Below are 57671 nucleotides of genomic sequence, written 5' to 3'. Positions count from 1 at the left end.
CGCGGGCGAGCTGACCATCTACGACAACCTCGACGCGAAGACCGGCGAGCTGTGCTGGAAGGACCTCTGCCGCGGTCCCCACCTGCCCACCACCCGCACCATCCCGGCCTTCAAGCTCATGCGCAACGCGGCCGCCTACTGGCGCGGCAGCGAGAAGAACCCGATGCTCCAGCGCATCTACGGCACCGCCTGGCCCTCGAAGGACGAGCTGAAGGCGCACCTGGACTTCCTCGCCGAGGCCGAGAAGCGCGACCACCGCAAGCTCGGCACCGAGCTCGACCTCTTCTCCGTCCCCGACGAGATCGGCTCCGGCCTCGCCGTCTTCCACCCGCGAGGCGGCATCATCCGCCGGACCATGGAGGACTACTCGCGCCGCCGGCACGAGGAGGAGGGCTACGAGTTCGTCTACTCCCCGCACGCCACCAAGGGCGCCCTCTTCGAGAAGAGCGGCCACCTGGACTGGTACGCGGAGGGCATGTACCCCCCCATGCAGCTCGACGGTGGTACCGACTACTACCTCAAGCCCATGAACTGCCCGATGCACAACCTGATCTTCGACGCGCGCGGCCGCTCCTACCGCGAACTGCCGCTGCGCCTCTTCGAGTTCGGCACCGTGTACCGGTACGAGAAGTCCGGCGTCGTGCACGGCCTGACCCGGGCCCGCGGCTTCACCCAGGACGACGCGCACATCTACTGCACCCGTGAGCAGATGGCGGAGGAGCTCGACCGCACGCTCACCTTCGTGCTGAACCTGCTGCGCGACTACGGCCTGACCGACTTCTACCTGGAACTGTCCACCAAGGACCCGGAGAAGTTCGTCGGCTCGGACGAGGTCTGGGAGGAGGCCACCGCCGTCCTCCAGCAGGTCGCCGAGAAGCAGGGCCTCCCGCTGACTCCCGACCCGGGCGGGGCGGCCTTCTACGGCCCGAAGATCTCCGTGCAGGCGCGGGACGCCATCGGCCGCACCTGGCAGATGTCCACCGTCCAGCTCGACTTCAACCTGCCGGAGCGGTTCAACCTGGAGTACACCGCCCCCGACGGCTCGCGCCAGCGTCCCGTCATGATCCACCGGGCGCTGTTCGGCTCCATCGAGCGGTTCTTCGCCGTGCTGCTGGAGCACTACGCGGGCGCCATGCCGCCGTGGCTGGCCCCGGTCCAGGCCGTCGGCATCCCGATCGGTGACGGGCACGTCGAATACCTCCAGGAGTTCGCCGCGCAGGCGAAGAAGCAGGGGCTGCGGGTCGAGGTCGACGCCTCGTCCGACCGCATGCAGAAGAAGATCCGCAACCACCAGAAGCTGAAGGTCCCGTTCATGATCATCGTTGGTGACGAGGACATGGCCGCGGGCACGGTCTCCTTCCGCTACCGCGACGGTTCGCAGGAGAACGGCATCGCCAAGGACGAGGCACTGGCCAAGCTGGCGAAGGTCGTCGCGGACCGCGTCCAGGTCTGATCCACGGCCGTCCGTACGGCGGGGCCCCCGGGAAGTGATCACTTTCCGGGGGCCTTCTTCGTCCGCCCGGGCGAGGTCATATGCTGCATCCCATGACGACTGAGCCGGAGCAGCAGATCGGTGTGGGCACGCAGGACGCGTTCCAGCGTCTGTGGACGCCCCACCGGATGGCCTACATCCAGGGGGAGAACAAGCCGACCGGCCCGGAGGCCGGGGACGGCTGTCCCTTCTGCCAGATCCGGGAGATGTCCGACGAGGACGGCCTCGTCGTCGCGCGGGGCCGGCACGTCTACGCGGTGCTGAACCTCTACCCGTACAACGGCGGTCACCTGATGGTCGTCCCTTACCGGCACGTCGCCGACTACACCGAGCTGGACGGCCCCGAGACGGCCGAGCTCGCCGAGCTCACCAAGCGGGCCATGGTCGCGCTGCGCAAGGCGTCGGGCGCGCACGGCTTCAACATCGGCATGAACCAGGGCGCGGCCGCCGGGGCCGGCATCGCCGCGCACCTGCACCAGCACATCGTGCCGCGCTGGGGCGGGGACACGAACTTCATGCCGGTCGTCGGCCATACCAAGGTGCTGCCCCAGCTCCTCGCGGACACCCGCCGGATGCTGGCCGACGCCTGGCCCGTCGACTGACCGTCCCTCCGGGGGAGCGGGCTAGGCGGTGTCCCGCCGAGAGGCCGCCCGGCGTTCGCGCCACGTCCGCAGTTCGGCCTCGACGTCGAACTCGGCCAGACCCAGCGGCGGGCCCTGCGGGGGCATCCGCAGCGCCGCGGCGATCTTCTCGTTGATCTCCGTGAGGACGGCCCGAAGCCGGCGTTCGGAGCTCGCCGCCCGGGCCTCCTCCAGCGCGTCCTCGGCCTCCTTGCGCAGGGCGAGTGCCGGGGGCAGCGCCGCGAACCCCTCACGGTGCATCTTGCCCTTGATCCACCACAGCTCGTCGTAGGGCGCGTCGAGGGACTCCAGCGGCTTGCCCCAGCCGGGCAGGTTCTCGAAGTCGCCCCGGTCGGAGGCCTCCCGGATCTGCCGGTCGACCCAGGACTCGACGTCCACGCCAGGCGGTTTGCGCTCGGTCATCGTTCCTCCTCCGTGCCCCGGGCGGCTGCGGGCGCCGGTGCGGGCGTCCGGGGGCCTGGGCGCCTTGGGCGCGTGTGCTCCGGGGGCGTCCCAGCCTACCTACGCGTCGTACACGTCCGCCTTGCGCGGTGCCGGTTCCTGGATCAGGCCGCTCATGATCGAGGAGCGGTTGGTGAAGCGGTCGGTGTCGACGCCGTTCTCCTCCAGGACCTTGAAGGTGGCGGCGTGGACCGACCTCAGGACCGGGGCCACGGTGCGCAGGGCGTCATCGGCCATGAACCGGTGGCGCCACATCGAGCCGGCCCACACGTGCCGGACGCCGAAGGGCTCGGGCAGGACCAGCTTGCCGCCGAAATAGTCCAGGAGCGGCGGGTACCAGGTCAGCGGGGCCCGCACGGCGAGGCGGACCACCTCGGTGGCGTTCACCAGCGGCAGCGGCCGCTCCACGGTCTCCCAGAAGCGGACGCTCTTGGGCACCTCCACCACCGGGGCCTTCGGCTTCGTCGTGAACAGGCCGTGCACGGGGCCCAGGGCGTGGGCGGTGACGTCGACGCGGAGCGTCTTGTAGAGCACGGTCACGGTGACCAGCATGGTGATGACGAGCTGGCCGTCCCAGAGCGGGTACTGGATGCCGAGGTAGTGCCGGTTGCCGGCGCTGAACTGCTGCTCGTTGCAGATCCGGGTGATCTCGTGCGGCTTGATCAGGAAGGTGTCGGTGTTCTCGCCGGTGGGACGGGCCACCTCGGCCGCACCCTCGCCGACGGGGGTCACGATCCAGTGCTGGATCGCGGCCGGCGGGAAACCCCCGGTGTGCAGGGGGCCGCGCTCCAGCTTGCGGAGCTGGGCGTCGATCGCGCGTATGACGTCCCAGCTGCGGAAGGGGTGGATCTCCGAGCCCTCGTTCTTCGGGGTGAGCTCCTCGGCCATCTGCCAGCTGCCCCACCGGGTGCCCATGCCGAGGATGCCCTTGGAGCCCGCGTAGAAGACCGAATTGCTGCGGTCCTCGGCGGTCAGCTTGGCGAGCTGGTGGCGCAGGTCCTCGCGGGCCTTCTCGTCCGGATTGCCGGGCACCGCCTCCGGGATCTTGGCGCCGACCCCGCCACCGGACAGCAGCCCGTCCCAGCGGGCGCGCAGGTCGGCGGCGGTGGACTCGCATATCCGGCGGGCGAGCAGCCAGCCCAGGGACGGGGCGATGATCATGGCGCGCAGGTAGAGGCCGAGGAAGCCGGTGAAGGGCAGCTTGAACATCAGGACGGCCACCACCACCGCGACACCGACCAGCAGCGCGGTGCCGATCCAGGAGGAGCCCTTGGCGCCGCCCCGGGACAGGCTCTTGCGGAGCTGGAACAGGCCGAGCCACAGCAGCAGTCCGGGCAGGAACAGCACCCCGCAGACCAGCACGATCAGACGCAGTTTGCGGTCGCGCTCCTTGCGGATGTGCGAAGCGGCCAGGCAGTGCTCCACGACGGTCTGCGGATCGGCGCCGAAGGACTGGATGAGCGGCTTGCGCCCCGCGCCGAGGGTGCGGCCCTCCACGGCCCGGCAGAAGGCCTCGCCGAGGTTCGGCTCGAACAGGGAGATCTTGGGGGGCTTGACCGTGGCGGCGTGGTGCTCGCTGTTGGCTTCGAGTATCGCGGCCAGCTTCGTGTCCGCCGCGCCGTCGCGGTAGGCCGCCGAGGCGAGGGCGTTGGTCGCCGCCGTCTGTCCGCCACCGCCCTGGAGCGGAACCTGCGCTCCGGGCCTGAAGTCGAATCCGTCGTCCGCCACCGCTGCCCCCATCGCTGTGCGTTCGTGCTCTTTGCCGCGCCGAAGAGCCTATCGGCGGTTTCCGCCCCATGGTCATGGGACAGGGAAATGCCGCCCACCGCAAGCGCCTTGGGCGGGCGGCTCCCCGGCGCGCCGGTGCCGTCACTCCGGCGTGCTGCCGATGTGCCTCCTGTGCCTGCTGTGCCTCCTGTGCGCTCCTGCCGTGCCTCCCGCGTACTCCTGCTGCTCCTGCCGTGCCTCCCGCGCGCCGCTCACGTGACTCCCGCGACTGCCGTGACGACGATGCGCCCCCCTACGCCTGTTTGCGCACCTTGTCGGCGATCTGCGGCGGCATCGGCTCGTGCCGGGCGTACGCCCGGGCGAAGCGGCCCGTGCCGTGCGAGACGGAGCGCAGCTCGACGGCGTAGCGGCCGATCTCGATCTCGGGGATCTCCGCGCGGACCCGGGTGCGCCCGGCTCCGGCCTGTTCGCTGCCGACGACGCGGCCGCGGCGGCCGGCGAGGTCGCTCATGACGGGGCCGACGTACTCGTCGGGTACGAGGACGGAGAGCTCGGCGACCGGTTCCAGGAGGTCGATGCGGGCCTCGGTGGCGGCCTCGCGCAGGGCGAGCGCGCCCGCGGTCTGGAAGGCGGCGTCGGAGGAGTCCACCGAGTGCGCCTTGCCGTCGAGGAGGGTGACGCGCACGTCGACCAGGGGGTAGCCGGCCGCGACCCCGCGCGCCGCCTGGCCGCGTACGCCCTTCTCGACGGACGGGATGAACTGCCGGGGCACCGAGCCGCCCACGACCTTGTCCACGAACTCGATGCCGCTGCCGGCCGGGAGCGGCTCGACCTCGATCTCGCAGATGGCGAACTGGCCGTGGCCGCCGGACTGTTTGACGTGGCGGCCGCGGCCGGCGGCCTTGGCGCCGAAGGTCTCGCGCAGGCTCACCTTGTGCGGCACGGCGTCGACCTGGACGCCGTAGCGGGTGCGCAGCCGCTCCAGCGCGACGTCCTGGTGGGCCTCGCCCAGGCACCACAGGACGACCTGGTGGGTGTGCGGGTTCTGCTCCAGCCGCATCGTCGGGTCCTCGGCGACGAGCCGGGCCAGGCCCTGGGAGAGCTTGTCCTCGTCGGCTTTGCCGTGGGCCTCGATGGCGAGGGGGAGCAGCGGGTCGGGCATGGCCCACGGCTCCATCAGCAGGGGCCGGTCCTTGGCGGAGAGGGTGTCGCCGGTCTCGGCGCGGGTCAGCCTTGCCACGCAGGCGAGGTCCCCGGCGATGCAGCGGTCCAGGGGCCGCTGCTGTTTGCCGAAGGGGGAGGTGAGGGTGCCGATCCGCTCGTCGACGTCGTGGTCCTCGTGCCCGCGCTCGGCGAGGCCGTGCCCGCTGACGTGGACCGTCTGCTCGGGCCGCAGGGTGCCGGAGAAGACGCGGACGAGGCAGACGCGGCCGACGTAGGGGTCGGAGGAGGTCTTGACGACCTCGGCGAGAAGGGGTCCGTCGGGATCGCAGGTGACGGCGGGGTGTTCGGAGCCGTCCGGGCCGGTGACGGCGACGGGGGGCCGCTCCAGGGGGGTGGGGAAGCCGCCGGTGATGAGTTCGAGCAGCTCGACGGTGCCCAGGCCCTGGCGGGCGCCCTCGGCGGCGGGGGCCGCCATCAGGACGGGGTGGAAGGTGCCGCGCGCGACCGCCCGTTCCAGGTCGTCGACGAGGGTCTTGACGTCGATGTCCTCGCCGCCGAGGTAGCGGTCCATGAGGCTCTCGTCCTCGCTCTCGGCGATGACCCCCTCGATGAGGCGGGAGCGGGCGCCGGAGATGAGCGCGAGCTCGCCGGGCTCCGGATCGCGCTCCACCCGCTCGCCGGAGCTGTAGTCGTAGACGCGCCGGGAGAGCAGGCCGAGGAGGCCGGTGACCGGCGCGTGCCCGTCGGGGCCGGCCGGCCCGTGGAGGGGGAGGTACAGCGGGACGACGGCGTCGGGGTCGTCGGCGCCGAAGATCTCGCCGCAGACGGCCGTCATCTCGCCGTAGTCGGCGCGGGCGGCCTCCAGATGCGTGACGACGAGGGCGCGCGGCATGCCCACGGCCGCGCACTCGTCCCAGACCATCCGGGTGGCGCCGTCGATGCCGTCGGAGGCCGAGACGACGAACAGGGCCGCGTCCGCGGCGCGCAGACCGGCCCTGAGCTCTCCGACGAAGTCGGCGTATCCGGGGGTGTCCAGAATGTTGATCTTGATCCCGGCCCATTCGACGGGGACGAGGGACAGCTGGACGGAGCGCTGGCGCCGGTGCTCGATCTCGTCGTGGTCGGAGACGGTGGCGCCGTCCTCGACGCGGCCGGCCCGGTTGACCGCTCCGGCGGTCAGGGCGAGGGCCTCGACCAGCGTGGTCTTGCCGGATCCGCTGTGGCCGACCAGCACGACGTTCCGTACGGACGAGGGGCGGTCGGCCGTCAGTGCCCTGCCGGCGGCTCCGGCTTGGTGTGATGTGGCTCCCATGGTGATCGTGCCTCCCGGTGGTGACGTTGAGGAGGGTGGTGGGTTCCTACGAGGATCCTTCGCGGAGGGAAAGGGGGGTCCTTCGAGCTTTGCACTGGTGTCACACCGCGTCCATACGTCGTACCGGAGGGCGCGCCAGGGGCGTACCGGTGGTGTTCGGGGGGCCCGACAGGGGCCTGGCAGGGGCCTGGCATGGGCCTGCCGGGGGCCTGGCATGGGCCTGCCGGGGGCGCGCCGGGCGTGCGCGCCGAGGGTCGTGCGCCCGGCGTGCTCACGGCCCCGTGGAGGGCCGCCCGGAGCCGGTCCGGGACGCGAAGTACCTCTTACGTGGCGCGAACCGGTGGGTGCGCGGCGTACGGGAGGTGGCGCGCTGGCTACGATGGGCCAGCCGGTGGCCGTGGTGGCCGTGCGGCCCAGCGACCCTCCGGGAAGGCCATGCTGAACAAGTACGCGCGTGCATTCTTCACGCGTGTTCTCACGCCATTCGCCGCTTTTCTGCTCCGGCGGGGGGTGAGCCCGGACGCGGTCACCCTGATCGGCACGGCCGGAGTGGTCGCGGGAGCGCTGGTCTTCTTCCCCCGGGGGGAGTTCTTCTGGGGCACGATCACCATCACCCTCTTCGTCTTCTCCGACCTGGTGGACGGGAACATGGCCCGCCAGGCCGGCGTCTCCAGCCGGTGGGGGGCGTTCCTCGACTCCACCCTCGACCGGGTGGCGGACGCGGCGATCTTCGGCGGACTCGCGCTCTGGTACGCGGGCTCCGGCCACGACAACGCGCTGTGCGCGGTCGCGATCTTCTGCCTGGCCAGCGGCCAGGTGGTCTCCTACACCAAGGCGCGCGGCGAGTCGATCGGGCTGCCGGTGGCCGTCAACGGACTGATCGAGCGGGCCGAGCGCCTGGTGATCTCGCTGGTCGCGGCCGGCCTGTCCGGGCTCCAGACCTTCGGGGTGCCCTCCTGGATCGGGGTGCTGCTGCCGGCCGCCCTGTGGATCGTGGCGGTGGGCTCCCTGGTCACGCTGATCCAGCGGGTGGTCACCGTACGCCGCGAGTCGGCCGAGGCCGATGCGGCCGAGGCCGCCGCCGAGGGCGGTGCCGCCTGATGGGCACCACACGGGACAAGCTGGTCGACGGGCTCTACGGTCTCGGCTGGGCCGGAGTCAAGAAGCTGCCCGAGCCCGCCGCGGTGGCCCTCGGCCGGCGGATCGCGGACTTCGCCTGGAAGCGGCGCGGCAAGAGCGTGCTGCGACTGGAGTCCAACCTCGCGCGGGTGGTGCCGGACGCGACGCCGCAGCAGCTGCGGGAGCTGTCGCAGGCCGGCATGCGCTCGTACATGCGGTACTGGATGGAGTCCTTCCGGCTGCCCACCCTGGACCCGAAGCGGTTCGGCACGGATGTCGAGATGAAGGACGAGCACATCCTGCGCGAGGCCCTCGCCTCCGGACGCGGTGTCATCGTCGCCCTGCCGCACCTGGCCAACTGGGACCTCGCCGGCGCCTGGGCCGTGGGCCACCTCGGTGTCCCCTTCACGACGGTCGCCGAGCGCCTCAAGCCCGAAACCCTCTACGACCGCTTCGTGGCCTACCGCGAGAGCCTCGGCATGGAGGTGCTGCCCCACAACGGCGGCGCCGCCTTCGGGACCCTCGCCCGCCGGCTGCGTTCCGGCGGCCTGGTGTGCCTGGTCGCGGACCGGGACTTGTCGTCCTCCGGGATCGAGGTGGAGTTCTTCGGGGCCACGGCGCGCATGCCGGCCGGACCGGCGCTGCTGGCGCAGCAGACGGGGGCGCTGCTGCTCCCGGCGACCCTGTACTACGGCGACTCGCCGAAGATGTACGGCCGGATCCACCCCGCGGTGGAGGTGCCGACGACCGGGACCCGGATCGAGAAGACCGGCGTGATGACCCAGGCGCTGGCGGACGCCTTCGCCTGGGGGATCGCCGGGCACCCGCAGGACTGGCACATGCTGCAGCGGCTGTGGCTGGACGACCTGACCGACCAGGGGGAGCGCCCGTAGTGAAGATCGGCATCGTGTGTCCGTACTCGTGGGACGTGCCGGGCGGCGTCCAGTTCCACATCCGGGACCTGGCCGAACACCTGATCCGCCTCGGCCACGAGGTGTCGGTGCTCGCCCCGGCGGACGACGAGACCCCGCTGCCGCCGTACGTGGTCTCGGCGGGGCGCGCGGTGCCGGTGCCGTACAACGGGTCGGTCGCCCGGCTGAACTTCGGCTTCCTGTCGGCCGCCCGGGTGCGGCGCTGGCTGCACGACGGCACCTTCGACGTGATCCACATCCACGAGCCTGCGTCGCCCTCCCTGGGACTGCTGTCCTGCTGGGCGGCCCAGGGGCCCATCGTGGCGACCTTCCACACCTCGAACCCGCGCTCGCGAGCGATGATCGCGGCCTATCCGATCCTCCAGCCGGCCCTGGAGAAGATCAGCGCGCGGATCGCGGTGAGCGAGTACGCGCGGCGCACCCTCGTGGAGCACCTGGGCGGGGACGCGGTGGTGATCCCGAACGGGGTCGACGTCGACTTCTTCGCCAAGGCCGAGCCGAAGCCCGAGTGGAGCGGCCAGACCCTGGGCTTCATCGGCCGCATCGACGAGCCGCGCAAGGGCCTGCCGGTGCTCATGGCGGCCTTCCCCAAGATCGTGGAGGCCTGCCCCGAGGTGCGGCTCCTGGTGGCGGGCCGCGGTGACGAGGAGGAGGCGGTCGCCTCCCTGCCCCCCGAACTGCGCTCCCGGGTCGAGTTCCTCGGCATGGTCTCGGACGAGGACAAGGCGCGGCTGCTGCGCAGCGTCGACGTGTACGTCGCCCCGAACACGGGCGGCGAGAGCTTCGGCATCATCCTCGTCGAGGCCCTGTCCGCGGGCGCGGCGGTCCTGGCGTCCGACCTGGACGCCTTCGCGCAGGTCCTGGACCAGGGCGGCGCCGGCGACCTCTTCACGAACGAGAACCCGGACGCCCTGGCGGCCGGGGCCGTCGCCCTGCTGCGGGACCCGGCCCGCCGCGGGGAACTGAGCACCCGCGGCGCGGCGCACGTGCGCCGCTTCGACTGGTCCACGGTCGGCGCGGACATCCTGGCCGTCTACGAGACGGTGACGGACGGCGCCGCGGCGGTGGCGGAGGACGAACGCATCCCCCTCCGCACCCGCCTGGGCTTCTCCCGCGACCCGTCCACCTGAGCCCCGGACCCGGGCGGGGGCCGGCCGTGGTGTCGGGGGTTCCCGGCCCGGTGGCGAACTGCTGTACGGGGCAAGGGTGTTCGGCTCTGCTGTCGGCTGCGCAGCCGACCGGGTGGTGTGGGTAACCTCGCCTCCGTACCGTGCTGGTGTTTCGGGGGGAGTCGCCATGTCCATCAGGCCGCGCTATCGACGGGTGTCCGCGTTACAGCGGCAGTTCTTCAACCGTGAGGGGCTGCTGAGCGCCTACGACGAGGAACTGCGCGGGATCTGCGAACGCCCCCGCTTGCTCAATGTCGTCGGCGTCGGCGGGATCGGAAAGTCGCGCCTGCTCCAGGAACTGCGCAACCGCACTCCGGAGGGGTACCGCACGGCACGCCTCGATCTCCAATTGCCCACGCTGCGCCAGCAGGAGGACGCCCTCGCCGTGCTGCGCACCGAGTTCGGCGCGCAGGGGGTGAAATTCGACCGTTTCGACATCGCGTACGCGGTCCTGTGGCAGCGGGTCCACCCCCAGCTCCAGATGAACCGCAAGAACACGCCCTTCGCCGAGGAGAGCGAGGTCCTGTCGAAGATCCTGGACGACGCCATGGGCCTGCCCGTCTTCGGTACGGCCGCCGGACTCGTACGGCTCACCGGGCGGGCGGTGGCCAACCGTCAGCGCCGCCAGCGCATCGAAGCGGATGCGACTCTCCAGGAGCTCGACTCCCTCTCGAACGCCGACCTCGGGCACGCTGTCGTCTACCTCTTCGCCGAGGACATGCGGCAGTCGTTCGAGGAGAAGCCCTACGTCCTGTACGTGGACGCCTATGAGGCCCTGGTGCCCACCCCGCTGCCGGGCGGACGCAGCTACGCTTCTGACGCCTGGGTACGGGACCTGATCGGCCAGCTGCACGGCGGCCTCACCGTCCTCGCGAGCAGGGAGGCGCTGCGCTGGTCGGTGTACGACAAGGACTGGGACGCGGTGATCCGCAAAGCCTGGGTCGGCGGTCTCCCGATGTCGGCGCGGCTCGATCTGCTCGCACAGGCGGGGATCACCGAGATCCCGCGGCAGCGGACGATCGCCGAGGCCAGCGCCGGGGTTCCCTTCTACCTCCACCTCGCCGTGGACACCCATCTGCAGAACCCGGCCCACGGCGAGGACCCCGCCACGTCGGAGGAGATCGTCCAGCGGTTCCTCCAGCACGTGGCCCCCGACGAGATCCGGATCCTGGAACTGCTCAGCGCCGCCCGGACCTTCGACCTGGAGGTGCTCCGCGTCCTCGGCCGGCACTTCGACCTGCCCGCGAACCTCCTGACCTGGGAGTCCCTGACCGCCTACTCTTTCGCGTACCCGCTGGCCCAGGACGGGTGGTACCGGCTGCACCAGCTGATGGTCGCCGCCCTCCAGCGCCACCTCTCACCCGCGGTGAAGCGCCACGTCCACGCCGTACTGCGCGAACACTGGGAGGGTCTCGCGGAGCGCATGGAGACGGGAGCGCACGGCGCAGGGGTCGCCCGGTCCTCGCCATGGCGGGAGGCCGTCTACCACGGGCTTCAGGCGCAGGACATCGCGCCCGAGCAGATCCTCGGACACGCCGACCGGGCGATCGGCATGAGCAGCAGGCAGGCAGTCGACGGCATGGTCAAGGACCTCAGGGACCATTTGGCCGCAGGAGCCGAGGACGCAGCAGCCGACGCCTCCGCCCTGCACGCCGTCCGGGACGCGGCGGACTGCCTGGAGGCCGAGTCCAGACTGGAGCTCGGCGACGCCGCCGCGGCGATCGCCCTGACGCCGGTACTCGACGTGCCGGTCCGGTCGGTGGTGTCGGCCCGGCTGGCGCTGGCCGGGGCGAACGCACGGCGGATCGCGGGGGAGAGCAGCCTGGCGGCGCGGATCTTCGAACAGGTCTGGGAGGGCCATGAGGGCGGCGCACGCACCTCGGCGGGGCTCTGCGTGGCGGACATCAGGATGTGGCAGGGCGACTTCGAGGGGGCTTTCGCCCTGGCGGAGGAGGTGCACGCGATCTGTTCGCCGCAGGAGCGGGCCCTCCAGGGCGACCTCAAACGACTTATGCACCTCGGCCACCGGTTCCTGATGGACTTCGGCCGCGCCGCCGACCTGCTGGCGCAGGCCGAGGAGGACTACCGGGCCGTGGACGCCGTCATCGGCCTGGCCAACATCCGCACCAACCGCGCCGAACTGTGGGCGTTCACCGACCCCGGGGCGGCGGTCGTCGAGGCGGGTGCCGCCCTGGAGGTCCAGCGTGACCTGGGGGCCCAGCACGAGATCGGCAAGGCCTACACCGCGATGGGCATCGCACAGATCCGGCTGGGGCAGCTCGAAAGGGCGGAGCTGTCCTTCCGCAACGCCAACGCCGCTCTCGACAGGGCCGGCTACCGCTCCGGACGGGCGAGGGCCGATATGTTCCGGGCCTTCCTCCTCCTCAAGCGCGGAGAACGGGAGGCGACAAGGCAGCTGCTGCTCCACGCGGCACGGGAGTTCGAGACCTGCCAGGTCTATCCCTCGCTGATCCTGGCCATCCACCGCGCGGCCGAGCTCGTGGGACTCGACGACCCTGCGTTGACCGCCCTGGCAGACCGTGCCCGTCCGGCCGTCCGGCCGCTGGGCGCCGCGGAAGCCCTGGAGCGGCGTACGGAAGACGTCCTGTCGATGTTCATCGAGGTGGCCCCGTGACCTGGTCCGAGCTGTACGGCCGAGCCCTCGAAGCGGGCGACGCGGCCGCCGGGTACTACAACCGCAACGTGGGCCTGATGACCGCGGACGGCAAGGTGAACGTACGCATCCCCCTGGAAGCGGCCGACGTCATGGACCTGCGCCTGTGGCGCGAGGAGGAGGTGCTGTCCTGCATCCACCCGTATGTCTCCCGCGTGCCCGAGCTGCGCCACGTGTGCGAGGAACCCCGCTTCCAGGTCCACCACTTCATCGAAGGCCGGGTATTGGACACCTTCTCGCCCCGCGGGAGCGCGGCTCCCGGCACTGTCCTGTCCGATGTCGTCACCCTCATGGACCAGCTGGTGCGGATCCCGCCGGAGAAGGTTCCCCGGCTCCCCGCGCGCTGGCCGGCCTCCGGCGACAGCGCCGGTTTCGGGCGCCTGCTGGCCACCCTGACCCGCGAAGTCCACACGACGTACGCGGACGAGTACGGCGAGACCTTCGCGCGGCTCGGCATTCCGGCAGACCCCCTCGCGGTGGTCGAGCCGCTGTGGGACACGCTGACGTCGCGGCCGTTCGCCGTGCTCCATGCCGACCTCCACCGCAAGAACATGATCGTGGCCGGGGGCACCACCTGGTTCCTGGACTGGGAGCTCGCGCTGTGGGGCGATCCCGCGTACGACATCGCGATCCACTTCCACAAGATGGACTACCCAGAGGTGCAGCGGGACGAGGTGCTGCGCCGCTGGCGTGAGCAGCTGCCCGCGCGGTACACCGCCGGTACGCCCGAGGACCTCGACCTGTACGCGGCGCACGAGCGGATCAAGTCGGCGGTCGTGGACACGGTGCGCTACTCGAAGCAGCTCGCGACGGCCGCGCGCCCGCAGCGCGAGTTCCTCATCGCGCGACTGGCCGGGAAGGTGAACGCCGCCCGCACGGTGTGGGGCTCACCTCCCGACCTCACCCCCGAAAGGGTCGCTGCGACCCTCGCCCCCTGGTGGAAGGGATAACCGTGGACGCTCTCGCCCTCTACGAACAGGCCCGCGCGCAGGGAACCACCCTCGCCGGCCACTACAACCGCAACGTCCGGGTGCAGGGCGACGGAAGCCCCGTCCTCGTGCGGATCCGCGCGGCCGCCTCCGAAAACATGGATCTCACCCTGTGGCCTGAAGCCGAGCTGCTGGAAGCGGTCAACCCCTACGTGGCCTCGGCTCCACGGCTGCTCCACGCGGGGACCGGACCCGACTTCCAGATCCACGAGTTCGTCTCGGGCCCAACGGTCGAGGAACTCGTACCGGAGGGCGGGCCGCTGCCCCCGGCGGTGCTGCCGGCCGTCGAGGGGCTCTTCGGTGACCTCCTGCGGGTGCCGGCCGCGGCCCTGCCCTCCCTCCCCGCACACTGGCCGCGGGACGGGGACACCGCCGGCTTTGCCGAGCTCCTGCTCGGCCTCGTGCGGGAGATCCGGCAGCGCGGCGGCGGACGGAGCGCGCGGCTGTACGAGGCGCTCGGCATTCCCGGCGATCCGTGTGCCGTACTCCACCACCGGGCGGGCAACCTGTCCCGCCGACCCTTCAGGCTGCTGCACGCCGACATCCACCGCAAGAACATGATCCTGGGCGACGCAGGCCGCATCGCGTTCCTCGACTGGGAGCTCGCGCTGTGGGGCGACCCCGTGTACGACCTCGCCGACCACCTCCACAAGATGTCGTACACCCCGGCCGAGCGCAGTGGCGTCATGGAGGGGTGGCAACGGGCGGCGCCGGAGGCGTGCAGGTCGGGCTGGCAGGCCGATCTCGATTACTACCTCGCCTACGAGGCCGTGAAGTCGGCCGTCGTCGACGCGGTCCGGTGGGGGCGGCGCATCGCCGCCTCGCCGGAACCGGAGGTGCGCCGGAGCCTGGCGGGGGAACTCGCCGACAAGATCACCGCGGCCCGGCCGCACTGGGAACCGGGGACGGCCCGCCCGCCCGGGCTCCGGGAGATCGAGGCGGCGGCGGAGCGCTGGGCGGGCTGACCCCTGTGCGGAGGCATTCCGGGAGCTTCGCGCTGCGTGCCGTGCACCCCGTCTCCGGCTGGTCGTGCCCCCTCGTCGGGCCGGCACGCTCAAGGCCGAGCGGGGCGCTGAGCGCGGACGGAGGTAGAGTCGCCGCCCGTGATCGAAACCCTTGTCTGGATCGCCCTGGCTCTCGGTGTCGTCGGGGTCTACCTCAGCTGGACCGCCGGACGGCTTGACCGGCTGCATTCGCGGATGGACGCCGCGCGGGCCGCGCTCGACGCGCAGCTCGTGCGGCGGGCCTCCGTGGTGCTGGAGGTGGCCACCTCCGGGGTGCTCGACCCCGCCTCCTCCCTCGTGCTGTACGAGGCCGCGCACGCCGCCCGGCAGGCCGAGGAGGAGCACCGCGAGGTCGCCGAGAGCGAGCTCAGCCAGGCCCTGCGGGCGGTCTTCGCCGATGCCGACCAGGTCGAGGTGCTGAAGGCCGCTCCGGGTGGGTCCGAGGCCACCGAGGAGCTGGCCGCGGCCGTGCGCCGGGTGCCGATGGCGCGCCGCTTCCACAACGACTCCGTACGCGCCGCGCGGGCCCTGCGCAGGCACCGCAAGGTCCGGTGGTTCCGGCTGGCCGGGCACGCGCCCTTCCCGCTGGCCTTCGAGATGGACGACGAGCCGCCGGCCGATCTCGCTGACCGGCCCGCCTGATCAGGAAGGCGTGGCCAGGGCCGCCGAGGACAAATGAAGAGGCCACCGGCTCCACATTGGCCCTTGTCGTGGACTGGTCGGTGGGGTTTCCTCGGGGATGCAGTACCCGTCTTCCTTTCGAGTGAGGTCAATCCGTGAGCACGCTTCCCCCCTCCCCCCAGTCCTCCGAGTCGGCCCTCGGCACCTCGCGCGTCAAGCGCGGCATGGCCGAGCAGCTCAAGGGCGGCGTGATCATGGACGTGGTCAACGCCGAGCAGGCGAAGATCGCCGAGGACGCCGGCGCCGTGGCCGTCATGGCCCTGGAGCGGGTCCCCGCCGACATCCGCAAGGACGGCGGCGTCGCGCGCATGTCCGACCCCAACATGATCGAAGAGATCATCGAGGCCGTCTCCATCCCGGTCATGGCCAAGTCCCGCATCGGCCACTTCGTCGAGGCCCAGGTCCTGCAGTCCCTCGGCGTCGACTACATCGACGAGTCCGAGGTCCTGACCCCGGCCGACGAGGTCAACCACTCCGACAAGTGGGCGTTCACCACCCCCTTCGTCTGTGGCGCCACCAACCTCGGCGAGGCCCTGCGCCGCATCGCCGAGGGCGCGGCCATGATCCGCTCCAAGGGCGAGGCCGGCACGGGCAACGTGGTCGAGGCCGTCCGTCACCTGCGCCAGATCAAGAACGAGATCGCCCGCCTGCGCGGCTACGACAACAACGAGCTGTTCGCCGCCGCCAAGGAGCTGCGCGCGCCGTACGAGCTCGTCAAGGAGGTCGCCGAACTCGGCAAGCTCCCCGTCGTCCTGTTCTCCGCCGGTGGCGTCGCCACCCCGGCCGACGCCGCCCTGATGCGCCAGCTCGGCGCCGAGGGCGTCTTCGTCGGCTCCGGCATCTTCAAGTCCGGCGACCCGGCCAAGCGCGCCGCCGCCATCGTGAAGGCCACCACCTTCTACGACGACCCGAAGATCATCGCGGACGCCTCCCGCAACCTGGGCGAGGCCATGGTCGGCATCAACTGCGACACCCTGCCCGAGGCCGAGCGCTACGCCAACCGCGGCTGGTAGTCACTGTCATGACCACCCCCGTGATTGGTGTCCTGGCCCTCCAGGGCGACGTACGGGAGCACCTGATCGCCCTGGCCGCGGCGGACGCCGTGGCCAGGCCGGTCCGGCGTCCCGAGGAGCTCGCCGAGGTCGACGCCCTCGTGATTCCCGGCGGCGAGTCGACCACGATGTCGAAGCTGGCCGTGCTGTTCGGCATGCTGGAGCCGCTGCGCGAGCGGGTCGCCTCGGGCATGCCCGTCTACGGCACCTGCGCCGGCATGATCATGCTCGCGGACAAGCTCCTCGACGGCCGCGAGGACCAGGAGACGCTGGGCGGCATCGACATGATCGTCCGTCGCAACGCCTTCGGCCGCCAGAACGAGTCCTTCGAGGCGAAGGTCGACTTCGCGGGCATAGCGGGCGGCCCGGTGGAGGGTGTCTTCATCCGCGCCCCCTGGGTCGAGTCCGTCGGCGCCGCGGCCGAGGTGCTCGCTTCGTACGACGGCCACACCGTCGCCGTGCGGCAGGGCAACGTCCTCGCCACCTCCTTCCACCCGGAGCTGACCGGCGACGACCGGGTCCACGCGTACTTCGTCGACATGGTGCGCGCCGGGCTGTGAGCTGGTCCCGGTAGGATCGGGGACGAACACTGTTGGTGACGCGAAGGAGACAGGCGGATGTCCGGCCACTCTAAATGGGCTACGACGAAGCACAAGAAGGCCGTGATCGATGCCAAGCGCGGCAAGCTCTTCGCGAAGCTGATCAAGAACATCGAGGTCGCGGCCCGTATGGGCGGCGCCGACATCGACGGCAACCCCACGCTCTTCGACGCCGTGCAGAAGGCCAAGAAGAGTTCGGTCCCGAACAAGAACATCGACTCCGCGGTCAAGCGCGGCGGTGGCCTCGAGGCCGGCGGCGCCGACTACGAGACGATCATGTACGAGGGCTACGGTCCCAACGGTGTCGCGGTGCTCATCGAGTGCCTCACCGACAACCGCAACCGTGCCGCCTCGGACGTCCGCGTCGCCATGACCCGCAACGGCGGCTCGATGGCCGACCCGGGCTCCGTCTCGTACCTGTTCAACCGCAAGGGTGTCGTGCTCCTGCCCAAGGGCGAACTCTCCGAGGACGACGTCCTGGAGACGGTGCTGGAGGCCGGTGCCGAAGAGGTCAACGACCTCGGTGACAGCTTCGAGATCATCAGCGAGGCCACCGACATGGTCGCGGTCCGCACCGCGCTCCAGGAGGCGGGCATCGACTACGACTCGGCGGACTCCAACTTCCTGCCGACCATGCAGGTCGAGCTGGACGAGGAGGGCGCGCGCAAGATCTTCAAGCTGATCGACGCGCTGGAGGACAGCGACGACGTCCAGAACGTCTTCGCCAACTTCGACGTCAGCGACGAGGTCATGGAGAAGGTCGACGCGTAACCCGCGCCGACAGCTCACCCTTCGAACGGCGGGCCGACGGGGACACACCCCGGCGGCCCGCCGTCGCCTTGTGCGCGATGTCAGTGGCGCCGGATAGCCTGCACCCTGAACAGGCGATCGAAGAGCGGACCGGGGAACAGGGGGGGGCGGGCGGTGCGAGTTCTCGGCGTGGACCCGGGACTGACCCGGTGCGGTGTGGGGGTCGTCGAGGGTGTCGCAGGACGCCCCCTGGCCATGCTCGGCGTGGGCGTCGTACGGACACCCGCAGATGCCGAGCTCGGTCACCGGCTCGTCGCGATCGAGCAGGGCATCGAGGAATGGCTCGACCTGCACCGGCCCGAAGTCGTCGCCGTCGAGCGGGTGTTCAGCCAGCACAACGTCAGCACCGTGATGGGCACCGCACAGGCGAGCGCCGTCGCCATGCTGTGCGCCGCCCGGCGCGGCATACCGGTCGCCCTGCACACGCCCAGCGAGGTCAAGGCCGCCGTCACCGGCAGCGGCCGGGCCGACAAGGCGCAGGTCGGGGCCATGGTGACCCGCCTGCTCCGGCTGGACGCGCCGCCGAAGCCCGCCGATGCCGCCGACGCCCTCGCCCTGGCCATCTGCCACATCTGGCGGGCCCCCGCCCACAACCGCCTCCAGCAGGCGGTCGCCCTGCACGCCTCGAAAGGCCGTACCCGATGATCGCCTTCGTCAGCGGCCCAGTCGCCGCGCTCGCCCCCACCCAGGCCGTGATCGAGGTCGCAGGCGTGGGCATGGCCGTGCAGTGCACGCCGGCCACCATCGCCGGCCTGCGCACGGGCGAGCAGGCCCGGCTGGCCACCTCCCTCGTCGTACGGGAGGACTCGCTCACGCTGTACGGCTTCGCCGACGACGACGAGCGCCAGGTCTTCGAACTGCTGCAGACCGCGAGCGGGGTCGGGCCGCGGCTGGCGCAGGCGATGCTCGGTGTGCACAGCCCGGACGCCCTGCGGCTGGCCGTGTCCACGGGGGACGAGAAATCCCTGACGGCGGTCCCGGGCATCGGCAAGAAGGGCGCCCAGAAACTGCTGCTGGAGCTCAAGGACAAGCTGGGCGCCCCCCTCGGGACGAGCGGGCTGGTCGGCGCGCAGCGCGCGGCGGCCGCGGGGCCGGCCCCCTGGACCGAGCAGCTCGCGGCGGCCCTGATCGGGCTCGGCTACGCGTCCCGGGAGGCGGAGGAGGCCGTCTCCGCGGTGACCCCGCAGGCCGAAGCCGCCATCGCCGCCGGCGGCTCCGCGCCCGTACCGCAACTCCTGCGGGCGGCCCTGCAGTCCCTGAACCGGGCCCGCTGACCGCGCCTGCGACGCCGGCGTCGCAGGGTTCAGGCCCCGCCCCCGGACCCCGCCCCCCGCCCCCGCACCCCGGCCCCGGCGGCCGGAGGCCGGGCCCCGCGGGCCCGCCGCGCAACGCCGGCCCCGCCACCCGGCGGTGGCCGGGCAGGGCCGGGCGGGGCCGGGCGGGCGGCTCCGGGCGCCGGCCCCGGCCCCCCGGCGCCGCACCCGACAGACCACCGTGCACACCGAGAAGGCAGACTGACACCGTGAACTGGGACGACGAGACCACCGCCGAGGACGAGGCACGTATCGTCGCGGCCTCGGCAGACGGCGAGGACACCGCCGTCGAGGCGGCGCTGCGCCCCAAGGACCTCGGCGAGTTCGTCGGCCAGGAGAAGGTCCGCCAGCAGCTCGACCTCGTCCTCAAGGCGGCCCGCCAGCGCGGCGCCACCGCCGACCACGTCCTGCTCTCCGGCGCGCCCGGCCTCGGCAAGACCACCCTCTCCATGATCATCGCGGCCGAGATGGGGGCACCGATCCGGATCACTTCCGGCCCCGCCATCCAGCACGCCGGCGACCTCGCCGCCATCCTGTCCTCCCTCCAGGAGGGCGAAGTCCTCTTCCTCGACGAGATCCACCGCATGTCCCGGCCCGCCGAGGAGATGCTGTACATGGCCATGGAGGACTTCCGCGTCGACGTGATCGTCGGCAAGGGCCCCGGCGCCACCGCGATCCCGCTGGAACTGCCGCCCTTCACCCTGGTCGGCGCCACCACCCGGGCCGGGCTGCTGCCCCCGCCGCTGCGCGACCGGTTCGGCTTCACCGGCCACATGGAGTTCTACGCCCCCGAGGAGCTGGAGCGCGTCATCCACCGCTCCGCCCGGCTCCTCGACGTCGAGATCGACACCGACGGGGCCGCCGAGATCGCCGGCCGCTCCCGCGGCACCCCGCGCATCGCCAACCGCCTGCTGCGCCGCGTACGGGACTACGCGCAGGTCCGCGCCGACGGCGTGATCAACCGCGAGGTGGCCGAGACGGCCCTGCAGGTCTACGAGGTGGACGCGCGCGGGCTGGACCGGCTCGACCGGGCCGTCCTGGAGGCCCTCCTCAAGCTCTTCGGGGGCGGCCCCGTCGGGCTGTCCACCCTCGCCGTCGCCGTCGGCGAGGAGCGGGAGACCGTGGAGGAGGTCGCCGAGCCCTTCCTGGTCCGCGAAGGGCTGCTCGCACGCACCCCCAGGGGGCGGGTGGCGACGCCCGCCGCATGGGTCCACCTGGGACTCGTACCGCCCCAGCAGCACGGGAGCGGATCAAGCGGACAACAGGGCTTGTTCGGGGCCTGACGGCGCGGACGTTCGCCCCCCCAGGAACTGCGGTGCCATGCTGGGCGTTGTTCCATCGGTGCGGACTCGCCTAGACTCCGCCGATGCCGACCCTTCGGGTCGGCATGCCCACCCCCGTAGAAAAGGCCGCCGTCCGCGTGCGGTCGTGCGAAGGATCTCCGTCCCGTGAATCTCGTGACACTCCTCCCGTTCATCGTGCTCATCGGGGCGATGTTCCTGATGACCCGCTCCGCGAAGAAGAAGCAGCAGGCGGCCGCGCAGATGCGCGACCACATGGCGCCCGGCACCGGGGTCCGCACCATCGGCGGCATGTACGCCACGGTGAAGGAGATCGGCGACGACACCGTCACCCTCGAGGTGGCTCCCGGCGTCCACGCGGTCTACGCGAAGAACTCCATCGGCGCCGTCCTCGACGACGCGGAGTACAACCGCATCGTCCACGGCATCCACGAAGAGCCGGCCGGCGACACGCCGGTCGTCCCGGATGACGCCTCCTCGCTCACCGAGGGCCCGAAGACGGACCTCACCAAGGACGGGGACGAGACCCCCAAGCTCGACCTGGGCAAGCAGGACGGCCCCGGCGACGCAGCCGGCGGCAAGCCCGAGGACGGCAAGCCCGGGGACGGCAAGACGGACGGCGAGCCCGGCGCGAAGTAACGCGCGGCGGGGACCGCGGGGGCGCCTGACCGGCAGCCGTCGCGGTCCCGGTCAGTGACCCACTTCTGCGGGGGGCAGGGGTCCCCACCACACATTCAGTGGCCGTCCGCGCGCTGACCCGGCGCGGGGCGGTTGGACAGGGAGAAACGACAAGGTGGCAGCACCGAAGAAGGGCCGGCGGCCCACGGGGGCTCAGGGGAGGCCGGGGCGTGCCCTGGCGGTCATCCTGATCGCGATGGTGGCGCTCACCGCGGGGATGTTCCTCTCCAAGCAGACGACTCCCCGGCTCGGCATCGACCTCGCGGGCGGCACGAGCATCACGCTCAAGGCCAAGAGCGAGCCCGGCAAGCCGGACGCGGTCAACCCGACCAACATGAACACGGCGGTCGGCATCATCGAGCGCCGCGTCAACGGGCTCGGCGTCTCGGAGGCCGAGGTTCAGACGCAGGGCAAAGACCACATCATCGTGAACATCCCCAAGGGGACGAACGAGCAGCAGGCACGCTCGCAGGTCGGTACCACCGCCCAGCTGTACTTCCGCCCGGTCATCGCCTTCGCGGACGGCTCCCCGGCCGCACCCGAGGGTGCCAAGAGCCCGAGCCCCTCCACGAGCGGCTCCGGCGCTCCCAAGGCCGAGGACGGCAAGTCCCCGTCGGCCGCCCCGTCGTCCAGCGCCACTTCCCAGGGCCGTGCGCTCAGTGAGGCCCTCAAGGCCCCGAGCGCCCCCACTCCCACGCCTTCGGCGACCGGGTCGAAGAAGGCAGACGACACCAAGGCCCCGTCTCCGTCGGCCTCCCCCTCGGCGTCCACGCCCCCGTCGGCCGACGAGGCCGCCGCGGCGGACCTCCAGGCGAAGTTCGCGGCGCTGGACTGCACCAACGAGGCGCAGCGCGCCGCCGCCGGCAAGGGCGCCAAGCCCGAGGACCCGATGCTCGCCTGTGGCAAGCGCGGGACCGCCTGGGGCAAGTGGGTCCTGGGTCCCGCGCAGGTCAACGGCCAGGACGTGAAGGACGCCAAGGGCGTCATCGACACCCAGCGCGGTGGCTGGATCGTCACGATGCAGTTCACCGACAAGGGCGCCGACAAGTTCGCCAAGATCACCGGTGAGCTGGCCACCAAGCAGGCGCCGCAGAACCAGTTCGCGATCGTGCTGGACGGCGAGGTCATCTCCGACCCGTCCGTGAGCCAGGCGCTGACCGGCGGCAACGCCGAGATCTCCGGCGGCTTCACCCAGCAGTCGGCCCAGGACCTGGGCAACATGCTCTCGTACGGCGCCCTGCCGCTCTCCTTCAGCGAGGACAGCGTCACCACCGTCACGGCCGCGCTCGGCGGCGAGCAGCTGAAGGCCGGCCTGATCGCCGGTGCCATCGGCCTGCTCCTCGTGGTGATCTACCTGCTGGTGTACTACCGGGGCCTGGCGTTCGTCGCCATCATCAGCCTCCTGGTCTCCGCGATCCTCACCTACACGATCATGGCGCTCCTCGGAAAGGGCATCGGCTTCGCGCTGAACCTGCCCGCCGTCTGCGGCGCGATCGTGGCGATCGGCATCACGGCGGACTCGTTCATCGTCTACTTCGAGCGCATCCGGGACGAGATCCGCGAGGGCCGCACGCTGCGTCCGGCCGTCGAGCGGGCCTGGCCGCGTGCCCGGCGCACCATCCTGGTCTCCGACTTCGTGTCGTTCCTGGCGGCCGCCGTGCTGTTCATCGTCACCGTCGGCAAGGTGCAGGGCTTCGCCTTCACGCTGGGTCTGACCACCCTGCTCGACGTGGTCGTGGTGTTCCTCTTCACCAAGCCGATCATGACGCTCCTGGCCCGTACGAAGTTCTTCGCCAGCGGTCACCCGTGGTCCGGGCTGGACCCGAAGCGGCTCGGCGCCAAGCCCCCGCTGCGCCGGTCCCGCCGTACGGGTTCCGCACCCGCCCCCGTCGACGCAAAGGAGGCGTGAGAGATGTCGAAGCTGGGAGATCTCGGCGCCAGGCTGTACCGCGGTGAGGTCGGCTACGACTTCGTCGGCAAGCGCTTCATCTGGTACGGCGTTTCCATCCTGATCACCATCACGGCGATCGTCGCCCTGGCCGTCCAGGGCCTCAACATGGGCATCGAGTTCAACGGCGGCGCCGTCTTTACCACGCCGAAGACGGCCGTGTCGGTCGCCAAGGCGACGGAGGACGCGCAGAAGGCCTCGGGCCACGACGCGATCGTCCAGGAGCTCGGCACCGGCGGCCTGCGGATCCAGATCTCCGGGGTGGACCCGGACCAGGCCACCGTCGTGAAGAAGCAGCTCGCCACCGACCTGAAGGTCGCCGAGGGCGAGATCAACGCGGACCTGGTCGGCCCCAGCTGGGGCGAGCAGATCGCGAACAAGGCCTGGACCGGCCTCGGCATCTTCATGGTGCTCGTGGTGATCTACCTGGCCATCGCCTTCGAGTGGCGGATGGCCGTCGCGGCGCTGGTCGCCCTGATCCACGACCTCACGATCACCGTCGGCATCTACGCGCTGGTCGGCTTCGAGGTCACCCCCGGCACGGTCATCGGTCTGCTGACCATCCTCGGTTACTCCCTCTACGACACCGTCGTCGTCTTCGACGGTCTCAAGGAGGGCTCGAAGGACATCACCAAGCAGACGCGCTTCACGTACAGCGAGATCGCCAACCGCAGCATCAACGGCACGCTGGTCCGCTCGATCAACACGACCGTCGTGGCGCTGCTCCCGGTCGGGGCCCTGCTGTTCATCGGCGGCGGCTTCCTGGGCGCCGGCATGCTGAACGACATCTCCCTGTCGCTCTTCGTCGGCCTCGCGGCCGGTGCGTACTCCTCGATCTTCATCGCGACCCCGCTGGTCGTGGACCTCAAGGAGCGCGAGCCGGCCATGAAGGCGCTGAAGAAGCGGGTCCTCGCCAAGCGGGCGGCCGCGGCGGCCAAGGGCGAGTCCGTGGAGGAGGGCTACTCCTCCGAGGACGAGCCGCAGGTCGTGGCGCAGGGCCGGCCGGGGCGGCGCCGGTGAGCGAGCGGCTGAGCGAGGACGTGCGCGAGCTGCTGCTCGCGCGGATCAAGGACGTACCGGACTACCCGAAGCCGGGCGTGATGTTCAAGGACATCACTCCGCTGCTGGCGGACCCCAAGGCGTTCGCCGCGCTGACGGACACGCTGGTGGCGCTGGCCGTGGGGTACGGCGCGACGAAGATCGTCGGTCTGGAGGCGCGCGGGTTCATCCTGGCCGCTCCGGTGGCCGTGCAGGCCGGGATCGGCTTCGTGCCGGTGCGCAAGGCCGGGAAGCTGCCCGGTGCGACGCTCGCGCAGGCGTACGAGCTGGAGTACGGGACCGCGGAGATCGAGGTCCACGCGGAGGACCTGTCCGCGGGTGACCGGGTCATGGTCATCGACGACGTGCTGGCCACCGGTGGCACCGCGGGGGCCTCGCTGGAGCTGATCCGGCGGGCCGGCGCGGAGGTCGCCGGGGTGGCGGTCCTGATGGAGCTGTCGTTCCTGCCCGGCCGGGCCAGGCTGGACGGCGCGCTGGGCGGGGCGCCGCTGGACGCGCTGATCGTGGTCTGACGACCGCCGAGCACCGCCGGCCGCCGAACGGCGGGCACCCGGGACGTCCCGGGTGCCCGCCGTTCGCGCGTGCGGCGCTCCTGGAGGAGGCTCGGGGAACGGGTCGGCGCAACCCTCGCTACGATGGGTTGTCCGGACCGGACACGGGTACCGGATCCACCCCCGGACTCCGTCCGGGGGCACCCCCGTAGGAGCGCTCTTGCCAGACGAGGTCCCGCCCATCTCCGCCGCGCAGCCCGACCCGCAGGCCGAGCAGGCCGCGCCGCCCGCCGCCGCGCCCACTCCGGCGCCGGCGCCGCCCGCTGCGCCGGTCAAGCCCGCGCCGGCGAAGTCGGCCGGGTCCTCCAACCGGGTGCGCGCCCGTCTGGCCCGCCTCGGCGTCCAGCGCTCCACCACGTACAACCCGGTACTGGAGCCCCTGCTCCGCATCGTCCGCAGCAACGACCCGAAGATCGAGACGTCGACGCTGCGCCAGCTGGAACAGGCCTACCAGGTCGCCGAGCGCTGGCACCGCGGCCAGAAGCGCAAGAGCGGCGACCCGTACATCACCCACCCGCTCGCGGTCACCACGATCCTCGCCGAGCTGGGCATGGATCCGGCCACCCTGATGGCCGGCCTCCTCCACGACACCGTCGAGGACACCGAATACGGGCTGGAGGACCTGCGCCGCGACTTCGGCGACGCCGTGGCCCTCCTCGTCGACGGCGTCACCAAGCTCGACCGGGTTAAGTTCGGCGAGGCCGCGCAGGCTGAGACCGTCCGCAAGATGGTCGTCGCCATGGCCAAGGACCCGCGCGTCCTGGTCATCAAGCTCGCCGACCGCCTGCACAACATGCGCACCATGCGCTACCTCAAGCGGGAGAAGCAGGAGAAGAAGGCCCGCGAGACCCTGGAGATCTACGCCCCGCTGGCGCACCGGCTGGGCATGAACACCATCAAGTGGGAGCTGGAGGACCTCGCCTTCGCGATCCTCTACCCGAAGATGTACGACGAGATCGTCCGCCTGGTGGCCGAAAGGGCACCCAAGCGCGACGAGTACCTCACCGTCGTCACGGACGAGGTGCAGAGCGACCTGCGGGCGGCCCGCATCAAGGCCACCGTCACGGGCCGGCCCAAGCACTACTACAGCGTCTACCAGAAGATGATCGTCCGCGGCCGCGACTTCGCGGAGATCTACGACCTGGTGGGCATCCGGGTCCTCGTCGACACCGTGCGGGACTGCTACGCGGCCCTCGGCACGGTGCACGCGCGGTGGAATCCGGTCCCCGGCCGGTTCAAGGACTACATCGCGATGCCCAAGTTCAACATGTACCAGTCGCTCCACACGACGGTCATCGGGCCCAGCGGCAAGCCGGTCGAGCTCCAGATCCGCACCTTCGACATGCACCGCCGCGCCGAGTACGGCATCGCCGCGCACTGGAAGTACAAGCAGCAGACCGTCGCCGGCACCTCCAAGGTCCGCACCGACGTCCCGCAGGCCGCCAAGGGCAGCGCCGGGCAGGACACGGTCAACGACATGGCCTGGCTGCGTCAGCTGCTGGACTGGCAGAAGGAGACGGAGGACCCGGGCGAGTTCCTCGACTCGCTGCGCTTCGACCTCTCCCGCAACGAGGTCTTCGTCTTCACGCCGAAGGGCGACGTCATAGCGCTGCCCGCCGGGGCCACCCCGGTCGACTTCGCCTACGCCGTCCACACCGAGGTGGGCCACCGGACCATAGGCGCCCGGGTCAACGGCCGCCTCGTCCCCCTGGAGTCCACCCTCGACAACGGCGACCTGGTCGAGGTCTTCACCTCCAAGGCCGAGGGCGCGGGGCCCTCCCGCGACTGGCTCGGCTTCGTCAAGTCCCCGCGGGCCCGCAACAAGATCCGCGGCTGGTTCTCCAAGGAACGCCGCGACGAGGCCATCGAGCAGGGCAAGGACGCCATCGCGCGGGCCATGCGCAAGCAGAACCTGCCGATCCAGCGCATCTTGACCGGCGACTCGCTGGTCACCCTCGCGCACGAGATGCGCTACCCCGACATCTCCTCCCTGTACGCGGCGATCGGCGAGGGCCACGTGGCCGCGCAGGGCGTCGTACAGAAGCTGGTGCAGGCCCTCGGCGGCGAGGACGCGGCCAACGAGGACATCGAGGAGAGCATCCCGCCGGCGCGCGGCCGCAACAAGCGGCGCAACAACGCCGACCCGGGCGTCGTGGTCAAGGGCGTCGACGACGTGTGGGTCAAGCTCGCGCGCTGCTGCACCCCGGTGCCGGGTGACCCGATCATCGGCTTCGTCACGCGCGGCAGCGGCGTATCGGTTCACCGCGCGGACTGCGTCAACGTCGACTCGCTCTCCCAGCAGCCCGAGCGGATGCTGGAGGTCGAGTGGGCCCCCACCCAGTCCTCGGTCTTCCTGGTCGCCATCCAGGTCGAGGCCCTCGACCGGTCCCGGCTGCTGTCGGACGTCACCCGGGTCCTGTCGGACCAGCACGTGAACATCCTCTCGGCGGCCGTGCAGACCTCCCGCGACCGGGTGGCCACTTCGCGGTTCACCTTCGAGATGGGTGACCCCAAGCACCTCGGCCACGTCCTCAAGGCCGTTCGGGGTGTGGAAGGCGTCTACGACGTCTACCGTGTGACATCAGCAAGGAGGCCCTGACCTACGCCGAAGCCACCCCGGGGGACCATGTGGCCGCAGTCTTCCCACGCCGGCTCGCCCTGCGGTTCGACCCGGTCCGGATCGTCGGCCAGGGGGGCATGGGCACCGTCTTCGAGGCCGAGGACACCCGCCTGCGGCGTCGCGTCGCGGTCAAGGTCCTGACGGCGTACGGACCGGTGAGCGAATCGGCGGCGGAGCGCTTCGAGGCCGAGGCCCTCGCCCTGGGCCGGATCAGCCACCCCAATGTGGTCGGTGTGCACGACGTCGGCGTCGAGGACGGCGCCCCGTACCTCGTGATGGAGTACCTCGACGGGTCGGACGTCTCCGAGCTCGTGCGGCGGTCCGGCGCCCTGCCGGTCGCAGAGGCCTGCCGGATCGCCGCCGAAACCCTGGCGGGCCTCGGCGCGGCGCACGCCAGGGGAGTGCTGCACCGCGACGTGAAACCCGCGAACGTGCGGGTCACCGCGCAGGGCCGGGTGGTCCTCTACGACTTCGGACTGGCCCGGCTGACCGACGAGACCGCCATCAGCCTGCCGGGAGACCTGCTCGGCACCCCCCAGTACATGGCGCCCGAGTGCATTTCCGGCAGGCCGCCGCAGCCCGCCTCGGACGTGTACGGGGTCGGCGCCTGCCTGTACTTCATGCTGAGCGGCTCCTTGCCCTTCGAGGACGCCCCGGGCGTGCAGGCGCTGCTCTTCCGGGCCGTGGAGGAAGGGATTCCCTCCCTGCGCGGCACCCCGGCGGCGGTCCCCGACGCTCTCGCCGACGCGGTCGAGGCGCTCAGCGCTCGCGAGGTGTCCGCGCGGACACCCACCGCCCGCGCCGCGGAGGCACTGGTCCGCCCCTGGGCGCAGCCGTCGGCGGGGGCGCACCTACCCGGCACGCGCGACCCCGTCCCCGAGCCGCGCGACCCGGCCCCCGGGGCGCACGTTCCGGCCCCCGGACGGCATCTCCCGGCCCCCGAGCCGCACGACCCGGCTCCCGAGCCGCCGGTGCGGCGGCCGGCACGGACGGTGGAGGTCCCCGAGTACGACTGGCAGCAGGTCGACACCGGCCCGCCCCGGGTCCCGGCCGCCGACCCCCGCCACATCGCCCTCAGCGAGACCACCCGCCGCCTGGTGCGCAGCCGGATGACCGGGCAGACGGCGCTGGCCCGGCAGCGCGAGGCGGTGGGCCTGATCCTGCGCGGTGACCTGCGCGAGGCCGCGGACCTGCTGAGCGGCCTCGGCGCGTTCTGCGCGCAGTCCCTCGGGCCGGCCGACCCGACCACGCTCACCTGCCAGTACTGGCACGCTGTGTGCCTGGCCCGGCTCGGGGAGGCGCCGAAGGCGCTGGAGCTGTTCGCCCGGGTCAGCGCACACCACGGACAGGGGAGGGACACGGCGGATGCGTGAGTACGAATTACGCCTGGATCCGTACGACCAGGGCCAGGGCCAGGGACCGGAGAGCGAACTGCGCTCCCTCCTGCTCTGGCTGAAGGAGGACGAGACACTGCGCCACGGCGCGCGCGGCCGGATCGGGAGCCAGGCGCCGCCGCCGGCGGGGAGCGAGGGCGGACCCGCCGGAGACACGGACATGGGATCGCCCGGCTTCGACCTGCTCCAACTCGCCCTCGGCAGCGGACTGTCCGCCGGATCGCTGGTCTTCGCCGTCCTCCAGTGGCAGGCGTCGCGGCGCCGGGCCCCCGCGCTCATCGTCCGCCGGGGCCCCTACGAGGTCAGGCTCACCGGGGACGAGGCCGGCGACCCGCAGGCCGTGCGCCGCATCGTCGCCGCCCTGGAGGGCGCCGACGGGGGCGGCCGGGCGCGCGAAGGCGAGGGAGCACACGAGGGCGGTCGCACGGGGGACGAAGACGGCGGTCAGGGCGGGGCCGATGACGGGACTGCCTGACCCCGCGGCGTCGCGGGCCGTGCTGATAGGCAGCTCCGGATACCGGCACCTCGCCGCCCTCCCGGCCGTCGAGGCCAATGTGAAGGACCTGGCCGCGGAGCTCTGCGACGCGACCGTCTGGGGGCTGCCCGAGCAGCACTGCACCCTCGTCCTCGACCCCCGGCACCCCGCCGAACTGCTCGACCCGGTCAACCGCGCGGGCGAGGAGGCCACCGACACGCTGCTGGTCTACTACGCCGGGCACGGCATGCGGGACGCGGCGACCGCCGACCTCTACCTCGCGCTGCAGGGCTCGCGCGAGCACGTCGGCTACACCGCGGTCGCCTACCAGCACCTGCGGGCCGCCCTGCGCGACTCCGGGGCCCGGCGCAAGGTGGTGGTCCTCGACTGCTGCTTCAGCGGGCGGGCCGCCCGCACCCTCGCCGGGGAGGAGGACGCCCTGGCGGCGCAGGCGGCCGTGGAGGGCGCCTACGTCCTGACCGCCTCCCCGCACGACCGGGTGGCACTGGCACCGGACGGCGAACGCCACACCGCCTTCACCGGCGAGATGCTGACGATCCTGCGCGACGGGATCAGCGACGGACCCGAACTGATCGACCTCGACACCCTCTGCCGCACCATGGCGGCCCGGCTGCGCGGCAAGAACCGCCCGCTGCCGCAGCACGCCCAGGAAATGGGCATGGGCCGGCTGCGGCTCGTGCGCAACCGGGCCCGCGCCGCCCGGGGCACCCCGGCGGGCCCCGTACTGGCCGCCGACGTGCGCTCCGCCATGGTCGTCGCCGGACTCGGCCTCGCCCGCACCCTGCGGACGGCGGGCCGCACCCGCGACGCGCTGCCGGTCCTGCGCCTCGCCCTCCAGGAGCGGCCACCGGACGGGGAGGGCGACCTCCTCGCCGTCCAGCTGGAGCTCGCCGACATGCTCGCCGAGACCGGGCGGCCCCGCGAGGCCATCGAAGTGCTGGAGCAGGCCTTCCAGCAGGTGCACCGCTTCTACGGGCCCGAGGCGGTCCTGGTGTGCCGGCGGCTCGCCGCCCTGCTCCAGGAGTCCGGCAACCACATCCAGGCCTGCGAAGTGCTGGAACACGCCCTGGACCTGCTCCAGGACGGCAGCCGGGCACCACGGTGACGGAAGAACGAAACGGGCGGGCTCCACCGCGATCCGCGGTGGAGCCCGCCCGCCGAGCGGTGCGCAGTTGCCTCAGCCGCCGAACTCCTCCAGGCCCTTCAGCGCCTGGTCCAGCAGCGCCTGGCGGCCCTCCAGCTCACGGGAGAGCTTGTCGGCCTTCGCGTTGTTGCCCGCCGCGCGGGCGGCGTCGACCTGCCCGCGCAGCTTGTCCACCGCCGCCTGCAGCTGCCCCGTCAGACCGGCGGCACGCGCCCGGGCCTCCGGGTTCGTACGCCGCCACTCGCCCTCCTCGGCCTCCTGGATGGCACGCTCCACCGTGTGCATCCGGCCCTCGACCTTCGGCCGGGCGTCCCGCGGCACGTGGCCGATGGCCTCCCAGCGCTCGTTCAGGGAACGGAAGGCCGCCCGGGCCGCCTTCAGGTCCGTGACCGGGACGAGCTTCTCGGCCTCGTCGGCCAGCTGCTCCTTGAGCTTCAGGTTCTCCACCTGCTCGGCGTCGCGCTCGGCGAAGACCTCGCTGCGCGCCGCGAAGAACACGTCCTGGGCGCCGCGGAAGCGGTTCCACAGGTCGTCCTCGGATTCGCGCTGCGCGCGGCCGGCGGCCTTCCAGTCCGTCATCAGCTCGCGGTAGCGGGCGGCCGTCGGACCCCAGTCGGTCGACTTCGACAGCGACTCGGCCTCGGCGACCAGCTTCTCCTTGACCTTGCGGGCGTCCTCGCGCTGCGCGTCCAGCGAGGCGAAGTGGGCCTTGCGGCGCTTGGAAAAGGCGGAACGGGCGTGGGAGAAGCGGTGCCACAGCTCGTCGTCCGACTTGCGGTCCAGCCGCGGCAGGCCCTTCCAGATGTCGACCAGGGCGCGCAGCCGCTCGCCGGCACTGCGCCACTGGTCGCTCTGCGCCAGCTGCTCGGCCTCGACGACCAGCGCGTCCTTGGCCGCGCGGGCCTCGTCCGTCTGCTTGGCCTTCTGGGCCTTGCGCTCCTCGCGCCGCGACTCCACGGTGGCGACCAGCTTGTCCAGCCGTACGCGCAGGGCATCGAGATCGCCCACGGCGTGGTGCTCGTCCACCTGCGTGCGCAGGTGGTCGATCGCCGTCTGCGCGTCCTTGGCGGACAGATCAGTGGTCCGCACCCGCTTTTCGAGGAGGCCGATCTCGACCACCAGGCCCTCGTACTTGCGCTCGAAATAGGCCAGGGCCTCCTCAGGGGTGCCCGCCTGCCACGAGCCGACGACCTTCTCGCCATCGGCAGTACGCACGTACACGGTGCCCGTCTCGTCGACGCGGCCCCACGGGTCGCTGCTCACAGCGCCTCCTCCACCTGATGCCTGCGAGGGGTTCACCCCCTGGGCATCGTCCACAGTTTCCTGGGGCGGGCAGCGCCCGCCCTGCACAACGCCAACATAGGCGACCGCCGGGCCGGCTGTCCGCATCCCGCACGACGGAATATCGGGGTACGGGCGGGATCGCGGCCCGGGCGGCGGCCCGTGGTCAGTTCTGGGTGACCGTGCCCTTCTCGATCTTCACCTCGTCCTTCGGCGGACCGTCCTGGCCGCCGTCGGCCGTGCCCGCCTTGGCGATCTCCTCCAGGACCTTCAGGCCGGCCGCGTCGATCTTGCCGAAGGGGGTGTAGGACGGGGCCAGCGGGCTGTCCTTGTAGACCAGGAAGAACTGGCTGCCGCCCGAGCCGGGCCGGCCGGTGTTGGCCATCGCGACCGTGCCGGCCGGGTAGACGACCTGGCCCTGCTCGTTCGCCTTGCCGAGGGAGTCGAGGTTCTCGTCCGGGATGGTGTAGCCCGGGCCGCCCGTGCCGGTGCCCTGCGGGTCGCCGCACTGGAGCACGAAGATCCCGCCGGTCGTCAGGCGGTGGCACTTCGTGTTGTCGAAGTAGCCCTTGTCGGCGAGCGACTTGAAGGAGTTCACCGTCTGCGGGGTCTTCGCCGCGTCCATCGCGAAGTTGATGTCGCCCTTGCCCGTCTTCAGGGCGAAGGTGTACTTCGCCTTCTGGTCGATGGCCATGGCGGGCGAGGGGGACTGCTGCGGCGAGGGGCTCGACGAGGCCGACGGGTCCGCGGACGGATCGGCCGCCCGGTCCTTCTTGTCCTTGTCGAAGACACCGCCGACGATGAGGCCGACCAGCGTCGCGACCACCACGGCCACCGCCGCGCCGATCACCGCCGCGCGCCTGCGCGCCTTCTGCCGGGCCTCGGCCCGGCGCTTCTGCTGGCGCTCGTACTTCTCCCTGGCGAGCTGTCGCCGCCGCTGATCGCTCGTGACCACCGGGTCGTCTCCTTGTGCGTCTCTGATACCGCTGTCCGGGCTGGGGTTAGGCCGTACCGTATATGGGTTCGCTGTGTAATGAGCGGCGCCGGTAGGCTCTGAGCAGCAGCATTCCGATCTGCAGCCTCCCGCCGGACGACGATTGAGGACGAACGTGCTGATTGCCGGGTTCCCCGCCGGGGCCTGGGGGACCAACTGTTACGTGGTCGCCCCCGCCGCCGGTGAGGAGTGCGTCATCATCGACCCCGGCCACCAGGCCACCCAGGGTGTCGAGGCGACGCTGAGGAAACATCGGCTCAAGCCCGTCGCGGTCGTGCTGACCCACGGCCACATCGATCATGTGGCCTCGGTGGTCCCGGTGTGCGGAGCACACGACGTACCGGCCTGGATCCACCCCGAGGACCGCTACATGATGAGCGATCCGGAGAAGGCCCTCGGCCGTTCCATCGGGATGCCCCTCATGGGCGAGCTGACCGTGGGCGAGCCGGACGACGTCCGCGAGCTGGCCGACGGCGCCGCGCTGAAGCTGGCCGGCATGGACTTCTCGGTGGCGCACGCGCCCGGCCATACCAAGGGGTCGGTGACCTTCCGGATGCCCGCACTGGCCGACGTACCGCCGGTCTTCTTCTCGGGCGACCTGCTCTTCGCCGGCTCCATCGGACGCACCGACCTGCCCGGCGGCTCCCATGCCGAGATCCTCCGATCGCTGGGCCGCGTGTGCCTGCCGCTCGACGACTCGACCGTGGTGCTGTCCGGCCACGGTCCCCAGACCACCATCGGCCGCGAGCGCGCGACCAACCCGTACCTGCGGGAAGTCGCCGCCGGCCTGGCAGCGGAGCCGACCGCCGCTCCACGACGAGGAATGTGACGAGAGTTCCGTGAGCACCTTCAAGGCCCCCAAGGGCACGTACGACCTCATCCCGCCGGTCTCCGTGAAGTACCTGGCGGTACGCGAGGCCCTCTCCGCCCCGCTGCGCAATTCCGGCTACGGCTACATCGAGACGCCCGGCTTCGAGGACGTCGGCCTGTTCGCCCGGGGCGTGGGCGAGTCCACCGACATCGTCTCCAAGGAGATGTACGCCTTCGAGACCAAGGGCGGCGACCAGCTGGCACTGCGCCCCGAAGGCACGGCGTCCGTACTGCGCGCCGCGCTGGAGGCGAGCCTGCACAAGCAGGGCAACCTGCCGGTCAAGCTCTGGTACTCCGGCTCCTACTACCGCTACGAGCGTCCGCAGAAGGGCCGCTACCGCCACTTCTCGCAGGTCGGCGCCGAGGCGATCGGTGCCGAGGACCCGGCGCTGGACGCCGAGCTGATCATCCTGGCCGACCAGGCGTACCGCTCGCTGGGCCTGCGCAACTTCCGGATCCTGCTGAACTCGCTGGGTGACAAGGAGTGCCGCCCGGTCTACCGGGAGGCGCTGCAGTCCTTCCTGCGCGGGCTCGACCTGGACGAGGAGACCGTCCGCCGCGCCGAGATCAACCCGCTGCGCGTCCTCGACGACAAGCGGACCGACGTGCAGAAGCAGCTGGCCGGCGCACCGCTGCTGCGGGACTTCCTGTGCGACGCGTGCAAGGCGTACCACGAGGAGGTGCGGGCGCTGGTGACGGCGGCCGGCGTCGCCTTCGAGGACGACGAGAAGCTGGTGCGCGGGCTGGACTACTACACGCGCACCACCTTCGAGTTCGTCCACGACGGCCTGGGCTCGCAGTCCGCGGTGGGCGGCGGCGGCCGCTACGACGGCCTGTCCGAGATGATCGGCGGACCGGCGCTGCCGTCGGTCGGCTGGGCGCTCGGCGTCGACCGCACGGTGCTCGCGCTGGAGGCGGAGGGCGTGGAACTGGACATCCCCGCCGCGACCTCGGTCTTCGCGGTCGCGCTGGGCGACCAGGCCCGGCGGGTGCTCTTCGGCAAGGTCACCGAGCTGCGCAAGGCGGGCGTCGCGGCGGACTTCGGTTACGGCGGCAAGGGCCTGAAGGGCGCGATGAAGGACGCCAACCGCTCGGGCGCGCGGTTCGCCCTGGTCGCGGGCGAGCGGGACCTGGCCGAGGGCCTGGTCCAGCTGAAGGACATGGAGTCCGGCGAGCAGGGTCCGGTGGCCCTGGCCGATCTCGTGGACGCGGTCCGGGCGAAGCTGGCCTGACACGAGCCGCCCGCGAAGGGGCGGGGAGGGGGTGGCCGCGCGCGCCCTCCTCCCCGCCCCTTCGCGCTTGTGTCCACCGAACGGTGGACACACAGGCCCGTACGGCACAATGGCCGGTGCTTGTTGACCTTGCGGAGTGGAGCGGGCGGTATGACGACACGAGGTACGGACGCGGAGACCGCTCCGAAGGCCACCGTCGGCGGCAGCCGGGCACTGGCCCTGCTGCTGGTGATCACGGGGGCCGCGGGCCTGCTCGCCGCATGGGTGATCACCATCGACAAGTTCAAGCTGCTGGAGGACCCGAACTTCACGCCGGGCTGCAGCCTGAACCCGATCGTCTCCTGCGGCAACATCATGAAGAGCGACCAGGCGGCCGTCTTCGGCTTCCCGAACCCCATGCTCGGACTCGTCGCCTACGCGGTGGTGGTCTGCGTCGGCATGAGCCTGCTCGCGGGGGCCCGGTTCCGCGCCTGGTACTGGCTCACGCTGAATGCGGGCACCCTCTTCGGCGTCGCCTTCTGCACCTGGCTGATGCACCAGTCGCTGTACAACATCAACTCGCTCTGCCTCTGGTGCTGCCTCGCCTGGGTCGCCACGATCCTGATGTTCTGGTACGTCACCTCGCACAACGTCCGGCAGCGGCTGCTGCCCGCCCCGAACTGGCTGAGGGCCTTCTTCGACGAGTTCACCTGGGTGCTCCCGGTGCTGCACATCGGGATCATCGGGATGCTGATCCTGACGCGCTGGTGGGACTTCTGGACCTCCTGAGCCCGGCGGCCCTGTCAGTGACCTCGCTTAGGCTTCCGGTGTGGAACCAGATCTCTTCACCGCCGCAGCCGAGGACCGCCGGGAGAAGGACCCCTCCAGCTCCCCGCTCGCCGTCCGGATGCGCCCGCGCACCCTGGACGAGGTCGTCGGCCAGCAGCACCTGCTGAAGCCCGGCTCGCCGCTGCGGCGGCTCGTCGGCGAAGGCGCGGGCGGCCCGGCAGGCGCCTCCTCGGTGATCCTCTGGGGGCCGCCGGGCATCGGAAAGACCACTCTCGCCTACGTGGTCAGCCAGGCCACGCAGAAGCGGTTCGTGGAGCTCTCCGCCATCACCGCGGGCGTCAAGGAGGTGCGCGCCGTCATCGAGGGCGCCAAGCGCGCGGCCGGCGGCTACGGCAAGGACACCGTCCTCTTCCTCGACGAGATCCACCGCTTCAGCAAGGCGCAGCAGGACTCGCTGCTCCCCGCCGTCGAGAACCGCTGGGTGACGCTGATCGCGGCGACCACGGAGAACCCCTACTTTTCGATCATCTCCCCGCTGCTCTCCCGCTCGCTGCTGCTGACCCTGGAGCCCCTGACCGACGAGGACCTGAGCGCGCTGATGCGGCGGGCGCTCGCGGAGGAGCGGGGGCTCGGCGGCGCCGTGGCCCTGCCACAGGACGCCGAGGCGCACCTGCTGCGCATCGCCGGCGGTGACGCCCGGCGCGCGCTCACCGCCCTGGAGGCGGGAGCCGGATCGGCCATCGCCAAGGGCGAGTCGCAGATCACCCTCCAGACGGTGGAGGAGGCCGTCGACCGGGCCGCGGTCCGCTACGACCGGGACGGCGACCAGCACTACGACGTGGCGAGCGCACTGATCAAGTCCATCCGTGGCTCGGACGTGGACGCGGCGCTCCACTACCTGGCCCGGATGATCGATGCCGGCGAGGACCCGCGGTTCATCGCGCGGCGCCTGATGATCTCCGCCAGTGAGGACATCGGCCTGGCGGACCCGACGGCCCTGCCGCTCGCGGTGGCCGCCGCCCAGGCCGTCGCGATGATCGGTTTTCCCGAGGCCGCGCTGACCCTCTCGCACGCCACGATCGCGCTGGCGCTGGCCCCCAAGTCGAACACCGCGACGACCGCGATCGGCGCGGCGCTGGCCGACGTACGGGCCGGGCTGGCGGGCTCGGTCCCGCCGCACCTGCGGGACGGGCACTACAAGGGAGCGGCCAAGCTGGGGCACGCGCAGGGGTACGTCTACCCGCACGACGTGCCCGGGGCGATCGCGGCGCAGCAGTACGCGCCGGACGAGGTCGACGGCAAGCGGTACTACGAGCCCACGCGGTACGGAGCCGAAGCCCGGTACGCGGAAGTGGTCGAGAAGGTCCGCGAGCGGCTGCGCGGCGGCGGCGCCTGACCTCTGCGGAGCTACCGGCCCGGCGGCCGCTCCCGCGGGGAGGCGGCGGCGAACAGGGTGTGCATCCCCCTGCTCCACGTGCTCGGCTCAGGCGCGGCCTCGGATACGATGGGGCACGGACACCGGCGCCACATCCGTGATCTCGATCACGGCGGTGAGGTCGTCGTCCTGGGCGTGAGCGGCTGCTCCGGCAGCCGCGGATTCCCCGGAAACAAGGAGAATCACGTCCCCGTCCGGGGTGACGGCCGAGCGGCCGGCACCCCCGTCCCGAACTCGCCGTGGTCGAAAGCACCAGGCAGGGTGGGGGATACTGAGGCGTTGGACTCTACGAGGGTTCGTACGCGTTCGGCTCCGGTGAGCTGCCGAACGCCTTCCCTGGGACGCGGCTGACCTTGCTTATCGTCGTCGAAAGCAGATTCCGTTTCGTTGGAATCTGAACTTCGATGCGCACTGGGCAGGGGGATCCCATGTGGTCGAGACATTACGTCCTCCTCGTTAAGGTAAGCCTCACCTAACTTACATGGAGGTAGGTTCCACGTGAACCAGAAGCGACCCAAGGTCAAGAAGTCGCGTGCCCTCGGCATTGCGCTGACCCCGAAGGCCGTCAAGTACTTCGAGGCCCGCCCCTACCCGCCGGGCGAGCACGGCCGTGGCCGCAAGCAGAACTCGGACTACAAGGTTCGTCTGCTGGAGAAGCAGCGTCTGCGCGCTCAGTACGACATCTCTGAGCGTCAGATGGCCCGCGCGTACGACCGCGCCAAGAAGGCCGAAGGCAAGACGGGCGAGGCGCTGGTCGTCGAGCTCGAGCGTCGCCTCGACGCCCTGGTCCTGCGTTCGGGCATCGCCCGCACCATCTACCAGGGCCGCCAGATGGTCGTGCACGGCCACATCGAGGTCAACGGCGACAAGGTCGACAAGCCGTCGTTCCGTGTCCGCCCGGACGACGTCATCACCGTGCGCGAGCGCAGCCGCGAGAAGGTTCCGTTCCAGGTTGCCCGTGAGGGTGGCTACGCAGGCGAGGGTGAGACCCCCCGTTACCTGCAGGTCAACCTGAAGGCCCTGGCCTTCCGCCTGGACCGCGACCCGAACCGCAAGGAAATCCCGGTCATCTGCGACGAGCAGCTCGTCGTCGAGTACTACGCCCGCTGACGCGGGTCAGGTCCTCACAGACTGGTGGAAGCCCGCCGTCCCCTCCGGGGGGTGGCGGGCTTTCCGCTTTCCGGGCACGGCACCCGCCCCAGAGCGTGTCCGCAAGCGGCCTCCGCCGCGCGCGCCACGGAGCGTACCGGTTCGAGAGCGCTGCGTACCGGACAGGGCCGCGGGTCCCCGAATTCGGGTACGGGCGGGGATCTCCGGCGCGATAGGGTCGGAGGACCATTCCCGGGAACAAGGACAGCGGGGAACCGGCCGCGGCCGGCGGGCCCGGTACCGATCCCGGTACGGAACCCAGTACGGATCCGAGTACAGACAGAGAGCGGTGTGACGTGTCCGGTGGAGAGGTGGCCGGGATTCTCGTGGCCGTCTTCTGGGCGATCCTGGTCTCCTTCCTCGCCGTGGTTCTGGTGAGGCTGGCCCAGGTGCTCAAGGCGACCACCAAGCTGGTGGCGGACGTGACCGAGCAGGCCGTTCCGCTGCTGGCCGACGCCTCCACCACCGTCCGCTCCGCGCGCACCCAGCTCGACCGGGTCGACGCCATCGCGAGCGACGTCCAGGAGGTCACCTCCAACGCCTCCGCGCTGTCCTCCACCGTGGCCACCGCCTTCGGCGGGCCCCTGGTCAAGGTCGCGGCCTTCGGCTACGGCGTCCGCAAGGCGCTCGGCCGGACCGAAGGGGCGCCGCAGAAGACCCCCCGCCGCACCGTGATCGCCGGCCGTACGGTGCCGGCGGCCCGGCGCCGCAACCGAAAGGGCTGAGACCGCCGATGTTCCGCCGAGCCTTCTGGTTCTCCGCCGGCGCAGCCGCCGGCGTATGGGCCACCACCAAGGTCAACCGCCGGCTGAAGCAGCTGACGCCGGAGAGCCTCGCCGCCCAGGCCGCCGGCAAGGCCGTGGAGGCGGGCCACCGCCTCAAGGACTTCGCCCTCGACGTCAAGGCGGGCATGACGCAGCGCGAGGACGAACTGAACGACGCCCTGGGCCTGACGCAGGACGCCGATCACCCGGCCCCGAACGGCAGCGTCACCCCCCTGCCGGGGCCGCGGCGGCTGCGGGCCCTGGAGAACGACCAGACCATCCACCGATCGAAGTTTTCGTACAACCGGAATGAGGACCACTGATGGAGTCGGCTGAGATCCGCCGCCGCTGGCTGAGCTTCTTCGAGGAGCGCGGTCACACCGTTGTCCCTTCGGCGTCGCTCATCGCGGACGACCCGACTCTGCTCCTGGTCAACGCGGGCATGGTCCCGTTCAAGCCGTACTTCCTCGGCGAGACCAAGCCCCCGGCCCCCCGTGCCACCAGTGTGCAGAAGTGCGTCCGTACCCCGGACATCGAAGAGGTCGGCAAGACGACCCGCCACGGCACGTTCTTCCAGATGTGCGGCAACTTCTCCTTCGGGGACTACTTCAAGGAAGGCGCCATCAAGTACGCCTGGGAGCTGCTCACCGGCTCCGTGGCGGACGGCGGCTACGGCCTGGAGCCCGAGAAGCTGTGGATCACCGTCTACCTCGACGACGACGAGGCCGAGACGATCTGGCGTGACGTCATCGGCGTCCCCGCCGAGCGCATCCAGCGCCTGGGCAAGAAGGACAACTTCTGGTCCATGGGCGTTCCCGGCCCCTGCGGCCCGTGCTCCGAGATCAACTACGACCGCGGCCCCGACTTCGGCGTCGAGGGCGGCCCGGCCGTCAACGACGAGCGGTACGTGGAGATCTGGAACCTGGTCTTCATGCAGTACGAGCGCGGCGCCGGCGACGGGAAGGAAGACTTCCCGATCCTCGGCGACCTGCCGTCGAAGAACATCGACACCGGTCTCGGCCTCGAACGCCTCGCGATGATCCTGCAGGGCGTGCAGAACATGTACGAGACCGACACCCTGCGCGTGGTCATGGACAAGGCCACCGAGCTGACCGGTGTGCAGTACGGCGCCGCGAAGAACACCGACGTGTCGATGCGCGTGGTCGCCGACCACATCCGCACCTCCGTCATGCTCATCGGCGACGGCGTCACCCCCGGCAACGAGGGCCGCGGCTACGTGCTGCGCCGCATCATGCGCCGCGCCATCCGCAACATGCGCCTCATGGGCGCCACCGGCCCGGTCGTGCAGGACCTCGTCGGCGTCGTGATCGACACGATGGGGCAGCAGTACCCGGAGCTGGTCACCGACCGCAAGCGCATCGAGACCGTCGCGCTCGCCGAAGAGGCCGCCTTCCTCAAGGCCGTCAAGGGCGGCACGAACATCCTCGACACCGCCGTGACCGAGACCAAGGCCGCCGGCGGCACCGTCCTCTCCGGCGACAAGGCGTTCCTGCTCCACGACACCTGGGGCTTCCCGATCGACCTCACCCTGGAGATGGCCGCCGAGCAGGGCCTGTCCGTGGACGAGCCCGGCTTCCGCCGCCTCATGCAGGAGCAGCGCGACCGCGCCAAGGCCGACGCCAAGGCCAAGAAGACCGGCCACGCGGACATGTCCGCCTACCGGGAGATCGCCGACGGTTCCGGCGCCACCGAGTTCACCGGCTACGCCACCACGCAGGGCGAGTCCACCATCGTCGGCCTCCTGGTCAACGGCGTCTCCGCGCCCGCCGCCTCCGAGGGCGACGAGGTCGAGGTCGTCCTGGACCGCACCCCCTTCTACGCCGAGGGCGGCGGCCAGCTCGCCGACCAAGGCCGCATCAAGCTCGACTCCGGCGCCGTCATCGTGGTCCGCGACGTCCAGCAGCCGGTCCCGGGCGTATCCGTGCACAAGGGCTCCGTCCAGGTCGGCGAGGTGACGGTGGGCGCCTCCGCGTACGCCGCCATCGACATCCACCGCCGCCGGGCCATCGCCCGCGCCCACTCGGCCACGCACCTGACCCACCAGGCGCTGCGCGACGCGCTCGGCCCCACGGCCGCCCAGGCCGGCTCGGAGAACTCGCCCGGCCGCTTCCGCTTCGACTTCGGCTCGCCCAACGCCGTCCCCGGCACGGTCCTGACCGACGTCGAGCAGAAGATCAACGACGTGCTCTCGCGCGAGCTCGACGTCACCGCCGAGATCATGAGCATCGACGAGGCGAAGAAGCAGGGCGCCATCGCCGAGTTCGGCGAGAAGTACGGCGAGCGCGTGCGCGTCGTGACCATCGGCGACTTCTCCAAGGAGCTGTGCGGCGGCACCCACGTCGCCAACACCGCCCAGCTGGGTCTGGTCAAGCTGCTGGGCGAGTCCTCGATCGGATCCGGCGTGCGCCGTGTCGAGGCGCTGGTCGGCGTGGACGCCTACAACTTCCTCGCCAAGGAGCACACGGTCGTCGCCCAGCTCCAGGAGCTGGTCAAGGGCCGTCCGGAGGAGCTGCCGGAGAAGATCGCCTCCATGCTCGGCAAGCTGAAGGACGCCGAGAAGGAGATCGAGAAGTTCCGTGCGGAGAAGGTCCTCCAGGCCGCCGCCGGTCTCGCCGCCGGCGCCCAGGACATCCGCGGTGTCGCGCTCGTCGTGGGCACCGTCCCCGACGGCACCGGCGCCGACGACCTGCGCAGGCTGGTCCTCGACGTCCGCGGCCGCATCCAGGGTGACCGTCCGGCCGTCGTGGCCCTCTTCACCACGGCGAACGACCGCCCGCTGACCGTGATCGCCACCAACGAGGCCGCCCGCGAGCGCGGCCTGAAGGCGGGCGACCTGGTCCGTACCGCCGCCAAGTCCCTCGGCGGCGGCGGTGGCGGCAAGCCGGACGTGGCCCAGGGCGGCGGCCAGAACCCGGCCGCCGTGCCGCAGGCCATCGCCGCGGTCGAGCGCCTCGTCGCAGAGACGGCCTGACCATGACACTGCGCCGCGGCCGCCGGCTGGCCATCGACGTCGGGGACGCCCGGATCGGGGTCGCCTCCTGCGACCCCGACGGGGTGCTCGCCACACCGGTCGAGACCGTCCCGGGCCGGGACATCCCCTTCGCCCACCGGCGGCTGCGGCAGCTCGTCGAGGAGTACGAACCCCTCGAGGTCGTGGTCGGTCTGCCCCGCTCGCTCAGCGGGCGGGAGGGGCCGGCCGCGGCCAAGGTGCGCGTCTTCGCGAACGAACTGGCCAAGGGCATCAAGCCGGTGACGGTCCGACTGGTGGACGAGCGCATGACGACGGTCACCGCCGCCCAGGGCCTGCGGGCCTCGGGGAGGAACGCCAAGAAGGGCCGTTCGGTCATCGATCAGGCGGCCGCAGTGGTGATCCTTCAGAACGCTCTTGAGACCGAACGGGTATCAGGTAATCCGCCCGGCGAGTGCGTCGAAGTGGTTGTCTGATCGCGATACGGTAACGTTCCGCGCGATGAGACGGCATTCGAACAGCCGTCGCCCACCTTCACAGAGGCGGAACCGGGTGCCGCGGACGACGGAGTCCGCGGCCTTCGTCTCGCGGCTCTAGGGGACCGATGACTGAGTATGGCCGGGGCGGTGGCTCCGAACCGTGGCACCCCGAGGACCCCCTGTACGGGGACCTGGCGTGGACCGCGCACCAGACCCAGCAGGGCCACGCGCCGTACGGCGGCGCCCCGCAGCAGGACTACCCGCAGGAGCCGCAGTACCAGCAGCAGTACCCGCAGCACCAGGAGTACGTGCCGCAGCAGCACGCGCAGCAGCAGCACGCGCAGCAGCAGCACGCGCACCCGCAGCAGCCGCACGCCGAGCACCTGTACCCGCAGCAGCCGCATCCGCAGCAGCCGCATCCGGAGCAGCCGCACCCGCAGCAGCAGCAGTACCCCCAGCAGCAGGGCGCCTACGCTCCCCAGCAGCCGGTGTACGACTCGCAGGGCTGGGACACCGGCCAGAGCCAGTACGTGGCCGCCGCCGCGCAGAGCGACGCCTACGCCGGCGTGGACCCCTACGCCCAGCAGCCCGTCAGCGGCTATCCCGGTGAGACCCCGGACCTGTACACCACGCCGGACGCCTACCCGCCGCCGCAGCCCCCCGGCCGCCGCCACCTGGAGCCGGAACCGGCCGAGCAGGCCGAGGAGGAGCCGGAGACCGGCCTCCTCACGGGCGGCGGCGACGACGAAGGGGACGGGCCCGCGGACGGCGGCCGCCGCTCGGGCCGCAAGGGCGGCAAGGGAGGCAAGCCCAAACAGCGCAGCGGTACGGCCTGCCTGCTCGCCGCGGTCGTCATCATCGGCGTGGTGGGCGGCGGCGGGTACTACGGCTACACGTACATCAAGGACCGGTTCGCCACGGCCGCGGACTACGCGGGCGAGGGCACCGGCGAGTCGGTCGACGTGGAGATCCCCAAGGGCGCCTCGCTGGCCACGATGGGCAACATCCTGAAGAAGCAGGGCATCGTCGCGAGCGTGGAGGCGTTCACCACCGCGGCGCACGTGAACCCCAAGGGCAAGTCGATCCAGCCGGGCGTCTACCCGCTCAAGAAGAAGATGTCGGCCGCGGCCGCCGTCACGCTGATGACCGACCCCACCAAGCTGAACGTGATCACGGTGCCCGAGGGCAAGCGGAACAGCGAGGTCTACAAGGCGATCGACACCCGGCTCGGCAAGCCCGAGGGCACCACCGAGGCCATCGCCAAGAGCCAGGGCAAGAACCTCGGCCTGCCGGCCTGGGCGGGCAACAACCCGAAGATCATGGACCCGCTCGAAGGCTTCCTGTACCCGGCGCGCTACGACCTCAGCAAGGACACCACGCCCGAGTCGCTGCTCAAGCAGATGATCAAGCAGGCGACGGACAAGTACACCGAGCTGGGCATCGAGGCCAAGGCGAAGGACCTGGGCCTGGAGAACCCGCTCCAGGTGGTCACGGTCGCCAGCCTCGTCAACGCCGAGGGCAAGAACCACGACGACTTCCGGAAGATGTCCGAGGTGGTCTACAACCGCCTCAAGAAGACCAACGACGTCACCAACCAGAAGCTGGAGTTCGACTCCACGTACAACTACCTCAAGGGCACGAGCAACATCAACTTCTCGATGAAGGAGGCGAGGGCGCTCGACCACCCCTACAACACGCACTTCGTCAAGGGACTGCCCCCGGGCCCCATCGGGAACCCCGGCGCGGACGCGCTGAGCGCCACGCTCAACCCCGATCACGGCGGCTGGATGTTCTTCGTGTCGGTCGACGGCACCACGACGACCTTCACCCAGACCTACGACGAGCACCAGAAGCTGGTCGCGGAGTTCCTGGAGCGGCAGAAGCAGAAGAACGGCGGGTAGGCACGGCATGTCACGCACAAGGGCCGCGGTCCTGGGCTCGCCCATCGAGCACTCCCTCTCGCCGGTGCTGCACCGCGCCGCCTACCGGGAGCTCGGCCTCGACCACTGGTCGTACGACCGTTTCGAGGTCGACGAGGCCGCGCTCCCGGGGTTCCTCGCCGGCCTCGGCCCCGAGTGGGCCGGGCTCTCGCTCACCATGCCGCTGAAGCGGGCGGTCATCGCGCTGCTCGACGGCGTCAGCGAGACGGCCGCCTCCGTCGAGGCCGTCAACACGGTCGTCCTGACGGAGGACGGGCGCCGCCTGGGGGACAACACCGACATCCCCGGCATCGTCGCCGCGCTCCACGAGCGCGGCATCGAGAAGGTGGAGTCCGCCGCCATCCTGGGGGCCGGAGCCACCGCCTCCTCGGCGCTCGCGGCGCTCTCACGGGTCTGCGCCGGCGAGGTCACGGCGTACGTCCGCTCGGCGGCCCGCGCCGGCGAGATGCGGCAGTGGGGCGAGCGGCTCGGGGTCCCGGTCCGCACGGCCGACTGGTCGCAGGCGGCCCGGGCGCTGGCCGCGCCGCTGGTGATCGCCACCACCCCGGCCGGGGCCACCGACGAACTGGCCGCGGCCGTACCCGCCGCCGCGGGCACCCTCTTCGACGTCCTCTACGACCCCTGGCCGACCGCCCTCGCCGCCGCCTGGTCGCAGCGCGGCGGCACACTGCTGGGCGGCCTGGACCTGCTGGTCCACCAGGCCGTCCTCCAGGTCGAGCAGATGACGGGACGCCCGGCCCCCCCGCCGGCGGCCCTGAGGGCCGCGGGCGAGAGCGCCCTCAGGACCCGCCACTGAGCCGCTCCGGCCACCGGCCGCGGTGCGCGCCCTGGCGTGCGTCGCCGTCCGACAGCTGGACCGGGGCCGGTGCGGCGACCCGGACGTGGGAGGATCGGGTACGGCGGGTCCGGGCCGCGCACCCGATCGCGCCGTCGCTGTGCCAGGCGCGAGCATGAGGAGCATCGTTGAGCAGGTTGCGTTGGCTGACCGCCGGGGAGTCCCACGGACCGGCGCTGGTAGCGACGCTGGAGGGCCTTCCCGCCGGCGTCCCCGTCACCACCGAGCTGGTGGCCGACCACCTGGCCCGGCGCCGGCTCGGCTACGGCCGCGGCGCCCGGATGAAGTTCGAGCAGGACGAGATCACCTTCCTCGGCGGCGTCCGGCACGGCCTGTCGCTGGGTTCCCCCGTCGCCGTCATGATCGGCAACACCGAGTGGCCGAAGTGGGAGACCGTCATGTCGGCCGACCCGGTCGACCCCTCGCTGCTGAAGGACACCGGCCGCAACGCGCCGCTGACCCGCCCGCGACCCGGCCACGCCGACCTGGCGGGCATGCAGAAGTACGGCTTCGACGAGGCCCGGCCGATCCTGGAGCGCGCCAGCGCCCGTGAGACCGCCGCCCGCGTCGCACTCGGCGCCATCGCCCGGTCCTTCATCAAGGAGGCCGCCGGCATCGAGATCGTCTCGCACGTGGTGGAACTGGCCTCGGCCAAGGCCCCGTACGGCCTCCACCCCACCCCCGCCGACGTCGACAGGCTCGACGCCGACCCGGTGCGCTGCCTGGACGCGGACGCGAGCAAGGCGATGGTCGCCGAGATCGACCAGGCCCACAAGGACGGCGACACGCTCGGCGGCGTCGTCGAGGTCCTGGCCTACGGGGTGCCCGTCGGCCTGGGCTCGCACGTCCACTGGGACCGCCGGCTCGACGCCCGCCTCGCCGCCGCGCTCATGGGCATCCAGGCCATCAAGGGAGTCGAGGTCGGCGACGGCTTCGAGCTGGCCCGCGTGCCCGGATCCCAGGCGCACGACGAGATCGTCTCCACCGCCGAGGGCCTCAAGCGGACCACCGGCCGCTCCGGCGGCACCGAGGGCGGTCTGACCACCGGCGAACTGCTGCGCGTACGGGCCGCCATGAAGCCCATCGCCACCGTGCCGCGCGCGCTCGCGACCGTGGACGTGGCGACCGGCGAGGCGACGGTGGCCCACCACCAGCGCTCCGACGTGTGCGCCGTCCCGGCCGCCGGCATCGTGGCCGAGGCCATGGTCGCCCTCGTGCTGGCCGACGCCCTCGTCGAGAAGTTCGGCGGCGACTCCGTCCCGGAGACCCGCCGCAACGTCCGCTCGTACCTCGACAACCTGCAGATCCGGTGACCGGCGGACCACTGGTCGTCCTGGTCGGGCCCATGGGCAGCGGCAAGTCCACGGTGGGTGCGCTGATCGCGCAGCGGCTCGGCGTCCCCTACCGGGACACCGACGCCGACATCGTCGCCGCCCAAGGCCGGGAGATCGCCGACCTGTTCGTCGACGAGGGCGAGCCGTACTTCCGTGAACTGGAACGGCAGGCGGTCGCCGCCGCCGTCGCCGAGCACACCGGAGTCCTCGCCCTCGGCGGCGGCGCCGTCCTCGACGGCAGCACGCGCACGCTGCTGGCCGGGCTCCCCGTCGCCTACCTGTCGATGGAGGTCGAGGAAGCGGTACGGCGCGTGGGCCTCGGCGCCGCCCGCCCGCTGCTGGCCGTCAATCCGCGCCGCCAGTGGCGCGAGCTGATGGACGCCCGGCGCCCCCTGTACACCGAAGTCGCGCGCGTCGTGGTGGCCACCGACGACCGCACCCCCGAAGAGGTCGCCCAGGCGGTCCTCGACGCTCTGGAGTTGAAGGACGTATGACAGACCAGGTGACGCGGATCAACGTCGGCGCCAGTGCCGGACACGAAGCGTACGACGTGCTGGTCGGCCGGCAGCTGCTCGGCGAGCTCGGCTCCCTCATCGGTACGAAGGCCCGGCGGGTCGCCGTGGTCCACCCCGAGGCGCTGGCCTCCACCGGTGAGGCGCTGCGCGACGACCTGGCCGAGCAGGGCTTCGAGGCGGTCGCCATCCAGGTGCCGAACGCCGAGGAGGCCAAGACGGCCGAGGTGGCCGCCTACTGCTGGAAGGCGCTCGGCCAGTCCGGCTTCACCCGCACCGACGTGATCGTCGGTGTCGGCGGCGGGGCCACCACCGACCTCGCGGGCTTCGTCGCGGCCACCTGGCTGCGCGGAGTGCGCTGGATCGCCGTGCCGACCACCGTCCTCGCGATGGTGGACGCGGCCGTCGGCGGCAAGACCGGCATCAACACCGCCGAGGGCAAGAACCTGGTGGGCGCCTTCCACCCGCCCGCCGGGGTCCTGTGCGACCTGGCCGCGCTCGACTCGCTGCCGGTCCACGACTACGTCAGCGGCCTCGCCGAGATCATCAAGGCCGGCTTCATCTCCGACCCGGTGATCCTCGACCTGATCGAGGAGGACCCGCAGGCGGCCCGCACGCCCGCGGGCCCGCACACCGCCGAGCTGATCGTGCGCTCCATCCGGGTCAAGGCGGACGTGGTCTCCAGTGACCTCAAGGAGTCCGGACTCCGCGAGATCCTCAACTACGGCCACACCCTCGCACACGCCATCGAGAAGAACGAGCGCTACAAGTGGCGCCACGGCGCCGCGGTCTCCGTCGGCATGGTCTTCGCCGCCGAGCTGGGCCGCCTCGCGGGCCGCCTCGACGACGCCACCGCCGACCGGCACAAGGCCGTCCTCGCCTCCGTCGGGCTGCCCCTGACCTATCGCGGCGACCAGTGGCCCAAGCTGCTGGAGACCATGAAGGTCGACAAGAAGTCCCGCGGTGACCTGCTGCGCTTCATCGTCCTCGACGGACTGGGCAAGCCGACCGTCCTGGAGGGCCCCGACCCGGCCGTGCTGACGGCGGCGTTCGGAGAGGTCGCCGCATGAGCCGCCGCGTCCTCGTCCTGAACGGTCCGAACCTGGGCCGGCTCGGTTCGCGCGAGCCCGACGTCTACGGGGCCACCTCGTACGCCGGGCTGGTGGAGAGCTGCCGCACGCTCGGCGAGGAGCTGGGCTTCGACGTCGAGGTCCGCGAGACCAACGACGAGGGCGAGCTCATCCGCTGGCTGCACGAGGCGGCGGACGGGAAGGTCCCGGTGGTCATCAACCCCGGCGCCTTCACGCACTACTCGTACGGGATGCGGGACGCGGCGGCCCAGCGCACCGCGCCGCTGATCGAGGTCCACATCTCGAACCCGTACGCCCGCGAGGAGTTCCGCCACACCTCGGTGATCGCGGCCGTGGCGACCGGGACGGTCGCGGGCTTCGGCATCGGGTCGTACCGCCTGGCGCTGCGCGCCCTCGCGGAGGAGATCGCGGCCTGACCGCCCCGTGAGCGCCGCCCGGCCACGCGTCGGGCGGTGCTGGTGGACGGCCGGACCTCCCGGGTCATATAACGTTCTCGCATCAGTCGCCGGAACGAGACGGAGTGGCAGCGGATGCACCAAGGAGTGGGGGGCGGCGGCGCGGGCTGGGGGCAGTCCGGGCCGCATCCGGGGACGCCTCCGCAGCCGCCGATACCGCCGGCCCAGGGCTGGCCGGGCGCCCCGTCGGCCGGGTACCGGGGACCGCAGGGCCCCCAGGCCGCGCCGCCGTCCTCGCCGCCGTCCGCGGTGGTCCCCGTCCCCGAAGCCACCGGGCACGTCCCGCTGCCGCCTGCGGGGGCGGGCACCGGCGGGGCCACGCTCGCCGTCCTGCTGATCGGCCCGGCCGGCGCGGGCAAGACCACCGTGGCCCGGCACTGGGCGAGCACCCGCCCCGTGCCGACCGCCCACGTCAGCCTGGACGACGTCCGGGAGTGGGTCTGCTCGGGCTTCGCGGACCCGCAGTCGGGCTGGAACGAGCACTCCGAGGCCCAGTACCGCCTCGCCCGCCGCACCTGCGGGTTCGCCGCCCGCAACTACCTGGCGAACGGGATCTCCTGCATCCTCGACGACGCCGTCTTCCCCGACCGCCCCGTGGTCGGCCTCGGTGGCTGGAAGCGCCATGTGGGCCCCACCCTGCTGCCCGTGGTGCTGCTGCCCGGCCTGGAGATCGTCCTGGAACGCAACGCGGCCCGCTCCGGCAACCGCAGGCTCTCCGACGAAGAGGTCGCCCGGATCCACGGTCGGATGGCGGGCTGGTACGGCTCCGGCCTGCCGATCATCGACAACTCCCACCTCGACGTCGAGGGCACCGCCCGCGCCCTGGACGAGGCCCTGGCCCGCGCCATCACGGCCCCCGTGGCCTGGTAGGCGGGGCCCGGGAGCGGCCACCGGGCCGCGGGGCCGGCCCCGGCCGCGGCCACGTCCGGACGCGCTCGCCAGGCCGGATGCGCCCGGCGCTCGTACGCTCGAAGACATGTCAGACGTGTACGCCGCCCGCCGGGGCACGCTTCGCGACCGCTGCGCAGCGGCGGGGAACGCCGCCGCTCTGATCACGCGTCCGGCCAACGTCCGCTACCTTTCGGGGGCTTCCCCGCTGGGCGCCGTCCTGCTCATCGGCCCCGGCGACGACGTGCTGTTCTGCGCCGGCGCGCCCACCGGCGAGGCCGACGAGGGGCGCCTGGACGAACAGCTGCGGGTCTGCGTCCTGGAGGGGCCCGGAGGGGACCCGGCCGTCGCGGCCGGCGACATGGCGGCCGCCGCGCGGGCCGAATCGCTGGCGGTGGAGGAGCACGACCTCACCGTGGCCCGCCACCGCGCCCTGCGCTCCGTGGCGCCGGGGCTGCGCCTGGCCGACCTCGGCGCCGCCGTGGAGCAGCAGCGCCTGGTCAAGGACGAGGGCGAGATCGCCTGCCTGCGGATCGCCGCGGAGATCGCCGACCAGGCCCTCGGCGAGCTGCTGGAATCCATCCTGGTGGGCCGTACCGAACGCCACCTGGCGCTGGAGCTGGAGCGGCGGCTGGTCGACCACGGGGCGGACGGCCCCGCCTTCCCCACCTCCGTGGGCACCGGCCCGCACTCGGGCCGCTCCCGGCACCGGCCCTCGGACCGGCGGGTGGAGGAGGGGGACTTCCTCACCGTCTGCCTCGGCGCCGGCTACCGGGGCTACCGGTGCGAGATCGGCCGTACCTTCGTGATCGGCACCACCCCCGCGGACTGGCAGATCGAGCTCTACGACCTGGTCTTCTCCGCCCAGCGGGCCGGACGCGAGGCGCTGCTGCCGGGCGCCGCCTACCGGGACGTGGACCACGCGGCACGCTCCGTACTGGACTCGGGCGGGCACGGTGAGGGGCTCGCTCCGTGGACCGGACACGGCGTCGGCCTCGAAATCGACGAGGACCCGCAGCTTGCACCTACGGCAATGGGTAAACTGGACGCTTGCGTGCCGGTCACCGTCGAACCGGGGGTTCACCTCCCGGGCCGGGGAGGTGTCCGGATCGATGACACGCTCGTCGTGCGCCCCGAGGCGGACGGCGGTCCCGAGCTACTCACCATTACGACCAAGGAGCTGCTCGCGCTCTAGTCCGCTGCCGGACTGTGCGCGCACCCGTGGTCTTCCAGTGCAGGAGATTCCGCAACCGTGGCTTCCACGAACGACCTCAAGAACGGCATGGTGCTCAAGCTCGACGGTGACCAGCTCTGGTCCGTCGTCGAGTTCCAGCACGTCAAGCCCGGCAAGGGCCCGGCCTTCGTGCGCACCAAGCTCAAGCACGTGCTCTCCGGCAAGGTCGTCGACAAGACCTTCAACGCCGGCACGAAGGTCGAGACGGCCACGATCGACCGGCGCGACATGCAGTTCTCGTACATGGACGGCGAGTACTTCGTCTTCATGGACATGCAGACCTTCGACCAGCTGATGGTCGACAAGAAGGCCGTCGGCGACGCCGCCAACTTCCTGATCGAGGGCTTCACCGCCTCCGTGGCCCAGCACGAGGGCTCGGTGCTCTACGTCGAGCTCCCGGCCGCGGTCGAGCTCGTCATCGAGCACACCGACCCGGGCGTCCAGGGCGACCGTTCCACCGGCGGCACCAAGCCGGCGAAGCTGGAGACCGGCCACGAGATCCAGGTCCCCCTCTTCGTCAACACCGGCGAAAAGGTCAAGGTCGACACCCGTACCAGCGACTACCTCGGCCGGGTGAACAGCTAACCGTGGCTGCCCGGAGCAACGCGCGCAAGCGCGCTTTCCAGATCCTTTTCGAGGCCGACCAGCGCGGGGTGCCCGTGCGCGAGGCCCTCGCGGACTGGATCCGTCACGCCCGGTCGGACGACCGGCAGCCGCCGGTCAGCGCCTTCACGATGGATCTCGTCGAGGGGTACGCCGACAAGGTGAACCGCATCGACGACCTGATCGTCACCTACGCCGTGGACTGGGACATCGACCGCATGCCGGCCGTGGACCGCAACATCCTGCGGCTGGGCGCCTACGAGCTGATCTGGGTGGACGACACCCCGGACGCCGTGGCCATCGACGAGGCCGTCCAGCTGGCCAAGGAATTCTCCACGGACGATTCCCCCTCGTTCGTGAACGGGCTGCTGGCCCGGTTCAAGGACCTGAAGCCGAACCTGCGCCGCGACTAGTTCCCGGTGGTTCGGCGAGACGCAGGGCCCGCAGCGTGCGCGCTGCGGGCCCTGCGTCCTTCTCTGGCACGGCTCCGGACGCCGGAAGACGAAAAACCGGTGGGTGCCGGCCCCCGGGAAGGGGACCGGCACCCACCGGTAACGTTTCTGCTCGGCTGTCGCCCGCAGGCTCAGACGTCCTCGTGCGCCACGGCGCGACGGGCATCCGCATCCAGCACGCCCCAGCTGATCAGCTGTTCGGTCAGGACCGAGGGGGACTGGTCGTAGATGACGGCGAGGGTGCGCAGGTCGTCCTGGCGGATCGACAGCACCTTGCCGTTGTAGTCGCCGCGCTGGCTCTGGATCGTCGCCGCGTAGCGCTGGAGCGGGCCGGCCTTCTCGGCGGGCACGCCCGCCAGGCGCTCCAGGTCCAGGCGCAGCTTCGGCGGCGGCTCGGCCGCTCCGCCCGGAGTCGTGCCCGGCAGCAGTTCCTGCACCGGCACCCCGTAGAAGTCCGCCAGCTCGGCGAGGCGCTGGACGGTCACGGCGCGGTCGCCGCGCTCGTAGGAGCCGACCACCACGGCCTTCCACCGGCCCTGGGACTTCTCCTCGACACCGTGGAGGGAGAGGCCCTGCTGGGTGCGGATGGCGCGGAGCTTGGCCCCGAGCTGTTTGGCGTATTCGCTGGACATAACGCTCCCGGACGCTGTGACGCTGTGACGAATGGACACTGCGACTACGTAACTAGGTAACTACGTGCGGCTCCGCCGCGCGGCTGGTAACTCACTGTGAGGTTACGCAGCGTTACTTGGATGCGTCAAGCCGAATGGTCCCGGCCGCCCCGGGAAGCCGGTCCCGGCAGGCCGCGGCGGCCCCCGCCCCCGTCCCCGGCCGGCCACCCCGTGCCGGGCCACCGGAAACCCCCTGGTACCGTGGGAGGCGTACATCAGACGTCCTTTAAGGTCCGTCCCGTGAGGCGGAGAAGGAGGTCCTTTCCATGGACGCTCAGAACGCAGCCCGCACCGCCGGGCCCACCGATGCCGCCGATGCCGCCGACGCCGTGCGCCCCGTGCTGGAGGCGCAGGACATCGCCCGGGTCCTGACCCGCATCGCCCACGAGATCGTCGAACGCGCCAAGGGCGCCGACGACGTGGTGCTCCTCGGCATCCCCACCCGCGGTGTGTACCTCGCCCGCCGGCTGGCCGCCAAGCTCGAAGACATCACCGGCGCCAAGGTCCCGGTCGGCTCCCTCGACATCACCATGTACCGGGACGACCTGCGCCTGAAGCCCGCCCGCGCGATCGGCCGCACCGAGATCCCCGGCGACGACCTCGACGGCCGACTCGTCGTCCTCGTCGATGACGTCCTGTTCTCCGGCCGCACGATCCGCGCCGCCCTCGACGCCCTCGGCGACCTCGGCCGCCCCCGCGCCGTGCAGCTGGCCGTCCTCGTCGACCGGGGCCACCGCGAGCTGCCCATCCGCGCCGACTACGTCGGCAAGAACCTCCCCACGTCGCTGCGGGAGACCGTCAAGGTCCAGCTCCAGGAGGAGGACGGCCGTGACGCCGTGCTGCTCGGCCAGCGGACCGCCCTGGCCCCCGGGCAGTAGCCCCTCCCACCGCACGGGCCTGCGCCGCAGGTCCGCGCGGACCCGTGCGCTGCCCGGCCGCACGCCGTACCGAGCCCCGCCCCGGCCTGCCCTCCCGTGCCTGCCCTCCCGACCTACGGAGCCACCCAGATGAAGCGCCACCTCATCTCGGCCGCCGATCTCACGCGCGACGACGCCGTCCTGATCCTCGACACCGCCGAGGAGATGGCCCGCGTCGCCGACCGGCCGATCAAGAAGCTGCCCACCCTGCGCGGACTCACCGTCGTGAACCTCTTCTTCGAGGACTCGACCCGGACCCGGATCTCCTTCGAAGCGGCCGCCAAGCGCCTCTCCGCCGACGTCATCAACTTCTCCGCCAAAGGCTCCTCGGTCTCCAAGGGCGAATCCCTGAAGGACACCGCGCTGACCCTGGAGGCCATGGGCGCCGACGCGGTCGTCATCCGCCACCACGCCTCCGGCGCCCCCTACCGCCTCGCGACCTCCGGCTGGATCGACTCCGCCGTGGTCAACGCCGGCGACGGCACCCACGAGCACCCCACCCAGGCGCTCCTGGACGCCTTCACCATGCGCCGGCGCCTGGTCGGCCGCGACGCGGGCCTCGGCAAGGACCTGAACGGCCGCCGGATCACCATCGTGGGTGACGTCCTGCACAGCCGAGTGGCGCGCTCCAACGTGCAGCTGCTGCACACCCTGGGCGCCGAGGTCACCGTGGTGGCCCCGCCCACGCTGGTGCCGATCGGCGTCGAGAGCTGGCCGTGCGAGGTCTCGTACGACCTGGACGAGGTGCTGCCGAAGTCCGATGCGGTGATGATGCTGCGTGTGCAGCGCGAACGCATGAACGCCGCCTTCTTCCCGACCGAGCGCGAGTACTCCCGCCGGTACGGGCTCGACGGCGACCGCATGGCGAAGATGCCCGAGCACGCCATCGTGATGCACCCCGGACCGATGAACCGCGGCATGGAGATCACCGCCGAGGTCGCCGACTCCGACCGCTGCACGGCCGTCGAACAGGTCGCCAACGGCGTCTCGACCCGGATGGCCGTCCTCTACCTGCTGCTCGGGGGCTCCGGGCCCGCCGTCACCACCACCAGCACGCCCCGCATCGAGGAGAGCAAGTAAAGATGAGCAAGATCCTGATCCGTGGCGCGAAGGTACTCGGCGGCGAAGCGCAGGACGTCCTGATCGACGGCGAGACCATCGCCGAGGTCGGACAGAACCTCTCCGCCGACGGTGCGAGCGTCATCGAGGCCGGCGGCCAGGTCCTCCTCCCGGGCCTCGTCGACCTCCACACCCACCTGCGCGAGCCCGGCCGCGAGGACAGCGAGACCGTCCTGACCGGCACCCGCGCCGCGGCCTGCGGCGGCTACACCGCCGTCTTCGCCATGGCCAACACCTTTCCGGTCGCCGACACCGCCGGCGTCGTCGAACAGGTCTGGCGCCTGGGCAAGGAGTCCGGCTACTGCGACGTGCAGCCCATCGGCGCCGTCACCGTCGGCCTGGAGGGCAAGCAGCTCGCCGAGCTGGGCGCCATGCACGACTCCGCCGCCCGCGTCACCGTCTTCTCCGATGACGGCAAGTGCGTCGACGACGCCGTGATCATGCGCCGCGCCCTGGAGTACGTGAAGGCCTTCGGCGGAGTCGTCGCCCAGCACGCCCAGGAGCCCCGCCTCACCGAGGGCGCCCAGATGAACGAGGGCGTCGTCTCCGCCGAGCTGGGCCTGGGCGGATGGCCCGCCGTCGCCGAGGAGTCGGTCATCGCCCGCGACGTCCTGCTCGCCGAGCACGTCGGCTCCCGCGTGCACATCTGCCACCTCTCCACCGCCGGCTCCGTCGAGATCGTCCGCTGGGCCAAGTCCCGCGGCATCGACGTCACCGCCGAGGTCACCCCGCACCACCTCCTGCTCACCGACGAGCTCGTCCGCTCGTACAACGCGGTCTACAAGGTCAACCCGCCGCTGCGCACCGAGCGCGACGTGCTGGCCCTGCGCGAGGCCCTGGCCGACGGCACGATCGACATCGTCGCCACCGACCACGCCCCCCACCCGCAGGAGGACAAGGACTGCGAGTGGGCCGCCGCCGCCATGGGCATGGTGGGGCTGGAGACGGCCCTGTCCGTCGTCCAGCAGACGATGGTGGAGACCGGACTGCTCGACTGGGCCGGCGTCGCCGAGCGGATGTCCTTCGCCCCGGCGCGCATCGGCGCCCTGGAGAACCACGGCCGTCCCGTCTCGGCAGGTGAACCCGCGAACCTCACCCTGGTCGACACCTCGTACCGTGGTGTCGTGGACCCCGCACACTTCGCCTCCCGCAGCCGCAACACGCCCTACGAGGGCCGCGAGCTGCCGGGGCGCGTCACTCACACCTTCCTGCGGGGCCGGGCAACGGTCGTGGACGGGAAACTGGCGTGACACCTGCAGTGATCCAACTGGCCGCCGAGGCCGCGGAGCGACAGTCGGCGGAGGTGACCAGCCTCGGCGCCCGCATCGCGTGGGTCGTCGGCCTGGTCGTCTTCATCGCCTTCGTGTACTGGCTGATGCGGCAGGGCTGGAAATGGCGCGGCGCCCTGCAGAACGACCTGCCGGAACTGCCCACCGCCCCCGACGGGCTCCCCGCGCACCGGCTGGCCCTGACCGGCCGGTACCACGGGTCCACCACCGCCGGGCAGTGGCTCGACCGGATCGTCGCCCACGGTCTGGGCGTCCGCAGCAGGGTCGAGCTCACGCTCACCGACGCGGGCCTGGACGTGGTCCGACCCGGTGCCAACGATTTCTTCGTACCGGCCGCGCAGCTGCGCGGCGCCCGCCTCGACAAGGGGATCGCGGGCAAGGTACTCACCGAAGGCGGTCTGCTCGTCGTCACCTGGGCGCACGGCGACAAGCTGATCGACTCCGGCTTCCGCTCCGACCGCGCGGCCGAGCACCCCGCCTGGGTCGAAGCGGTCAACCTCATGAACCAATCCATCACGACGGAAGGCGCCGAACGATGACGACCTCCACCCGGGGAGCAGCCAAAGCTCCCGCCGTACTCGTCCTGGAGGACGGCCGGATCTTCCGCGGCCGTGCCTACGGCGCCGTGGGGGAGACCTTCGGCGAGGCCGTGTTCTCCACCGGCATGACCGGCTACCAGGAGACCCTCACCGACCCGTCGTACCACCGGCAGGTCGTCGTGATGACCGCCCCGCACGTGGGCAACACCGGCGTCAACGACGAGGACCCCGAGTCCTCCCGCATCTGGGTCGCCGGCTACGTGGTCCGAGACCCCGCCCGCAAGCCCTCCAACTGGCGCTCGCAGCGCACGCTGGACGAGGAGCTCGTCGCCCAGGGCGTCGTCGGGATCTGCGGGGTCGACACCCGCGCCCTGACCCGCCACCTGCGCGAGCGCGGCGCCATGCGCGTCGGCATCTTCTCCGGCGAGGCGCTCGCCTCGGTCACGGACGACGCCGTGCTGCTGGGCAAGGTCCAGGGCGCCCCGCAGATGAAGGGCGCGAACCTCTCCGCCGAGGTCGCCACCAAGGAGGCGTACGTCGTCCCCGCCATCGGTGAGAAGAAGTTCACCGTGGCCGCCGTCGACCTCGGCATCAAGGGCATGACCCCGCACCGGATGGCCGAACGCGGCATCGAGGTGCACGTGCTGCCCGCGACCGCCACGGTCGAGGACATCTACGCCGTCGCCCCCGACGGCGTGTTCTTCTCCAACGGCCCGGGCGACCCGGCCACCGCCGATCACGCGGTCTCCGTCATGCAGGGCGTCCTCGCCCGCAAGACGCCGCTCTTCGGCATCTGCTTCGGCAACCAGATCCTCGGCCGCGCCCTCGGCTTCGGCACCTACAAGCTGAAGTACGGCCATCGCGGGATCAACCAGCCCGTGCAGGACCGCACCACCGGCAAGGTCGAGATCACCGCGCACAATCACGGCTTCGCCGTCGACGCGCCCCTCGACAAGGTCTCCGAGACCCCCTTCGGCCGCGCCGAGGTCTCCCACGTCTGCCTCAACGACAACGTGGTGGAGGGCCTCCAGCTGCTCGACCAGCCGGCCTTCTCCGTCCAGTACCACCCCGAAGCGGCTGCCGGCCCGCACGACGCCGCGTACCTCTTCGACCGCTTCACGTCTTTGATGAACACCGTCCCGATGGAGGCCGAGCGTGCCTAAGCGCACCGATATCCAGTCCGTCCTGGTCATCGGCTCCGGCCCGATCGTCATCGGACAGGCCGCCGAGTTCGACTACTCCGGCACCCAGGCCTGCCGCATCCTCAAGGCCGAAGGCCTGCGGGTCATCCTGGTGAACTCCAACCCCGCGACGATCATGACCGACCCGGAGATCGCCGACGCCACGTACGTCGAGCCGATCACCCCCGAGTTCGTCGAGAAGATCATCGCCAAGGAGCGCCCCGACGCCCTGCTCCCGACCCTCGGCGGCCAGACCGCGCTCAACACCGCCATCTCCATGCACGAGCAGGGCGTGCTGGAGAAGTACGGCGTCGAGCTCATCGGCGCCAACGTCGAAGC

At 71.5% G+C, this 57671-nt stretch carries 54 protein-coding genes and 1 pseudogene (2 of these 55 cut by a window edge); 48 read left to right on the top strand and 7 right to left on the bottom strand.

From position 1 onward, the window contains the following. Together thrS and AMK16_RS29200 are read left to right on the top strand one after the other, a co-directional pair. On the top strand, nt 1–1453 hold the 3' portion of the coding sequence (gene thrS / locus AMK16_RS29205; protein ID WP_073920328.1) for a threonine--tRNA ligase. It extends 524 nt beyond the left edge of the window; only the last 1453 of its 1977 coding nucleotides appear in the window; its start codon lies off the left edge, out of view; the stop codon is at nt 1451–1453. Nucleotides 1454–1533: 80 nt separating this feature from the next. Continuing rightward, nucleotides 1534–2094, top strand: coding sequence for an HIT family protein (locus AMK16_RS29200; protein WP_073920327.1), 561 nt, complete (start codon nt 1534–1536; stop codon nt 2092–2094). Between the two features lie 21 nt (nt 2095–2115). Here AMK16_RS29200 and AMK16_RS29195 read toward each other — a convergent pair whose 3' ends face one another. The 3 genes from AMK16_RS29195 to AMK16_RS29185 all read right to left on the bottom strand — a co-directional run bounded on the left by AMK16_RS29195 (nt 2116) and on the right by AMK16_RS29185 (nt 6778). Beyond that, nucleotides 2116–2535: a J-domain-containing protein gene (locus AMK16_RS29195; protein WP_073920326.1), complete on the bottom strand. Its 420-nt coding sequence runs from the start codon at nt 2533–2535 to the stop codon at nt 2116–2118. A gap of 99 nt (nt 2536–2634) precedes the next feature. Next, entirely contained in the window at nt 2635–4302 is a 1668-nt protein-coding gene (locus tag AMK16_RS29190) for a hypothetical protein (RefSeq protein WP_107417285.1), read from the bottom strand. A 292-nt stretch (nt 4303–4594) separates the two neighbouring features. Next, on the bottom strand, nt 4595–6778 hold the full coding sequence (locus tag AMK16_RS29185; protein WP_073920324.1) for an elongation factor G-like protein EF-G2: 2184 nt from the start codon (nt 6776–6778) through the stop codon (nt 4595–4597). A gap of 435 nt (nt 6779–7213) precedes the next feature. On the opposite strand from AMK16_RS29185, the gene pgsA reads away from it, so the two are divergent. The 21 genes from pgsA (at nt 7214) to AMK16_RS29080 (ending at nt 30272) form a co-directional block, all read left to right on the top strand. After that, nucleotides 7214–7879 (top strand): phosphatidylinositol phosphate synthase, encoded by a 666-nt coding sequence (gene pgsA / locus AMK16_RS29180; protein WP_073920323.1) that lies wholly within the window; start codon nt 7214–7216, stop codon nt 7877–7879. Then, nucleotides 7879–8790, top strand: coding sequence for a phosphatidylinositol mannoside acyltransferase (locus AMK16_RS29175; RefSeq protein WP_073920322.1), 912 nt, complete (start codon nt 7879–7881; stop codon nt 8788–8790). The genes pgsA and AMK16_RS29175 overlap by 1 nt, the downstream gene beginning before the upstream one ends. After that, nucleotides 8790–9959: a glycosyltransferase family 4 protein gene (locus AMK16_RS29170; protein WP_073920321.1), complete on the top strand. Its 1170-nt coding sequence runs from the start codon at nt 8790–8792 to the stop codon at nt 9957–9959. Before AMK16_RS29175 ends, AMK16_RS29170 begins: the two co-directional genes overlap by 1 nt. Nucleotides 9960–10125: 166 nt before the next feature. Next, nucleotides 10126–12633: a hypothetical protein gene (locus tag AMK16_RS29165; protein WP_073920320.1), complete on the top strand. Its 2508-nt coding sequence runs from the start codon at nt 10126–10128 to the stop codon at nt 12631–12633. Continuing rightward, nucleotides 12630–13622, top strand: coding sequence for a phosphotransferase family protein (locus AMK16_RS29160; protein WP_073920319.1), 993 nt, complete (start codon nt 12630–12632; stop codon nt 13620–13622). The genes AMK16_RS29165 and AMK16_RS29160 overlap by 4 nt, the downstream gene beginning before the upstream one ends. A gap of 2 nt (nt 13623–13624) precedes the next feature. After that, nucleotides 13625–14626: an aminoglycoside phosphotransferase family protein gene (locus AMK16_RS29155; protein ID WP_073920318.1), complete on the top strand. Its 1002-nt coding sequence runs from the start codon at nt 13625–13627 to the stop codon at nt 14624–14626. A gap of 138 nt (nt 14627–14764) precedes the next feature. After that, entirely contained in the window at nt 14765–15307 is a 543-nt protein-coding gene (locus AMK16_RS29150) for a hypothetical protein (protein ID WP_073920317.1), read from the top strand. 134 nt (nt 15308–15441) lie between these two features. Continuing rightward, nucleotides 15442–16359, top strand: a complete 918-nt coding sequence (gene pdxS, locus AMK16_RS29145; protein ID WP_073920316.1) for a pyridoxal 5'-phosphate synthase lyase subunit PdxS — start codon at nt 15442–15444, stop codon at nt 16357–16359. 8 nt (nt 16360–16367) lie between these two features. Continuing rightward, nucleotides 16368–16958 (top strand): pyridoxal 5'-phosphate synthase glutaminase subunit PdxT, encoded by a 591-nt coding sequence (gene pdxT, locus AMK16_RS29140; RefSeq protein ID WP_073920315.1) that lies wholly within the window; start codon nt 16368–16370, stop codon nt 16956–16958. A gap of 57 nt (nt 16959–17015) precedes the next feature. Beyond that, the gene (locus AMK16_RS29135; protein WP_073920314.1) at nt 17016–17768 is read left to right on the top strand and encodes a YebC/PmpR family DNA-binding transcriptional regulator; all 753 of its coding nucleotides are present in this window, start codon (nt 17016–17018) and stop codon (nt 17766–17768) included. A gap of 153 nt (nt 17769–17921) precedes the next feature. After that, nucleotides 17922–18452 (top strand): crossover junction endodeoxyribonuclease RuvC, encoded by a 531-nt coding sequence (ruvC, locus tag AMK16_RS29130; protein ID WP_073920313.1) that lies wholly within the window; start codon nt 17922–17924, stop codon nt 18450–18452. Beyond that, nucleotides 18449–19081: a Holliday junction branch migration protein RuvA gene (ruvA, locus tag AMK16_RS29125; RefSeq protein ID WP_073920312.1), complete on the top strand. Its 633-nt coding sequence runs from the start codon at nt 18449–18451 to the stop codon at nt 19079–19081. Before ruvC ends, ruvA begins: the two co-directional genes overlap by 4 nt. 248 nt (nt 19082–19329) lie before the next feature. Then, nucleotides 19330–20403: a Holliday junction branch migration DNA helicase RuvB gene (ruvB, locus tag AMK16_RS29120; protein WP_073920311.1), complete on the top strand. Its 1074-nt coding sequence runs from the start codon at nt 19330–19332 to the stop codon at nt 20401–20403. Between the two features lie 165 nt (nt 20404–20568). Continuing rightward, nucleotides 20569–21060 carry a preprotein translocase subunit YajC gene (yajC, locus tag AMK16_RS29115; RefSeq protein WP_073920310.1) on the top strand — a complete coding sequence of 164 codons (492 nt, stop codon included), beginning with the start codon at nt 20569–20571 and terminating at the stop codon, nt 21058–21060. Nucleotides 21061–21214: 154 nt separating this feature from the next. Further along, complete coding sequence (gene secD / locus AMK16_RS29110) at nt 21215–23008, top strand: protein translocase subunit SecD (protein WP_073920309.1); 1794 nt, start codon at nt 21215–21217, stop codon at nt 23006–23008. A gap of 3 nt (nt 23009–23011) precedes the next feature. Next, complete coding sequence (gene secF / locus AMK16_RS29105) at nt 23012–24067, top strand: protein translocase subunit SecF (protein WP_073920308.1); 1056 nt, start codon at nt 23012–23014, stop codon at nt 24065–24067. Further along, nucleotides 24064–24618 carry an adenine phosphoribosyltransferase gene (locus AMK16_RS29100; RefSeq protein WP_443333617.1) on the top strand — a complete coding sequence of 185 codons (555 nt, stop codon included), beginning with the start codon at nt 24064–24066 and terminating at the stop codon, nt 24616–24618. The genes secF and AMK16_RS29100 overlap by 4 nt, the downstream gene beginning before the upstream one ends. Nucleotides 24619–24817: 199 nt before the next feature. Beyond that, nucleotides 24818–27256: a RelA/SpoT family protein gene (locus tag AMK16_RS29095; protein ID WP_073920307.1), complete on the top strand. Its 2439-nt coding sequence runs from the start codon at nt 24818–24820 to the stop codon at nt 27254–27256. 29 nt (nt 27257–27285) lie between these two features. Then, nucleotides 27286–28650, top strand: a complete 1365-nt coding sequence (locus tag AMK16_RS29090) for a serine/threonine-protein kinase (RefSeq protein ID WP_073920306.1) — start codon at nt 27286–27288, stop codon at nt 28648–28650. Beyond that, nucleotides 28643–29146, top strand: a complete 504-nt coding sequence (locus AMK16_RS29085) for an effector-associated constant component EACC1 (RefSeq protein WP_073920305.1) — start codon at nt 28643–28645, stop codon at nt 29144–29146. Before AMK16_RS29090 ends, AMK16_RS29085 begins: the two co-directional genes overlap by 8 nt. After that, entirely contained in the window at nt 29130–30272 is a 1143-nt protein-coding gene (locus tag AMK16_RS29080; protein ID WP_073920304.1) for a caspase family protein, read from the top strand. Before AMK16_RS29085 ends, AMK16_RS29080 begins: the two co-directional genes overlap by 17 nt. Before the next feature lie 72 nt (nt 30273–30344). Here AMK16_RS29080 and AMK16_RS29075 read toward each other — a convergent pair whose 3' ends face one another. Together AMK16_RS29075 and AMK16_RS29070 are read right to left on the bottom strand one after the other, a co-directional pair. Beyond that, a complete protein-coding gene (locus AMK16_RS29075) occupies nt 30345–31574 on the bottom strand; it encodes a DUF349 domain-containing protein (RefSeq protein WP_073920303.1) in 1230 nt (409 codons plus the stop codon). A gap of 184 nt (nt 31575–31758) precedes the next feature. Beyond that, nucleotides 31759–32547, bottom strand: coding sequence for a peptidylprolyl isomerase (locus AMK16_RS29070; protein ID WP_073920302.1), 789 nt, complete (start codon nt 32545–32547; stop codon nt 31759–31761). A gap of 154 nt (nt 32548–32701) precedes the next feature. Between AMK16_RS29070 and AMK16_RS29065 the strand changes: the two genes are divergently transcribed. The 4 genes from AMK16_RS29065 to AMK16_RS29050 all read left to right on the top strand — a co-directional run bounded on the left by AMK16_RS29065 (nt 32702) and on the right by AMK16_RS29050 (nt 36852). Next, nucleotides 32702–33415, top strand: coding sequence for an MBL fold metallo-hydrolase (locus AMK16_RS29065; RefSeq protein ID WP_073920301.1), 714 nt, complete (start codon nt 32702–32704; stop codon nt 33413–33415). Nucleotides 33416–33425: 10 nt separating this feature from the next. After that, the gene (gene hisS, locus AMK16_RS29060; RefSeq protein WP_073920300.1) at nt 33426–34688 is read left to right on the top strand and encodes a histidine--tRNA ligase; all 1263 of its coding nucleotides are present in this window, start codon (nt 33426–33428) and stop codon (nt 34686–34688) included. Between the two features lie 150 nt (nt 34689–34838). Continuing rightward, nucleotides 34839–35456 (top strand): vitamin K epoxide reductase family protein, encoded by a 618-nt coding sequence (locus AMK16_RS29055; protein ID WP_073920299.1) that lies wholly within the window; start codon nt 34839–34841, stop codon nt 35454–35456. Between the two features lie 40 nt (nt 35457–35496). After that, nucleotides 35497–36852, top strand: a complete 1356-nt coding sequence (locus AMK16_RS29050; protein ID WP_073920298.1) for a replication-associated recombination protein A — start codon at nt 35497–35499, stop codon at nt 36850–36852. Nucleotides 36853–36942: 90 nt separating this feature from the next. Here AMK16_RS29050 and AMK16_RS37800 read toward each other — a convergent pair. Further along, a pseudogene (locus AMK16_RS37800) lies at nt 36943–37334 on the bottom strand (DUF2470 domain-containing protein); the annotation flags it as partial. A gap of 55 nt (nt 37335–37389) precedes the next feature. On the opposite strand from AMK16_RS37800, the gene rpsD reads away from it, so the two are divergent. The 15 genes from rpsD (at nt 37390) to nusB (ending at nt 51577) form a co-directional block, all read left to right on the top strand. After that, entirely contained in the window at nt 37390–38001 is a 612-nt protein-coding gene (gene rpsD, locus AMK16_RS29040; RefSeq protein ID WP_073920297.1) for a 30S ribosomal protein S4, read from the top strand. Between the two features lie 335 nt (nt 38002–38336). After that, on the top strand, nt 38337–38765 hold the full coding sequence (locus tag AMK16_RS29035; protein ID WP_073920296.1) for a DUF948 domain-containing protein: 429 nt from the start codon (nt 38337–38339) through the stop codon (nt 38763–38765). Between the two features lie 8 nt (nt 38766–38773). After that, on the top strand, nt 38774–39127 hold the full coding sequence (locus AMK16_RS29030; protein ID WP_073920295.1) for a DUF6167 family protein: 354 nt from the start codon (nt 38774–38776) through the stop codon (nt 39125–39127). Continuing rightward, nucleotides 39127–41796 carry an alanine--tRNA ligase gene (alaS, locus tag AMK16_RS29025; protein WP_073920294.1) on the top strand — a complete coding sequence of 890 codons (2670 nt, stop codon included), beginning with the start codon at nt 39127–39129 and terminating at the stop codon, nt 41794–41796. The genes AMK16_RS29030 and alaS overlap by 1 nt, the downstream gene beginning before the upstream one ends. A gap of 2 nt (nt 41797–41798) precedes the next feature. Further along, nucleotides 41799–42269: a Holliday junction resolvase RuvX gene (gene ruvX, locus AMK16_RS29020; RefSeq protein ID WP_073920293.1), complete on the top strand. Its 471-nt coding sequence runs from the start codon at nt 41799–41801 to the stop codon at nt 42267–42269. Between the two features lie 128 nt (nt 42270–42397). After that, the gene (gene mltG, locus AMK16_RS29015) at nt 42398–44173 is read left to right on the top strand and encodes an endolytic transglycosylase MltG (RefSeq protein ID WP_073920292.1); all 1776 of its coding nucleotides are present in this window, start codon (nt 42398–42400) and stop codon (nt 44171–44173) included. 7 nt (nt 44174–44180) lie between these two features. Next, on the top strand, nt 44181–45008 hold the full coding sequence (locus AMK16_RS29010) for a shikimate dehydrogenase (protein WP_073920291.1): 828 nt from the start codon (nt 44181–44183) through the stop codon (nt 45006–45008). A gap of 167 nt (nt 45009–45175) precedes the next feature. After that, a complete protein-coding gene (gene aroC / locus AMK16_RS29005) occupies nt 45176–46360 on the top strand; it encodes a chorismate synthase (protein ID WP_073920290.1) in 1185 nt (394 codons plus the stop codon). Then, entirely contained in the window at nt 46357–46875 is a 519-nt protein-coding gene (locus AMK16_RS29000) for a shikimate kinase (protein WP_073920289.1), read from the top strand. The genes aroC and AMK16_RS29000 overlap by 4 nt, the downstream gene beginning before the upstream one ends. After that, nucleotides 46872–47963 carry a 3-dehydroquinate synthase gene (gene aroB / locus AMK16_RS28995; protein ID WP_073920288.1) on the top strand — a complete coding sequence of 364 codons (1092 nt, stop codon included), beginning with the start codon at nt 46872–46874 and terminating at the stop codon, nt 47961–47963. The genes AMK16_RS29000 and aroB overlap by 4 nt, the downstream gene beginning before the upstream one ends. Next, nucleotides 47960–48400, top strand: a complete 441-nt coding sequence (gene aroQ / locus AMK16_RS28990; RefSeq protein WP_073920287.1) for a type II 3-dehydroquinate dehydratase — start codon at nt 47960–47962, stop codon at nt 48398–48400. Before aroB ends, aroQ begins: the two co-directional genes overlap by 4 nt. A gap of 114 nt (nt 48401–48514) precedes the next feature. Beyond that, nucleotides 48515–49309, top strand: a complete 795-nt coding sequence (locus AMK16_RS28985) for an AAA family ATPase (protein WP_073920286.1) — start codon at nt 48515–48517, stop codon at nt 49307–49309. Nucleotides 49310–49415: 106 nt separating this feature from the next. Beyond that, nucleotides 49416–50522: an aminopeptidase P family protein gene (locus AMK16_RS28980; RefSeq protein WP_073920285.1), complete on the top strand. Its 1107-nt coding sequence runs from the start codon at nt 49416–49418 to the stop codon at nt 50520–50522. Between the two features lie 57 nt (nt 50523–50579). Beyond that, nucleotides 50580–51146, top strand: a complete 567-nt coding sequence (gene efp / locus AMK16_RS28975) for an elongation factor P (RefSeq protein WP_073920284.1) — start codon at nt 50580–50582, stop codon at nt 51144–51146. A gap of 2 nt (nt 51147–51148) precedes the next feature. After that, nucleotides 51149–51577, top strand: a complete 429-nt coding sequence (gene nusB / locus AMK16_RS28970; RefSeq protein WP_073920283.1) for a transcription antitermination factor NusB — start codon at nt 51149–51151, stop codon at nt 51575–51577. Nucleotides 51578–51747: 170 nt separating this feature from the next. Here nusB and bldD read toward each other — a convergent pair whose 3' ends face one another. Then, on the bottom strand, nt 51748–52248 hold the full coding sequence (gene bldD, locus AMK16_RS28965) for a transcriptional regulator BldD (RefSeq protein ID WP_030026184.1): 501 nt from the start codon (nt 52246–52248) through the stop codon (nt 51748–51750). A 305-nt stretch (nt 52249–52553) separates the two neighbouring features. Between bldD and pyrR the strand changes: the two genes are divergently transcribed. The 6 genes from pyrR to carB form a co-directional block, all read left to right on the top strand. Continuing rightward, nucleotides 52554–53165 (top strand): bifunctional pyr operon transcriptional regulator/uracil phosphoribosyltransferase PyrR, encoded by a 612-nt coding sequence (gene pyrR, locus AMK16_RS28960; protein WP_073920282.1) that lies wholly within the window; start codon nt 52554–52556, stop codon nt 53163–53165. A 129-nt stretch (nt 53166–53294) separates the two neighbouring features. Further along, nucleotides 53295–54284, top strand: a complete 990-nt coding sequence (locus AMK16_RS28955; protein ID WP_073920281.1) for an aspartate carbamoyltransferase catalytic subunit — start codon at nt 53295–53297, stop codon at nt 54282–54284. A 2-nt stretch (nt 54285–54286) separates the two neighbouring features. Continuing rightward, a complete protein-coding gene (locus AMK16_RS28950) occupies nt 54287–55573 on the top strand; it encodes a dihydroorotase (protein ID WP_073920280.1) in 1287 nt (428 codons plus the stop codon). Next, complete coding sequence (locus AMK16_RS28945; RefSeq protein ID WP_073920279.1) at nt 55570–56151, top strand: PH-like domain-containing protein; 582 nt, start codon at nt 55570–55572, stop codon at nt 56149–56151. The genes AMK16_RS28950 and AMK16_RS28945 overlap by 4 nt, the downstream gene beginning before the upstream one ends. Beyond that, complete coding sequence (gene carA / locus AMK16_RS28940; RefSeq protein WP_073920278.1) at nt 56148–57314, top strand: glutamine-hydrolyzing carbamoyl-phosphate synthase small subunit; 1167 nt, start codon at nt 56148–56150, stop codon at nt 57312–57314. The genes AMK16_RS28945 and carA overlap by 4 nt, the downstream gene beginning before the upstream one ends. Beyond that, nucleotides 57307–57671, top strand: the 5' portion of a protein-coding gene (gene carB, locus AMK16_RS28935) for a carbamoyl-phosphate synthase large subunit (protein WP_073920277.1). Its footprint extends 2944 nt past the window's final position; only the first 365 of its 3309 coding nucleotides appear in the window; it begins with the start codon at nt 57307–57309; its stop codon lies off the right edge, out of view. Before carA ends, carB begins: the two co-directional genes overlap by 8 nt.

Source organism: Streptomyces sp. CB00455, from assembly GCF_001905445.1.
Lineage (GTDB): Bacteria > Actinomycetota > Actinomycetes > Streptomycetales > Streptomycetaceae > Streptomyces.
This window is presented reverse-complemented; position numbering and strand designations above follow the sequence as displayed.

Excerpts from the sequence above, each read along its gene's own strand:
- carA (WP_073920278.1), top strand. The coding sequence starts at position 56,148 with ATGACGACCTCCACCCGGGGAGCAGCCAAAGCTCCCGCCGTACTCGTC.
- pgsA (WP_073920323.1), top strand. The coding sequence starts at position 7,214 with ATGCTGAACAAGTACGCGCGTGCATTCTTCACGCGTGTTCTCACGCCA.
- aroQ (WP_073920287.1), top strand. The coding sequence starts at position 47,960 with ATGAGCCGCCGCGTCCTCGTCCTGAACGGTCCGAACCTGGGCCGGCTC.
- AMK16_RS29175 (WP_073920322.1), top strand. The coding sequence starts at position 7,879 with ATGGGCACCACACGGGACAAGCTGGTCGACGGGCTCTACGGTCTCGGC.
- AMK16_RS28950 (WP_073920280.1), top strand. The coding sequence starts at position 54,287 with ATGAGCAAGATCCTGATCCGTGGCGCGAAGGTACTCGGCGGCGAAGCG.
- aroB (WP_073920288.1), top strand. The coding sequence starts at position 46,872 with ATGACAGACCAGGTGACGCGGATCAACGTCGGCGCCAGTGCCGGACAC.
- AMK16_RS29185 (WP_073920324.1), bottom strand. The coding sequence starts at position 6,778 with ATGGGAGCCACATCACACCAAGCCGGAGCCGCCGGCAGGGCACTGACG.
- AMK16_RS29010 (WP_073920291.1), top strand. The coding sequence starts at position 44,181 with ATGTCACGCACAAGGGCCGCGGTCCTGGGCTCGCCCATCGAGCACTCC.
- AMK16_RS29030 (WP_073920295.1), top strand. The coding sequence starts at position 38,774 with ATGTTCCGCCGAGCCTTCTGGTTCTCCGCCGGCGCAGCCGCCGGCGTA.
- mltG (WP_073920292.1), top strand. The coding sequence starts at position 42,398 with ATGACTGAGTATGGCCGGGGCGGTGGCTCCGAACCGTGGCACCCCGAG.
- AMK16_RS29135 (WP_073920314.1), top strand. The coding sequence starts at position 17,016 with ATGTCCGGCCACTCTAAATGGGCTACGACGAAGCACAAGAAGGCCGTG.
- AMK16_RS29200 (WP_073920327.1), top strand. The coding sequence starts at position 1,534 with ATGCTGCATCCCATGACGACTGAGCCGGAGCAGCAGATCGGTGTGGGC.
- secF (WP_073920308.1), top strand. The coding sequence starts at position 23,012 with ATGTCGAAGCTGGGAGATCTCGGCGCCAGGCTGTACCGCGGTGAGGTC.
- bldD (WP_030026184.1), bottom strand. The coding sequence starts at position 52,248 with ATGTCCAGCGAATACGCCAAACAGCTCGGGGCCAAGCTCCGCGCCATC.
- pyrR (WP_073920282.1), top strand. The coding sequence starts at position 52,554 with ATGGACGCTCAGAACGCAGCCCGCACCGCCGGGCCCACCGATGCCGCC.
- ruvA (WP_073920312.1), top strand. The coding sequence starts at position 18,449 with ATGATCGCCTTCGTCAGCGGCCCAGTCGCCGCGCTCGCCCCCACCCAG.
- alaS (WP_073920294.1), top strand. The coding sequence starts at position 39,127 with ATGGAGTCGGCTGAGATCCGCCGCCGCTGGCTGAGCTTCTTCGAGGAG.
- pdxT (WP_073920315.1), top strand. The coding sequence starts at position 16,368 with ATGACCACCCCCGTGATTGGTGTCCTGGCCCTCCAGGGCGACGTACGG.
- AMK16_RS28985 (WP_073920286.1), top strand. The coding sequence starts at position 48,515 with ATGCACCAAGGAGTGGGGGGCGGCGGCGCGGGCTGGGGGCAGTCCGGG.
- AMK16_RS29080 (WP_073920304.1), top strand. The coding sequence starts at position 29,130 with ATGACGGGACTGCCTGACCCCGCGGCGTCGCGGGCCGTGCTGATAGGC.
- ruvX (WP_073920293.1), top strand. The coding sequence starts at position 41,799 with ATGACACTGCGCCGCGGCCGCCGGCTGGCCATCGACGTCGGGGACGCC.
- AMK16_RS29085 (WP_073920305.1), top strand. The coding sequence starts at position 28,643 with ATGCGTGAGTACGAATTACGCCTGGATCCGTACGACCAGGGCCAGGGC.
- AMK16_RS29195 (WP_073920326.1), bottom strand. The coding sequence starts at position 2,535 with ATGACCGAGCGCAAACCGCCTGGCGTGGACGTCGAGTCCTGGGTCGAC.
- AMK16_RS28955 (WP_073920281.1), top strand. The coding sequence starts at position 53,295 with ATGAAGCGCCACCTCATCTCGGCCGCCGATCTCACGCGCGACGACGCC.
- AMK16_RS28980 (WP_073920285.1), top strand. The coding sequence starts at position 49,416 with ATGTCAGACGTGTACGCCGCCCGCCGGGGCACGCTTCGCGACCGCTGC.
- AMK16_RS29165 (WP_073920320.1), top strand. The coding sequence starts at position 10,126 with ATGTCCATCAGGCCGCGCTATCGACGGGTGTCCGCGTTACAGCGGCAG.
- AMK16_RS29055 (WP_073920299.1), top strand. The coding sequence starts at position 34,839 with ATGACGACACGAGGTACGGACGCGGAGACCGCTCCGAAGGCCACCGTC.